Below are 57671 nucleotides of genomic sequence, written 5' to 3'. Positions count from 1 at the left end.
TGGTCAGGGTGACGATCACCTCCCGGTCGCGTTGAACCATGCTTTTGAACGCAGTGCCGTAGCACAGATCCACATGTTTGTGGCGCTCAAGCGATTGGACCAAGCGGCCCAGGGTTTGCCAGTTCAGCAGGTTCCAGCCAAAGGGCTGGTCGCTGATATCCGTGGATTGAAACTCGCGCGTCGTGCGCACTTCGGGCGGCCAACCGATGCTATCCACAATGCGCAGCCCGTCCAGCGCCGTGGCTTGCGGGCCAAGATCAGACCACAGGCCGATTTTGTCGAACAAGGCGACGGCCGGTTGCAGGAAAGCCGTCGAGCGGAGATCAGAGCCGTCGGCGGCAGGTTCGGTCACGGGGGTGTCGGGGGAGACCAGCGTGACGCTGTGCCCGGCATGGGCGCAGGCCGCAGCGGCGGTCAGGCCGGCAATACCGCCGCCGGCAACAAGGATATCGGTTCGGGTTCGGGCCATCATGTCCTCCATCACGCGTCAACATAGGGCGCATGGGCCAGCGGCGCTGTGTGACATTGCGTCAGACCTGCCAGGGGGTTAGCCTGCTCCAACCCGGCAGAGAGGACCAAGTGATGCCAGAGATCCGTGCGCCGCAGAAGGATGCCTATCAACTGATCCTGGACGCAATCGATGTGGGTGTCTACCGCCCGGGTGACCGGTTGGTGGAAAGCGAGTTGGCGGACCGGTTTGGTGTGTCGCGGACCCCGATCCGGGAGGCCCTGCAGCGGTTGGAGACCCAGTCCTTGCTGGCGCGGGACGGGCGGAGCCTGATCGTCGCCTCGCTGGATCATAACCAGTTGGCCGAGCTTTATGTCGTGCGCTGCGAGCTAGAGGGGTTGGCCGCACGGCTGGCTGCGCGACATGCGACAGATGAAGAGATCAAGGTGTTATGCGATATGGTCGATACGGACCGGGCGCTGATCAATGACCCATCTGCCTTGGCCCGGGCGAACCGCCGGTTTCACCGGCAGATCCACCTGGCCTCCCATAACCGGTATCTGGTGCAGCAGCTGGATCTGGTCTATCGCTCCATGGCGTTGATGGCCACGACCTCCCTTGCAGCCGTCGGTCGGGGGGAAACGGCCTTGGCAGAGCATCAAAAGATCGTCGATGCGATCACGCAGGGCGATGGTGACGCGGCTTATGAAGCGCTCAAAAGCCATATCTCCATCGCGTTCGTGCAGCGGCTCAAGCTTGATGCGGAGACGGCCGAACCTAACCTGTAGCGGCCTGTTCGATCGATGCGGCAGGACTGACGACAGGCTCCGACGGGGGCGCCGACACGTCACGCAATGGTGCTACGGCCTGTTCCGGAATGTCGACGGTGTCGGGTTGTTCGTTGGGCGCCTCGTCATGGAGGCCATGCATGGTCTTGTCCCAGTAGAACGGCGCGACCACAACCTCCCACAGGGCCTTGTAGGAGGCGATGGCACCCAACGGGAAATAGAAATGCATGAAGGGCACCCAACACAACATCTGTTGGCGGCCTGACCGGGCCAGGCCAAGGGTGCCAATGGCCAGGTTGACCAATTCGGCCACCACAAAGACGGTGATGCAGGTCCAGAAGACGGCCGTTGGCAGGATGTCCACAACCGGATGGGACAGGCCGAAAAGGGTGATCCAGAAGGACCATAGCAACGGCGCGAGCAGGAACTGGCTGAGCGTTCCCAGAAACACCACCTGCACCCCGAAAAACTGCCACGGGCCGAGGTCGCGCCAAAGCGCCACCGGGTCACGCATGTGGACGGCCCAGGTCATGGCATAGCCCTTGAGCCAGCGGGAGCGTTGCTTGATCCAGGGCAGGGTCTTGCAATTGGCCTCTTCCTGGGTCGTCGTCTCGATCATTTCGGTCCGGTAGCCCTGACGCGCCAGGCGAATGCCCAGATCCGCGTCTTCGGTCACGTTATGGGCATCCCAGCCGCCAAGTTCTTCCAGCACCTCGCGGCGGAAAAACAGGGTCGTGCCGCCAAGGGGAATGGCAAGGCCCAACTGCTCCATCCCGGGCAGCAGCACCCGAAACCAGGAGGCATATTCGATGGTAAAGCAACGTGACAGCCAGTTGATCCGGGGATTATAGAAATCAAGTTGGCCCTGGAGACAGGCCAGGTCTGGCCCGCTTTCCTGAAAGCGCTGGACGACGCGGTGAAGCTGGTCGGCGGCGGGCGCGTCTTCGGCATCCCAAACGCCGATGATGTCCCCGCGGCAGAAATCCAACGCATAGTTCAGAGCGCGGGGTTTGGTCTGGATCTCACCCTCGGGCACGGTGACCACCCTGGTCCAGCGGGGCAGGCGGGTTTTGGCGATTGCGTCGCGTGTGGTCGTATCGTCGGCCTCGACCACCAAACAGATATCCAGCAGCTCTTTGGGATAGGCAATGCGGGCAAGCCGTTTGAGCAGGGTTTTGGCCACAGCCTGTTCGCGAAAGAGCGGCACCATGATCGAAACGGTGGGCAGGCGGGCGATGGAGGTGATCTTGTCCCGCGCGCCAAGGAACGGGGAGGGGCGATCGGTGCCAAGCGACCGCAGGGTCATCGCGGTTGCCATAACCTTGATCGCGACGGTGATGGCCAAGGTAAAAATAGCCCAACCGCACAGGATCAGGAAAGCGGTCTGGGGCCAGATGATCGCGGCGGTGAACATAAGGGCAAGGCTGAGGGCCATCATCATACGTGAGCGCATGCCGATCAGGCTGCGGCAACTATAGTGCGCTGGGGTTTTGGTCTGCGCGTTCCGGGCCAGGACATGTCGACGGACCTTGGCCAGGGCTGCTGCAATCTGATCTTCGGGCGCAAGGGCCAGTGCGACGGGGCCAAACAACGCGTTCAGCGTCTCCAGCTTGTCCGCAAACTGATCGGGACGCGCCGTTGCGATGACGGTCAGATGGCCCGCCTGTTGGACTGGTATGACGGCGTCGCGCAGGCAATTGGCGGCCCCATATCGATCAATCAGCGCGGCATCCGGTGTGATACCGGTCAGGTCGATCAGGTCCGCCGCATATTGGTCGGACAGGGTCTCAAACAGCTCTTCATCCGAGATGGCACCCATCGTGGCAAGAATATCGCCGATGCGCGCCTCGGACCGGGCTTGAATGGCCAGCGCCTTTGCCAGATCGCCGGGTTCGATCTGACCCGTTTCGACGAGATGTTCGCCCAGAAGTTTGGGGCGGTTTGCCTGTGTGGTGCCGACGACCCGTAGGGTTCGTTCCGGCAGCGATACAACGGTCGTATCGCCTGTAACTTGTTCACTTTGGACCGCCATACCTTAACCATGCATTCGGCCCCATCGCACCGGGCGAACGTGATATGTCAAGGTTAACAGAGGGTTAAGTTAACCAGTGGGGTCAGGTATTCATGACTGATTTACCATAGCGGCGGCAAATCTTTCGAAAAGGTAGTAACTGTCCTGCGGCCCAGGGCTGGCCTCTGGGTGATATTGTACCGAAAAGACAGGACGGTCGGCCACGCGAATCCCGCAATTGGATCCGTCGAAAAGGGAGATATGTGTCTCGATCACGCCCTCAGGCAGGGATTGGCCATCGACCGTGAAGCCGTGGTTCATTGACGTGATTTCAACCTTGCCGGTTTCGATATCCTTAACAGGGTGGTTCGCGCCGTGATGGCCATGATTCATTTTCACGGTTTGTGCACCCAGGGCCAGGGCCAGCATCTGGTGACCCAGGCAGATACCAAAGATCGGCATATCTGACTGTTCCATGATGTCGTTGATCATGGGCACGGCATAGACTCCGGTCGCAGCCGGGTCCCCCGGCCCGTTCGACAGAAACAGCCCGTCCGGTGCGTGCGCCATCACATCAGCGGCCGTGGCCGTGGCGGGCAGCACAGTGACATCACAGCCGGCACTTGCCAGACACCGCAGGATATTGCGTTTGGCCCCGTAATCAATCGCAACGACCTTGTGTTGCGCCGCCTCCTGCGTGGTGTAGCCTTCCGGCCAGGCCCAGCGTTTTTCATCCCACCGGTAGGATTGGGCGCAGGTGACATCCTTGGCCAGGTCCACCCCTTCGAGCCCGGAAAAACCGCGGGCCGATGCGACGAGCGCCTCCAGATCGAAGGCGCCGTCCGGGTCATGGGCCAGCGCGATATGGGGTGCCCCCTGCTGCCGGATGGCGCGGGTCAGCCGCCGTGTATCCACGCCGCCGATCCCGATGCGGCCCCGCCGCGCAAGCCAGGCCTGTAACGGTTCCGCCGCGCGCCAATTCGAAGGCGTGGTCGGATCCCATTTGACGACCAGACCCGCCGCAACCGGATCTGCCGTCTCATCATCTTCTGGATTGACTCCGGTATTGCCGACATGGGGAAAGGTGAAGGTTACGACCTGCCCGGCATAGGACGGATCCGTCATGATCTCCTGATATCCGGTCATGGCGGTGTTGAAACATAGCTCTGCCACCGTCTGACCCGTGGCGCCAAATCCATGACCATAAAAGACTGTGCCATCGGCAAGGGCAAGGCAGGCAGTGGCGGTCATGGCGACGACTCCGGTTGGGCAAATTGGCGGGAAGCTATGGTGAAGGCAGCGTAACGTCAAGGTTGCATCGCCTTGAAAACAAGGGGTTAGCGTGGCGTTCCTGCGGTTGTGCCGCGGCCCGGTTCGCAGTAGGCTGGCCAACTTGTGAACCACCCATGGGAAGACCGAGATGCCAGACCTGCGAACCCGGATCAGCGCCGCCTTGAAACAGGCGATGCGCGACAAGGATGCGGTGCAATTGTCCACGCTTCGGCTGATCAATGCCGCCATCAAGGATCGCGATATCGCCTTGCGGGCCGAGGGCACTGAAGAGGGTGTGCCCGAGGCTGAAGTGCTGCAGATCATGGGCCGGATGGTGAAGCAACGTCAGGAATCGGCGCGAGCCTATGAAGAAGGTGGGCGTCTGGAATTGGCAGCCCAGGAACAGGCGGAAGCCGAGGTGATCGAGACGTTCCTGCCGCGCAAGCTGAACGAGGATGAAGTCGACCGGGCGATCGGTGGCGCAATCTCCGAGACGGGCGCTGACAGTATTCGCGACATGGGCCGGGTCATGGCCGCGCTCAAGGCAAAATATGCGGGCCAGATGGATTTTGGCACCGTGGGCCCCATGGTGAAAGACCGTTTGGGCTAAGGGCGTAGATATCTGGTGGTTCGGGGTTCCTGAGGCGACCTGACTATTTGGGCCACGCATTCGGCGGCTCATTCCAGCGAGGTGAGACGGTTATCCCGGCGCGATTGACCCGGCTGGAAACCGGGCGGCCAGACCTTGCTGCATCTTTTGATCGGTTGTTTTGAAGCGCTGGACATAGCGGGTCTTGAACGATGTCCGCCCACGGCGCGCACCAAAATTCTGGCCGTGATTGATGATATAGAGCACTGCCGGTTTGCGGAGCGTCTCCAGCGGACGGTTGGCCAGTCTGGCGAGGTAGGGAAACATGCGATGTTCATGGGCGGTCACCGCGCCGATGAAAGCGGCGTCACCCTGGTTTTCCGAAAAATCGAAACGGAAGGCGGCGCAGGAGCCGCATAGCTTCCAGAACGCCTTTTGCCCCGGCTGGGTGATGCTTTGTGGAGCCGTTTCAGCGATATCCCCCGTGCTGGCATCCAGGACATATCCCTTTTCGATCAGATAGCCTGTTGTGCTGCGGCGGTTGGTCATTTCTGCGACTGTATCGCAGGCCAAAAGATCATCGGCGTCAAACGGCATGGCATAGCCATGGATCAGCCCAAGCGTTGGAAGATGCGCGGCGAGGGCTGCGAGCTTGTTCCATTTATCGTTGCCCTCAACTGTTTCGGTAAACGGCAGGAAGGTGACCTGATCGTCAAAGGACAGGTCGGGGCGGTCCTGGCCACAGATCACCGCGCGCCAGTTGGGGTTTGTTTGCGCGCGCAGGCTGGCAATGGTTTGGCTGAGGCGGGACTGGACCGCGGACCAGTTTGCGATCTGGTGCCGGCCCACAAGGGGGATCAGGCAGACCAAGACGGGGGTCCGGGGGCGTGCCAATGGAACGGCACGGCGGTGGAGCGCTGCGGTTTCCGACGCGGCCAGTGTGCTCCATTTCGCCACCTGTCCCGGACCAAGACCGGCAGCGATAAGGCTTTTTACAACACGCTGGAATTTCGGGGTGGCTGGGGCTTGCGCCATTACGGGCGGAGCCAGCGTTGGTTCAGATCGTCGTAAAGCGCCAGCCGCTCCTGCGCGCTGAGGAAGGCGCCGATTTCCACGTCGCGCCCCCCGCCACAGAGGGTGATGTAGTTTTCGACCGGGCCGCCGGTCTTGTGCATTTCGATCCGGACCCAATAGGGATTTGCCTTCCATTCCTGTTGGGGGCCACGGGGGTTGTGCCGGATCAGTTCAACGCGTTCGGGCCAAAGTGTCAGTTCCTCCAGGATTTCCCCGTCGCGGTAACTGCGCTGCAGGCCCCACCAGAGGCCCGCCACCGCAAGCGCAAGAAAGGGGAGGAGGCCCCACAGGATCGGGGACCCGAGGACCGAGAAGAGCGGCAAGCTGATCAAAGCTGCCGTCGCCGCGATAAAACCCACAAAGCCCTGTTTTGGCAAAGAGCGATGGGGCCAAAGCGACAATTTAATCGGAGCGGTGTCAGTGGACCATTGATACGGCATTTTGACAGTTTACTCAGTGGACCGGTCACGTAAACGGGCAAGGATGTCACGCATCGCCCGGAAAAGCTGGTCGCGATAAAGGGACGCTGCCAAAAGCTCCCTCGTTTCATTGAGACCAAAGAGCGCGATGGAGCAGACTCGTTTGTTGGGGGTCATTATCATTGGGAACAAACGAAAACGGCCCGGACAATGCCGGGCCGTCGTGATGTCACAGCTGATTAGTGACCAGGTGCCTTGTCCCACTCTTCCTGCTTGGGCAGGATTTCGAACGTATGTTCGGGCGGGGGCGAAGGCAGTGTCCATTCCAATGTATCGGCATAGGGTGTCCACGGGTTTGCAACCTTGGATTCCTCACCTTTGCGCAGGGCATAGATGATCAGACCAAAGAACAGCAGGAAGCTGGCAAAGGATACGAAGGCACCGATGGAAGACCACCAATTCCAATAGGCAAAGGCCTCCGGATAGTCGATGTAGCGGCGCGGCATGCCCTGACGGCCCAGGAAGTGCTGTGGGAAGAAGGTGACGTTGGTTGCTACAAAGAACATCCAGAAATGCACCTTGCCCAATGTTTCATTATACATTCGGCCCGTCATTTTCGGGAAGTAGAAGTAGCAACCGGCAAAGATCGCAAAGGCCGCGGCAATCGCCATCACATAGTGGAAATGCGCCACCACGTAATACGTGTCGTGATAGGCGCGGTCGATCCCGGCCTGGGACAAGACAATACCGGTCACACCACCCACAGTGAACATAAAGACAAAGCCCGTGGCAAACAGCATCGGCGTTTTGAAATCGATGGAACCGCCCCACATGGTGGCGATCCAGCTAAAGATCTTGACCCCGGTTGGGACAGCAATGACCATTGTCGCCAACATGAAGTAACTCTGCTGGGTGAGGGACATGCCCACCGTATACATGTGGTGCGCCCACACGACGAAGCCCAGCACACCGATTGCCACCAACGCGTAGACCATCGGCAAATACCCGAAAATAGGCTTTCGGCTAAAGGTTGCGATCACATGGGATACGATGCCGAAGCCCGGCAAAATCACGATATAGACCTCGGGATGCCCGAAGAACCACAAGATATGCTGATACAGCACCGGATCGCCGCCACCTGCAGGATCAAAGAACGTGGTGCCAAAATTCCTGTCTGTCAGCAACATGGTGATGGCACCCGCCAACACGGGCAAGGACAACAGGATCAACCAGGACGTGACAAAGATCGACCAGGCAAAGAGCGGCACCTTGTGCAGCGTCATACCCGGCGCGCGCATGTTCAGGAACGTCGTTATCATATTGATTGCACCAAGGATCGACGAGGCCCCCGACAGGTGTACGGCGAAGATGGCGAGGTCCATCGACCAGCCTTGTTCGTTGGTCGATAGCGGTGGGTAAAGCACCCAGCCTACTCCCGATCCGAGTTGTCCGTTACCGCCCGGGCTCCAGACCGACATGACTGCCATTGTCGTACCTGCGACATACATCCAGTAGCTCAGATTATTCATCCGAGGGAATGCCATGTCGGGCGCACCGATCTGTAACGGCATGAAATAGTTGCCAAATCCACCAAACAGGGCGGGGATGACGACAAAGAACATCATCAGGATGCCGTGGCCCGTGATCAGCACATTCCAGAGATGACCGTTGGGCGTACATTGTGCCGTGTCGTAGGTCGGGAAGAGGCGCGCACCCTCAAGGCACATGTATTGCACGCCGGGATCCATCAGCTCCATCCGCATGTAGACGGTGAAGGCCACGGAGATGAAGCCTGCGATCGCAGCCGTGATCAGGTATAAGATCCCGATATCTTTATGGTTTGTGGACATGAACCAGCGGGTAAAGAACCCGCGCTCATCTTCGTGTTCGTGCCCGTGAATGGCTGCATCGGCCATGCGTCGTGCCTCCTGGCTAATCTGTGTGTCGGCATACCAAGGGTGGGATGCCCACTGTTCCCTGATGGTGAGGTGTAGTCTGGACAATATGACTCGGCAATGAACAAACCGCCGCAGGCGCTCCGTTTTGGGTTGGCAAAAAGTCTACATATCCCATGCAGATAGTATGCATAAGCCATACATACGCGGCGCACGGTTCGTTGCGCCGCTCAACACCCAACAATCACGTTGATCCAGGCGCCGCGCGTCGTGGCATATCCGGCAACGTGCACCGCGCCCTTCGGATTTAGAAGCCCGCGGTGAAGAGCTGTTCGGTGGAGCGGAGAAGACCGAGGAGGCCGACGACGGCCAGTGCGGCGATCATCGCGGTTGTAAGGCCGGGTCGTCGCTGTAGCGGACGAGAGATGAGGAGCGCCGCCAGAACCAGCACAGGAAGAAGGGCGGCGGGCAGTTGCAACCCGCCCAGAAACCACAGCAGATGTTGAAGGAACATGTCCCCTCCGCCCTCTGGATCGAAGAACACGACCGGTGCGTTACGGTCCGGTATGGCCGCGACCAAGGCCCATGCCAGACCTGGCAATATGGCGAGACTTGACGCGGCGGTGGCGACGAGACTGGCGGAGAACAAGGGCAGGGGGATATGCCGGTTCAAGATTGTGCCGACAACGATCCCCGCCGAAACCAGACAGGAGGAAAACGTCACAAGGCCAATGCCCCATTTTGCCCAGATGATGGGTTGCGCCGGGGGGAGCAGGAGAGCGGCGAGGATCAGAAGACCGCCTGCACCATAGATCAGGATGCCCGCCAGATGAATGCGCGGGTCGAGGCTGTGCCGGCGGGCGGTTTGGGCGGCCATGATGCTTGGCGCGCATCCCCCAACGGTCAGGGGAATGACGATCATCGTAACGTAAAAGGCGGTGAAGCTGCCGCCTCCCAGCAAACTCGATGTCGTTGCCATGGAGGTGGCACAGTGGACGGGCTCCCGTTCCGTGAACAGGGAGAGGAGAGCACCACAGGGAAATTGAATGCCGGGTGCCATCAACTCCCACCTGAGATAGACCAGACCCGCCACCACCAAAGTGGTGATCACCGTTGTGATGGCGAGATAGCAAAGCGCCGTTCTTGCCGAAGCGACTGCGGCTTTGTCGCGCTGCGCGGGCGCACGGGGCCGGGTGCCTGTCATGGCGACTGCCGTGTTTGGCGAGAGATCTTTGACATCGTTGACCCTTTCATCGGGTCGGGTTAGCTGCCCCTTCCGGGCTGAGCAACCGTAGGAGGGCACCATGGCAACGCGTATCAAACCCGAAGATCGGCCGCCCCTTTGAGGTCACGTCCAAGCGCAGACGGTCTTTCCTATCGGAAACGCAGGTGACGTCCGGACCGCGCGTGGTGCATGGGTGATGTGGAATTGTCGAAAAAGCTGGGTCGCAACGATCCGTGCCCCTGTGGATCTGGGCGGCGGTTTAAGCGATGCTGTCTGACCAGTGGGCGGTATGATGGCAGTCTGCCGGGTCATTTTGGGCCAGATGCGCTGGGCGCATTTCAGTGAGGTGGAAGGCCTCGCGTTTTTTTCCTGCGCAGGGGGCAGATCAGGCAGACAGGTGAGGTGCGCTGTGGGTCTGCAGCAAACCGGACATGGGCAGAACCTGTCAAAGCCGGTGGGACGGGGAATTCCGCCGGCTCCGTTCCAGCCAGCGCATTTGCGATGGGGAGGAAATCGAACCGATGACGGACGCCTCGGCGGAGGACTGGAGCCAACCAAACGGAATTGTCAGGTTGGTCGGGCATGTCTTCTGGGCATGTCTGGTGAAGAGCTGGTCTAGGCCAATGATCTTGAGACCGGGGCGCCCCACATGGTCGCAGCCTTTGGAATTGGCCTGCGAGCGCCAAAGGCCCGCGTTCACACGGGGTATAGTCGGCTCTTGTCGCACATGATGGAAAGTGCTTGGAACCCGGGACCCTTTGTTCGGCTCCCCCTCGGGGGATGATCAAGATGGCTGATGATCGCCGGGCAAGGGGGCGGAGCCTTCGTACTCGTCTGGCAAAGGGGCACAACCTCGGCCCGGGATTGCATGCGGGGGCGTTGTTCGGTCAGCACAAAGGCCCCACCTTCGAAATCACAGGGCGGGCTGAGCAGAATGACGACCTGTAGCGGGAAGGTCAGCTCCCCGTAGATGTCCTGGTGGAGGGCATTGAAATCCTCCGGGCCATAGCGCAGGATCAATGGTGTTGGACGGATTTGATCGGCGGCGCGGCATAGGTCGATCAGATCGGTATGGCGATCAGGCCATGTTTTTCCGGTTCCCAATAGCACTTCCCACTGGTTGGCGATGCAGGCGAGGGCCGGATAGAGGCTTTGGCGCAGTTCCTGAATGACCCCGGGCAGGGGGGGCGAAGTCTTTGTATTCCCCCCGGCCGAAACCATGACGCTGCATGTGGATATGGCTGCGGTAAAGCGCGTCGTTTTCATAATCCTTGATCAGCCCATGCGCGACCGATGGCCCCAAGACGGGGCCAAGATCGGCGTGGCCATGGCCGGTCAGATCTGTGGCGACATCCTCCCAGTTACATGTCGCGACAGGCGGGGGAATAGGGGTATGGTCGATCATCGAAACTCTCCTTTTCGGCCCTGTCTATGGGGCGAGGATCAGGTGGACAGCCCGGTTCCTGCGCATTTGCGCCGTTGATCGATGAGTTTCGGGTTGTTAACGGTTAGGGGTAATCTGTCGCATATTCAGCGGCTCTTAACGATTGTTTCGCAAGTTAAACCAAATGCGACTTAAGATGGAAACAATGCGGGGCCGCAGTTTGGCTGATCGTCAGGGATCTTGGGGGGAACGGTTGCGCCGCGCCGCAGGGCTATGGGTCTTGGTGACCTGTCTCACACTGCCGTCGATGTTTGCCGTATTGGCCGAGATTGTGCCGGGGGTCCAAAGTTACGTGATTTGCGCGGGCGACCGGCTGATCACCGTCAAGGTCGGACCGGATGGGGAGCCGGTGGACGCCCCCGAGACCACGTTCACCCATTGCGTCATGGGCGATGTCGTGGTGCTGACCAAAGCGGTTGCTCCTGACTGGACGCTCCTGGCGCGGTCTTATGCGCGGCCATTTTCCTTGAAGCTGCACCAGGCCCCCGATCAAGAGAGGCTTGCGGGACAACGGTTTTCACGCGGGCCACCGCGTCGGGCGTAGTCTGCCTTTTTCCGTTTTTCCAACACTATATTCGAGGATATTCCGATGACCGATGTCACTGCATCGGCATCCGCTGCGTCGAACACGACCGGTGGAGCCTTTTATCGCCTTGTCTGGAAATGGCATTTCCTGGCATCTCTGTTCGTCCTGCCCTTCATGGCCATGCTGGCCCTGACCGGGGGGATCTACCTTTACAAGCCGCAGATCGAGGAGGTGATCTATGCGGATCGCCTGAATGTCGCTGTGGGCGAGACCCGCCAGAGTTATGAGGCGCAAGTCGCCGCCGTCGAAGCGGCGGCCGGTGTCACGCGTTTGCGCGGTGTGACAATCGAAGATGACCCGACCCGGTCAACCGTCATCGAATTCGATAACACCGACAAGGTCCGGTCGCTGGCCTGGGTCAACCCCTACACCGCAGAGGTTCTGGCCGTGGTCCCGCGGGACGCGACCGCTATGCGGGTCCTGCGCAAGTTCCATGGGGAGCTTTTGTTGGGCGATGTGGGCACAAAGTTTGTGGAACTTGCCGCCCATTGGTCGATCGTGATGTTCATCACCGGGATCTATCTGTGGTGGCCACGCGGGCAGCGCACCCTTGTCAAGGCGGTGAGCCTGCCATCGGGCAAGGGGCGCAGTTGGTGGCGCGAGACGCATATGTTTACCGGTTTTTTGGCAACTCTCCTGATCGTGCCAATCATCATTACCGGCCTTCCCTGGACTGACGTGTGGGGCGGTGGGTTGTCCTATGTTCAGGAACGGACGGGGACCAAATCCAAGAGCCTGCGCTTTGGTGGGGATGTGCCGGATTCGACGATCGCTGATGGAACACCCATCGCTTATCAACAGGTCTTTGACGTCGCTAAGGCCGAAGGGCTGGTGGCACCTTACGAGATGCGTCCTGCCAAGGGCACGGAGGGGGCGTTCTGGATCCGGTCGGCCAGCCTGAACCGCTACGATCAGACCGAGTTGATCGTGGATCAGTATTCGGGCGCGGTGTTGAAACGCCACGATTTTGCCGCCAATCCTGGCGTGTCACAGGCCGTTTCCCTCGGGATCTCGTTCCATCAGGGGGAGCTTTATGGCTGGCTCAACATCGCGCAGAACACGCTGGCCGCTGTGCTGGGTGTGGTGCTGTCAGTGTCGGGTTTTGTGGTCTGGTGGATGCGGCGGCCTGCGGGATCGCTGGGTGTTCCTGCAGCACCCGAAGCGTCCCTCGGCACTGGCATGATCGTTCTGGTCATTGCGCTGTCGCTGCTCCTGCCGCTGGTGGGCGCGTCGTTGATCCTGGTCCTGGCGCTCGATTGGCTGATCTTCCGGCACCTGGGATGGTTCCGTACCTCCTCGACGGGCTAAAGATTGGGCCAGCCCCGGTTATTTGGGGCTGGTCGCGACACTAAGGAGCCGGTTTGGCTTGCACTTCGCGGGATTTCACCAATCATTGGCCCCAGAAAAACAGGGAGCCTTTGATATGAAACAGACTTCGACCTTACTTGCGGCAGCGCTGCTGACCTCAACGGCGCTGACCGCCCATTCAGAGACGATCCGGTGGGCCCGTGCTGGCGACGCACTGACCCTTGACCCCCATGCCCAGAACGAAGGGCCGACCTCTGCCCTGGCGCACCAGATCATGGAAGGGCTGGTGATCCGCGACATGGAGGGCACGCTGGTGCCCGCCTTGGCGACGGAATGGGGTGTGTCGGAGGAAGATCCCAATGTCTGGACCTTCAAACTGCGCGAAGGGGTGACGTTCCATGACGGTGCGACCTTTGACAGCGAGGACGTGAAGTTTAGCCTGGAACGTGCCATGACGCCGGACAGCGATTACAAGGAGTTGCTGGCCAGCGTGGCCGAGATCCGCGCGCCTGAATCCCATGTGATCGAGATTCTGACCGACGGCCCCAACCCGATCATGCCCGCCAACCTGACGAACATGTTCATCATGGACAAGGATTGGGCGGAGGCGAACAACGCCACCAAGGTGCAGGATTACGAAGGTGGCGAGGATACGTTTGCAGCCAAGAATGCCAACGGCACCGGACCCTACAAACTGGTCAGCCGGGAGCCCGATGTCAAAACCGTGCTGACCCTGAATGAGGACTATTGGGGCAAGGACGAGTTCCCCATGCAGGTGACCGAGATCATCTATACCCCGATCCAGAACGCCGCGACCCGGGTGGCGGCGCTGCTGTCGGGCGAGGTTGATTTTATCCAGGATGTACCGGTGCAGGACCTCAAGCGGGTGGCTGATACCGATGGTCTGGATGTGCGGACATCTCCGCAGAACCGGGTCATCTTCTTTGGCATGAATATGGGGGACGAGGATCTGGCCAATGACAGTGTCGACGGCGCCAATCCCCTGTCGGATGTGCGGGTGCGCCAGGCTATGTCGATGGCGATCAACCGTGATGCAATCCAGCAGGTGGTGATGCGCGGGCAGTCCCAACCGGCGGGCATGATTGCCCCCCCGTTTGTGAATGGCTGGACGGAAGAGCGCGATGCCGCCTCGGTGACCGATGTTGCAGCGGCCAAGGCGTTGATGACCGAAGCGGGCTATGGCGACGGGTTCAGTATCCAACTGGATTGCCCCAATGACCGCTACATCAATGACGAGTCGATCTGTCAGGCGGCGGTTGGCATGTTCGCCCAGATCGGCATCACCGTGAACCTGGATGCCAAGCCCAAGGCCCAACATTTCCCGTTGCTCAGCAACCTGGACACCGATTTCTACATGCTGGGTTGGGGGGTGCCGACCTTTGACAGCGAATATGTGTTCAACTTCTTGGCCCATACCAAGGGGGAGAAATACGGCTCCTGGAATGCGACGCGTTACAGCAACGCTGATCTGGATGCTAAGATCCAAGGCCTGGCCAGCGAAACCGATCTGGATGTGCGCAACCAGATGATCGGAGAGATCTGGGATGTCGTCCAGTCCGAGCACCTATATATTCCGATCCACCACCAGGTGCTGAACTGGGGCATGAAAGCAGAGATCGGCACGATCGTGTCACCGGAAGACACCGCCAAGTTCAAATATTTTACAATGAACTGATCAAGGGGGCCGGGCTGAGATCCGCGGGATCCTGGCCCGGCCGCAATTTGCGCGATGCGGTCTGCGTTAAAGTGGCCCCCGATTAATGAGCTGTTCAGCCTCTGACGGTATGTATGAGCGGCAGTTCGGGGGCCGGATCACGATGACCAGACGCTCATTCATCAATAGTATCAACCATCAGATCTTCAGTTCGGTTGGGCCGGCCAGGATTGCCATACTCACGCTCCTTTTGGCGAAAGCGCACCGGCAGAATGCGTGTCTATGGTCGCAAGGCGTCATTGAAAGCGCGGTGGAGCGGTTGCGGATGGCGCAGCGCATGTTGCGTGTGTCCTTTAGTCAATTGATCGCGGATGCGGGCATCGAACCGGGTGAGGCGATGAAGGCGGCCCATCGGGAGGCATTGGCGGCCATCGACAGGTTCGCCCCTCTTACCGTTGAGGAGGCATGTGATGCCGAAGTCGTGGGCCGGTGGCTGGACAAGCAGCCGGACCTCGCTCGCGACTACGTCGAAAAGATAGAGCCCGCCATCAATCTGTTCCTCGAACTCTCGATCGAGGCGTTGGACGCGGAAGGGACCCGTCGCTCCACCTCGGCCAGGCACGACGCAGACCAGGCGATCAAGGAGGTTGGGCGCATTGGCGCATCGATCCGCATGGTGGCGGTCAATGCGTCGGTGGAGGCGTCCCGGGCGGGGGAAGCCGGTGCGGGCTTTGCCGTCATCGCCAATGAAACGCAAAACCTTGCTGGCCGCATGACAGATGTGATCGACACGATCTCCCAGCGGCTGGCCGAGATCTGACTGGCTAAAGCGGTTGTTCGGCTTCGGTCGCAGGAGAGTGCTAATCTGAACCGTCCATCTTTGCGGATGCGCTTTTGATGCGTCACAGAGGGGAGCAAATCAAACGCGCTTAAGATCTGCCTCATTGCTGAACGGGTCTGAGATCGACAGGGCTTTTCAAGCAGTCAGCGCAGATTTGACGAGCCGACGGGCTGTGCGTGCCGCTTCGAATACGGCCTTGTTCAAGGACGCAGGCCGCGGCTCAAATATACGTCTGATCCCGGATACTGCAAAGCAGATGATGCCCGTCTCAAATCAATCTGGTGCTTGGCATGTTCATTTGCCTCCATCAGATCGAAACTATCTTCCGATGACGGGTGCGGATCTTACCGGCTGGTCAACGGGGCTTCGGTTTGAACGTGTCGTTGGTATCAGGTCAGCGCCGCTGCAGAGGGTGGTTTTCGGCGCGCTACTGATGAACACCGATTCAATGCAAGTCAGGCCGATGGGGACGCCCGACATAGTTTGAAAATTCCGGTTGTTTTGAATGCGGATTGCTGCGGAAACGGTCGATATTGGTGAAAATCCTGCCACTAGATGCTGCGTTTTCAGCCTTGTTTTGTGTCTAAATCTCTGCTTCTGACGGGTTAAAAGGATGGAGGGACGGGCGATGATGGGGCGAGAACCTTTTCAACGATTTCCGGTTTGGGGATCATGTCCCGGCGGACCATCTGCTACGACAGATCGACCGGCTTCTTGACTTTTCCGAGCTGTGAGCGGGCCTCCGCGACCTCTACAGCCCCACAGGTCGGCCGTTGGTCGATCCTGAGTTGATGATCGGCATGCCGATGGTTGGATATCTCTACGGCACCCGGTCCGAGACGCGGCTTTGCCAAGAGGTGCATCTCAATCTCGCCTACCGGTGGTTTTGCAAGCTCGGTCTGGATTGCCCTGTGCCGGATCGTTCGACCTTCTCTAAGAGCCGCTATGGCCGCTTTGCCGAGGGCGATGTGCTGCGTAGTGTCTTTGCGCTGATCGTCGCGCGCTGCATGGACGCCGGTCTGAACTGCATCATGTCGATGTCGAGGCAACACCTGCGCGGCTGAGCCACGAGATCATTGCCGCCAAAGCCATGCTCGACCGCAGCAAGGAAAATGGATTCACGCCCAAGAGCCGGACGCCGACGCGTCTTACGGCACAAGCCCTTTTTTGAGCTGACTCGAAGTCCGCAAGATCACGCAATACATCCCCGTCCTCGATCTGACAAAGCAAACGGATGGAAAGCTGACCCGGGAGGCCTTCACCCATGATCCTGAGTAAGATCTGTTCGTCTGCCCTCAAGGGCGCGATCTGACGCTGCGGGCCGACATCCCGGCGCGACGATTGAAACGGTATCGGGGGAATAAGCGGGTTTGTGGGACGTGTCCGGTCAAGGCGACCTGCACCGATGCTCCATCGCGCAGTCTTGCCGTTTCAACGGACGAACCACTCCGCGAAAAGCTGGGCGCCATTGCTGAGACGGAAGCATACCAGAATGCCCGACGACGACGAAAGGAGGTCGAGATGTTGTTCGCCCACCTGACACGACATCTCGGCATCAAGCGCCTCCGGCTCCGAGGCCTGTCCGGAGCAGAAGAAGAAGTCCTCCTCGTTGCGGCTGCTCAAAACCTCAAACGCCTCGCCAAACTAGCACCGGCCTGATCAATGAACAGAAAACCCAGGATGATCGCCGCGCCCACCGAGCGCGGCGGCAGAAACTAGCGAAAATACAAGATATGGTGGGGCGGGTTTTCACCGATATCGGTTGCTTATGGGGTGGCACCGCAAAACAGACGATCCGCGCGTGAGATTGATCTGGTGGTCGCGGGCTGTATCCCCTTAATTGCCAGGAGCGGATGACTGTTATTGGCCGACCAAATGATGTGCCACCCGACAGATAACCAGTTCGATCTGTAACACAGCGCATTTCGGCGGAGGAGAGAGTGCGGTGAAGTCTTTCGAGGGCGGCTGCCTTTGCGGTCATATCCGCTTCTCGGTGGCGGGTCCGCTCCCCGTCGCGCACACATGTTCATGTCTCATTTGCCAGCGCCATACCGGATCATTAACGGCGATATGGCTCGAAGTTCCGGCAGATGCCGTGACGTGGGCTGGGCCGGGTGGGTCGCCTTCGGTCTTTCGGTCGTCGGAGATGTCATGCCGGGCATTTTGTCCCATTTGCGGAAGCTCGATCGGGGCCATCGATGATGCGCCGGTGATCGCACTGCTGACAGGTACATTCGACAAGCCGCATCTAAAAGCGCTCAAACCAGCCAAACATTCCTACAAGGGAGCGCGACCCAAATGGTGGCGTCCTGAGATCGACCCCTAAGCCCCATCGCTGGGCAATAGAGGCGGGTGGGGGCGCCATCTGGCACCCCCGATGTTTCAGAAGATCGAGCGATCAGGTGCGACGACGGCGGCCCAGAACCGTCAGACCGCCCAGGCCAGCCAGCAAGAGCGGCAATGCGGCAGGCAGCGGGACCACGGCGATTTCGATGGTCGCCAGCGATGTGCCGGTCTGGGAGAAATCAACTGTCGTGCCATCTGCCGTGGGCTGACCGTCAAGGAAGGCCAGGCTGTCCAGCAAGGCCACGCCCTCAGACGTGTCCGTCGATGTGCCACCGGTCGGATTGAAGGCTGCGCCCTGGCCGTCATTTTCCTCTGTGCCGCCGTCCCAGACATTGGCAAAGCTCAGCTCGATGGGCCCCAAACCTGTGAAATTCCCATTGGCATCAAAGATCTCGATCCCTTCCGGATTGCCGATGAAGGCATCGTTGGACGGGATGACCATGGCCGCAAAGCTCAAGAACCGTTCGGTCCCGGTATTGACGTTGTCAAAGGTGAAGGTCGCGGTCTCTCCGGGGTCCAATACCGGCGCCCCACCAAATCCGTTGGCATTGGCCAGAATGCCGGTCCTGAAACCGCCAGCTTCTGCCTGGGCCACAAGGCCACCCACGCTGCCCTCTTCCGCCAGATCTTCAAGCGCCTGGCTGGCCGTGTCATCGGGGTTGAACGTGTCGAAGGACCCGTCATGGAGCGTTGTGAAAAGCGGGGTCAGATAAAGGCCCTGTTCCGTCTGGTTGTTGGTGATCGTGATTTGCACACTGGCCGCCATAGCGGCGCCTGCACACAAAGATATCAAGCCTGCGGCGACGCCGCAGGTCAGTCGAGTGAGTGTTGTCATGGCAAGGAACTCCCTGTTTCGCCAAATGGTGGGTCGCACCACCGCGCACGCTAGGGGGCCGACAAAAGGTATACCAATCACCTTGCTTCACAGCCCTGCGATCTTCCTTGACGAGATGTGAATTGTTCCGTCCGGCCCCTTTGCCCCTGCGTCATTCTGGCCTACCGTGCAGAGCGGCGCGGCGACGCGCGTTCAGACAGGAAGAGGACCCCCCATGTATCGATCACACACGGCCATGGCGCTTGCGCTGGGACTGATGACCGTCGGCGCACCGTTTGCGCAGGCCGAATTCTTTCGCTGGGCAGGGACAACAGATCCCCAGACAATGGATCCCCATGCCGTAAACTCGGCGCCCGTCCTGGGATTTCTGAACAATGTTTATGAAGGGCTGGTTCGGCGCGACCAGAACATGGTGATCGAACCCGCATTGGCCACCGCGTGGGAGGTGATCGGTGATGGCGAGGGCTGGCGGTTCACCTTGCGCGAAGGGGTGAAATTCCACGATGGCAGCGATTTCACGGCGGAAGATGTGCTGTTCAGCTATCAACGCGCCAGTAACGAAGCCTCTGATACGCGCAGCTGGTTTGCGCCGGTGAGCGAGGTCAAGGTGGTGGATGACTACACGGTCGATATCCTGACCGCCGCGCCCAACCCGATTTTCCCGGACAGCATCGCCAACTGGATGATGATGGATAGCGGCTGGGCCGAAGCCAATGACACGACCCTGCCGGACAAGGAAACCGGCAACTACGCCACACTGAATGCTAACGGGACCGGGGCGTTCAAGGTCACGGCGCGCGAGCCCGGATTGCGCACGGTGCTGGAGCCCCACGCGGATTGGTGGGGCGAGGTTGAGCACAACATCACCCAAGCCGAGTTCACCCCCATTGAAAATCCGGCCACCGCCGTTGCAGCGTTGCTGTCGGGTGATGTGGACATGATCGATCCGGTTCCCATTCAGGATGCTGCGCGCCTTGGCAGCAATGCGGCGGTCAACGTGATCCAGGGGATCGAGGCGCGGGTGATCATGCTGGGCTTTCCCCACCAGGCCGAGGCGCTGAAATATGCCGCCAATGCAGGGGACCCCAATCCGTTCAAAGATGTCCGGGTGCGTCAGGCCGTGGGCCATGCGGTGAATGTGCCAGCAATCCTTCAAACCATCATGCGGAACAATGCCGAACCCGCCAGCCAATTGGTGAGCGCGGCGATGCGCGGTTTTTCGGAACCCAATAATAAGCGCCCCGATTACGACCCTGAAAAGGCCAAGGCATTGCTGACCGAGGCGGGCTATCCAGACGGCTTTTCATTCGGGTTCAAATGCACCAACGACCGGTATTTGAATGATGAGGCGGTGTGCCAGGCGATCACTGGAATGCTGGCGCAGGTCGGCATCATGGCCGAGCTGGATGCCATGCCTGTTCGCAACTACTGGCCCGAACTGCGGGAGGATAATTTTGATATGTATCTGCTCGGCTGGTCACCTGGGACGTTTGATGCCGAACATCCGATCCGCTTTCTGGCCGCCACACCCAATGAAGCGAAAAAACTGGGCAGCTGGAACTTCGGCGGTTATTCCAATGCCCGCGTCGATGAGCTTTTGCCCCAGATCCAATCCGAGATTGACGAGGCCTCCCGTCAGGGCATGATCGACGAGGTCACCCAGATCCTCGCCGAAGAACGGGCCTATGTGCCACTTTACATCCAGCCGCTGGTTTGGGGCACACAGGCGAATATCGAGGTGACCCAACGCCCCGATAACTTCTTTATCCTGCGTTGGGTTACGGTAAACTAAGGCGGCAGATGGGCCGCGTTGGGCGGGATCCAACGCGGCATCAATATCCGAGGTTTTCAAAATGCGTGCAGGTTCCAACTGGACAGCGATCCTGCTGGCCTTTGCCCTGGGCGTGCTGGGTGCCATGCAAGTGGGGCGCGTGGCGCCTGCCGCCGATAGTTTGAGCCAGTCATTCGACCTGTCATTGACGGCAGTGGGGTGGCTGATCTCTGTGATCGCATTGGCGGCTGCCCTTGCGGGTATCGCTGCGGGATATCTGGTGGCGGCCCGCGGCGGGTGGGAGACGCTACTTATTGGCACAGTCGGCCTGGCCGCCGCCGTGTTGCTGGGGGCGATGGCACCAAACCCGCTGGCCCTGTTTCTGACCCGGCTGCTGGAAGGGGTCGGTTACCTGTTGGTGGTCGTGGCCGCACCGACTCTGATGGTGCAGGTTGCCTCGCCCCGGCAAATGGCGCGGGCCTTGGGCCTGTGGAGCATTTTTTACACAAGCGGCCTCAGCCTGGCGGCCCTGTTGGGCGGGTGGCTTTCGGATGTCGCGGGGTGGCGAGCGCTTTTTACGGTCAACGCCGCTTTGTTGGTTGCCGGGGCGCTTGCGCTTTTGATCCTGGTGCCGCGTTTGCCGCCATCCGGCACGGTGGCCCGCGCGACACCGACCAAGGCGGCCTGGCTGCTCGCGGCAGGTTTTTTTGGGGTCGCACTGGTCGCATTGGCCCTGCTGAGCATGCTGCCGCTCTTTCTGACGGATCAACGGGGATACACGGCGGCCCGTGCAGGCAGCGTGACCGCGCTGGTGGCCTTGGCCAGCCTTGCGGGCGGGGTTCTTTACGGTGCGCTCGCGCCCCACTTGTCCTTGCGGCCGCTGGCGATGGTCAGCAGCGTGGCGATGATCTGTGGCGCGGCGCCAGCTTTTGCAACAGGTCTTCCGGCGTTTGCCAATTTCGCGGGCATTCTGGTGGCGATTTGCGCAAACGGAGTTTTGGTCGCACTCGTCTTTGCCGCCGTGCCGCGCATGTGCGCCACGCAGGAACAAGTGGGGCCGGCTAACGGCGTCATCGCTCAATTGGGCAGTTGCGGGGCCTTTGTCGGGCCGCCACTCTTTGCCTGGATTGTTTCGGCAGCAGGATGGGCTGCTTTGTTCGGTGCCGTCGCGCTTTGCGCTGTGTGGTTTTTGAGCCTTTACTGGATCACAGACAGCCCATCGCGTCCGGTCCGCGACACGCCGTGATCCGAAACCATACACCACTTGACCCCACCCTGCCAGAGGTCCACGCTTAGCTGATGCTGGCCTATACCATTCGTCGGATCCTTCAGTCGCTGCTTGTCCTGCTTGTCGTGGGGCTGGTGGCCTTTTCGATGTTCCGCTTTGTGGGTGACCCCATCGATAACCTTTTGGGTCAGGAACGCACCGATGCCGATATCGAGCGTCTGCGTGAGGTTCTGGGCCTGAATGATCCCTTCATCGTGCAATACGGCAATTACCTGATCGGGGCCTTTCAAGGAAACCTTGGAATCAGTTACCGGCAGGGCCGCCCCGTGGCCGAGATCTTGCTGGAACGCGCACCGGCCACCCTGGAACTGGCCTTTGTTTCGGGGATCATTGCGGTGGTTCTGGGGATCGCGCTGGGCGTTTATACCGCAATCCGGCGCGACGGGATCCTGGCCAATGTCATTATGTCAGCGTCCCTGATCGGGGTCTCGTTGCCGACCTTCCTGATCGGCATCTTGCTGATCTATTTCTTTTCGGTCTACCTGGATCTCCTGCCTTCCTTCGGTCGGGGGCAGGTCGTCAGAATTGGCGGGTGGAGCACAGGTTTCTTGACCAGTTCAGGCCTCAAAGCGCTGATCCTGCCCTCCATCACGCTGGCGCTGTTTCAGATGACACTGATCATGCGCCTCGTCCGGGCAGAGATGCTCGAAGTGCTCAGGCAAGACTACATCCGGTTTGCCCGGGCCCGTGGCCTGAATGAACGGGCGGTGAATTTTCGCCACGCCTTGAAAAACACGTTGGTGCCCGTCGTGACGATTATCGGGATGCAATTTGGCAGCATCATCGCCTTTGCGATTATCACTGAAACGGTATTTCAGTGGCCCGGCCTTGGTCTGCTGTTCATCAACGCGATCCAGTTTGTCGATATCCCGGTGATGGCCGCATACCTGATGATGATTTCGGTCATGTTTGTCTTTATCAACCTGATCGTCGACATGCTGTATTTTGCCATTGATCCGCGGCTGCGGGTCGACCGAAGCGGAGCACATTGATGTCTGACGAAAGCCTGCCGCATATCGACCCTACTGCACCTGTCCGCGTCTCGCGCCTGCGCGCGATCTGGGACAACGATCTGACCTATAGTTTTCGCACCAATCCCGTGGCCGTGGTGTCGGCCGTCGTGGTGTTGATCCTGTTGCTATCCGCGATCTTTGCGCCGCTGATTGCGCCCCATAACCCGTTTGATCCGGCCACGCTGAACCTGATGAACGCCTATTCCGCGCCATCGACGCCGAATCAGTTCACGGGCGATACGTTCCTGCTGGGCACCGATGACCAAGGGCGTGACGTGTTCTCAACCATCCTTTACGGAATGCGCGTATCGTTGTTTGTGGGCATCACGGCCGTGTTGCTTGGCATGGTCTTGGGTGTCACGATGGGCTTGCTGGCGGGGTATCTGGGCGGTTGGACCGAGACGATCATCATGCGCGTGGCCGACGTGCAACTGACCTTTCCATCGATCCTGGTAGCGATGCTGATCACCGGGGTCGCCAAAGGGTTCACGCCCGTCGAATACCGTGACCAGATGGCGATTATCGTGCTGATCCTGGCCATCGGGCTGAGTGATTGGGTGCAATTCGCCCGGGTTGTGCGTGGCGCCACCATGGTTGAGAAAGGCAAGGAATATGTGCAGGCCGCGCGGCTGATCGGGCGCAGCAGCCCTGCCATCATGCTGCGCCATATCCTGCCAAACGTGATGGGGCCGGTCCTGGTGATCGCCACGATCAGCCTGGCCCTCGCGATCATTGCCGAGGCGACGCTCAGTTTCTTGGGCGTCGGCGCGCCACCCACTCAGCCGTCGCTGGGCACACTGATCCGGATCGGGCAAGGGTTTTTGTATTCCGGTGAATGGTGGATCCTTGTTTTCCCAGCCTGCACCTTGCTGGCCCTCGCGCTGAGCGTGAACCTGTTGGGGGATTGGCTGCGCGATGCACTGAACCCCAAACTGCGATAGGCCATGCAGCCGCTGGGCCGTCCCATATCCCCTTGGTGGATCCTCATTGGCGCCCTGAGCCTCGTTCTGATTGCACAGACCTGGTCTGTCACAATCGCGGACGATGAAAATCGGGGGCGGATCATCGCGGCGCTGATTGGGTTCGGCGGGACATTCATTTCGGCCATCACCGGTGTTTTGCTGTTCAACCGCCAGCAATCGGTCCGGGAGCAAGAGCAGGAACGTCAGGCCAACCGCCGCGATGAAGAGGATGCCAAGCGCGAGCACAAGCGCGTTGGCCGACTGGCAGCGGCGCTGCGCGCCGAGATCTCGGAAAGTCTCACGCGGCTGACCCAACAGTTCAAAACGGATCAGATCTTGGAGGCGCTGGACCGCGATGCCCGCAACTTTGCCGTCGCCGACGGAGATAGCGCCTTGCGCGGCATGCCCGCTGGCGTCGGCCCCGAACGCAGCACGATTTTCGAACAGCATCTCGGGGATATCCGTGATCTGCCCGAAACCGTGATCTGGGCCATTGTCAGCTATTATCAGAATGATCTGCATCTGGCGCAGTATCTCAACAAGATGACCGAAGGCGCGTTTGATCGGCTGGCAGCCGACCGGCAGCGTCTTGCGGTCGTGTTTTATCGGGATCTGGGTCAGGATACGCTCCGCTCGGCCTTGCGGGCCAAGGCGATGCTGGACGCGTTTCTGGTGGTTCACCACCTTGATGACGGTCCCCGGCGATCAGAGCGTGAATTGAAACTCGCGCGGGTCCTGATGCTGGATCGGCCCACAGATCAACAATTGGCTGAAATGTTGGAAATGCGTCAAAGCCGCCCTGAATTGGGTGGCGTCCTACGCGCGCTGCCATCGGATGACAGCGTCGATCATTTAGCGGCCTTTCAGGCGGCTATCGGAATTAGAAGCGGATGACGGTGGGTTGTGGGCCAGGCATGGCGTTCCCTTTCATCTATTCTGGCAATCAAGATATAGGCGCATCGTGAAAGATTTGCAAACAGAGCCAACGCTTTCGATCAGAAACCTGACCGTCGACATACCGACGCGCCATGGAATTTTGCGCCCCGTGGATCAGGTCAGCTATGACATTCAACCGGGAGAGATCCTGGGCGTGGTCGGTGAAAGTGGTGCCGGCAAGTCCATGGCGGGGAATGCGGTCATCGGGCTTTTGAACCGACCTGCCCATATTGCCGGTGGGGAGATCTGGTTGGGCGGCACTCGAATTGACGCCCTGAAGGGCGACGCCATGCGCCGCTTGCGCGGCAAGAAGATCGGAATGGTGTTTCAGGATCCGCTGACTTCACTGAACCCCTTGTTACAGATCGGCGATCAGTTGGTTGAGACGATGACGGCGCATCTGGATATCTCGATGTCCGAAGCTCGCAAACGCGCCATCCAGGCCTTGGAGGAGGTTGGCATCCCAGCTGCCGCGGCCCGGATCGACAGCTACCCCCACGAGTTTTCCGGCGGGATGCGCCAGCGCGTAGTCATCGCGCTTGCCCTATGCGCCGAACCCAGTCTGGTGATCGCGGATGAGCCGACAACGGCCCTCGACGTCTCGGTTCAGGCGCAGATCATCGCGTTGCTCAAAAGGCTCTGTCGGGAGCGGGGGACTGCGGTGATGCTGATCACCCATGATATGGGTGTGATCGCCGAAACAGCGGACCGTGTGGCCGTGATGTATGCCGGGCGGCTGGCCGAGATCGGGCCGGTGCGTGACGTGCTGACCGCGCCACACCATCCCTATACACGCGGCCTTATGGGGGCCACGCCCCTGGCCTCCCAGGGGAAGGCCCGGTTGCACCAGATCCCGGGCGCCATGCCGCGGTTGGATGCCTTGCCCGACGGATGTGCCTTTCACCCCCGGTGTGATTGTGTGCAAGGTAAATGTCGGCAGAATCCAGCGCCGGATCTGGCTGCCGATGCAGGACGGTCGGCCTGTTGGTATCCGGTGGGGGCGTTGGTCTGATGGCGCTTGTCGAGATCTCCAACCTGACCCGCGTTTTCGACGTTTCAAAACCATGGCTCAACCGGGTGCTCGAACGGTTGCCGAAATCGCTTTTGACGGCCGTTTCCGATGTCAGCCTGCAGATTGAGGATCGCAGCATTTACGCATTGGTCGGCGAAAGCGGATCCGGCAAATCGACCATTGGCAAAATCGTGGTGGGCCTGACGGCACCCAGCAGCGGATCGGTGACCATCGGCGGTGTTGATCTGGCGCGCGAGAGTGATCGCGGTGCCGTTGAACAGACCCGTTCTGACATTCAGATGATCTTTCAGGATCCCTATGCCTCGCTCAACCCGCGCTGGCGGGTGCGTGACATCATCGTGGAGCCGGTGGCCGCAAAAGGGGGCAAAACCGATGGCCTGGCCGAACGGCTGCTGGAACAGGTTGGCCTGGTCGCGCGGGATGCGGGCAAGTTTCCCCACGAATTCTCGGGCGGGCAAAGGCAGCGGATCTGCGTCGCCCGCGCCCTGGCGTCAGAGCCGCGGCTGATCGTCTGTGACGAGCCGACCTCGGCCTTGGATGTATCGGTCCAGGCGCAGGTGTTGAACCTGATGAGCGATCTCAAGGATACGTTCGGACTGACTTATCTGTTTATCAGCCATGACCTGACCGTGGTGCAGCACATGGCGGATCGCATCGGCGTGCTGTATCTGGGTCGGCTGGTGGAGGAGGCGGCACCGGCTGAGCTTTTTGCCGACCCCAAGCATCCCTACACCCAGATGTTGCTTGCGGCGGCGCCCAAGATGGACGGCTTCGGGCGGGAGGTCGATCCCCCCAAGGGAGAGATCCCCGACCCCATCAACCCGCCGTCGGGCTGTGCCTTTCACCCCCGCTGCCCCCTGGCCACCGATGTCTGCAAATCGGAGCGTCCGGCGATGCTGGACCTGCGCGAGGCCCGCGTGGCCTGCCACCACGCCATGTGAGACAGTTTTAGCACATACAAAGTGATGGTGCGGGCGGTGGGACTCGAACCCACACGGGCATACGCCCCTCAGATTTTAAGTCTGGTATGTCTACCATTCCATCACGCCCGCAGCGTGTTCGTGCTAGTCCGAACTGCGCCATAGCTCAACCCGTCTTAATGCTCTGCCCATTCCCACTGACCGGTGAAATTGCCCAACAGATGGGCAATCGCCTCATTGTCGATGGTGCCGGTCTTTTTCAGGCGCGCGACCAGGCCGCGTTTCTTGTCTTCAATAACTTCGGCCACTTCGGCCTCGATCCCGGCATCGTGCAGGGTGGCATTGTAGATCCGCTCGATAGCCAGCTTGCGCAAGGCGGGTTTAAAAACCTTGCCCACCGCGGTTTTGGGCAGTTCCGGAATGACCTCGATATGTTTTGGGATCGCTGCGCGTTCGTGGATGTGATCCTTGGCATGGGCCATCAGGGTATCAACCGTGGTGCTGGCGCCTTCGACCAGTTCAACATAGGCGCAAGGCAGTTCACCCGCATGGGCATCAGGTTGACCAATTGCACCGGCAAAGGCCACATCGGGATGACCGGCCAGCGCTTCCTCGATCTCGGCAGGGTCAATATTATGGCCGCCCCTGATGATCAGATCCTTGGCACGCCCCGTGATCCAGAGATAGCCATCGGTATCCACACGCCCCAGATCACCGGTGCGCAAATAGACATCGTGGTGGAACAGATCGTGGTTTTTATCGACCTCGGTATAGGTGGATCCGGCAAACACGCCGGGGCTGTCGATGCAGATCTCACCCACCGTATCGGTCGGGCATTCGACCACACCGTCGGCGCTGTGATTCAGGATCTTCACATCCGAATAGGGCATGGGGATCCCGATTGACCCGATCTTCTTGGCGCCATCCACCGGGTTGAACGAGACAATGCAGGTCGCCTCCGTCAGGCCATACCCTTCGACAATCTCCACGCCGGTCGTCTTCTCGAACCGCTTGAACAATTCCACCGGCAGCGGTGACGACCCCGAAAACGCCTGTCTCAATGACGAGATATCGGCATCCACGGGCCGCTGCATCAGCGCCGACAGTGCGGTGGGAACAGTGATCATAAAGGTCACCTGCCAGCGCTCGATCAGCTTCCAGAAATTGTCGAACACGCCGTCGCCGCGATACCCGGCCGGTGTCGGGAAAACCACATGGGATCCCGCCGTGATCATCGACATCAGGATCGGGTGACAGGCCATGACATGGAAGAGCGGCAAGGGGCAGATGATAACATCTTCGGGCTGATACAGCAGCGTATCGCCACACCAACCGTTATAGATCAGGCCGGAATATTTGTGCTGTGCGACCTTGGGCATTCCCGTGGTGCCACCGGTATGGAAATAGGCGGCCACGCGATCTTCGGCGGTATCTTCAAAATCCAACGTCGTGTTCTGGCGGGCCAATTCCTTGTTGAAATCCAATACCTTGGCTTGATGTGGCGTCGTCCCCTTTGGCCGCAAGAGCGGGACGATCAGGCGCTTGATCCCCGTGAGATAGCGCAGCAGATCAACTTCCAGCACATGGGTGACATTCGGCGCCATGGCGACGGCTGCGGCGGCTTTCTCTGCGACATCGGTCTTGGGAAATGCTTTCAGCGTGACCAGAACCTTGGCCCCGGTCTCCCGCAGGATGGCGGCGATCTGTTCGGGATCCAGAAGCGGATTGATCGGGTTGGCAATGCCAGCCACCGCACCGCCCAGCAAGGTCAGGACCGTCTCATTCGCATTGGGCAGCAAATACGCCACCACATCATTTTCGCCGATGCCAAGCCCCCGAAACATGTTCGCGGCCTGTGTGGTCTTTGTGTGGATGTCGGCCCAGGTCATCGTCTCGGCCTTGTCTTTGGGGCCAGAGAGCAATTGGAAGGTCACACCATTTCGGTGGCCATGGGCCTCCTTCGTCTTGGTCAGCAGTTGGTAAAGGGTTGTCGGAACGTCCCGATCTTCCCATGCCATTTCATTCTCGACCGCATCGCGATCGGCCAGATTGGCAAAACCCATTGCCGTCCTCCCGTAATGTTGCCCTCACAGCGGAGCTTATTCGCAAAGTGGGTACAAACCAAAGCGGGTGCAAGTCGCCCGTTACGTCATGACTACTCCGCAGCGACACCTTCCGTAAATTGCAATCGTGCCAGGCGCGCGTAAAGCCCTCCCTCGGCCACCAACGCATCATGCGTACCGGTGGCCAAGACCCGGCCCTGATCCATGACGACGATCCGGTCGGCTTGTTTGACCGTCGCCAGTCTGTGCGCCACGATCAGCGTGGTGCGGTCGGCACTCAGGCTGGCGACGGCATCCTGTACCGCGCGCTCGCTTTCCGCATCCAGGGCAGAGGTCGCCTCGTCCAGCAATAGGATCGGGGCGTCGCGTAAAATGGCACGGGCGATGGCAATACGTTGCTTTTGCCCCCCCGACAGCATCACGCCCCGCTCGCCGACATAGCTGTCATATCCTTCGGGTAGTGCCGCGATGAAATCATGGGCCGCAGCGGCATGGGCCGCGGTCTCAACTTCCTGATCCGTGGCAGCGGGGCGGCCAAACCGAATGTTTTCCCGGGCGGTGTCGGCAAAGATCACGGGATCCTGGGGGACAAGCGCGATCGTCTGGCGAAAATCAGCGCGCGACATATGCGGCAAGGCAACGCCGTCGATGGTGATCTGTCCCTGATCCGGGTCGTAGAACCGTAGCAGCATTTGCAGGACTGTGGATTTGCCCGCCCCGGACGGGCCGACAAGCGCCACGGTCTCGCCTGCCCGGACCGACAGGGATATTTCGTCCAGCGCCTTGTCGGCGGGCCTGCTGGGATAGCGAAACCCCACATTGTCAAACACGATCTCTCCGCGCGACGGCGTGGCCAATGGCACCGGGTCCGGGGGGTCCTGCACGCTATCCACGGCACCCAGCAGATCCACCAACCGCTCGGTCGCGCCGGCGGCCCGTTGCAATTCGCCCCAGATCTCGGACAGGGCCGCGACAGACCCTGCGACGATGCCCGCATAGATGACGAACTGCACCAGTTCTCCGGCAGACATCAGGCCGGTGCGCACGTCCCGCGCGCCGATCCACAACACGCCCAGAATGCCGGTAAACACCACAAAGATGATGATGGCCGTCAGGGTGGCGCGTACAAGGATACGACCTTTGGCGGACTGGTAGGATTTCTCCGTCACATCGCCAAACTTTGCGCGGCTCGCGACTTCGTGCGTGTAGGCCTGCACCGTCTGGACCGATAGCAGCGCCTCAGATGCATTCCCGCTGGAGGCAGCGATCCAGTCCTGGTTCTCCCGGCTCAGCTTTCTCAGCCGACGCCCCAATGACAGGATCGGGACGATCACCACCGGCACTATGGCCAGCACCATCAGGGTCAGCTTGACCGAGGTGAAAAGCATCAAAACCAAACCGCCCGCGAACAGCAATATGTTGCGCAGGAACCACGAGATCGAAGAGCCGACAACAGACAGGATCAGGGTCGTATCCGTCGTGATCCGGCTCAAGACTTCACCGGTCATCAGTTTTTCGTAATAGGCGGGGCTCATCCCGATCATTCGGTCGAACACTGCTTTGCGAATGTCGGCCACCACGCGCTCGCCAAGCCGGGTCACCAGATAATAACGCAGCGCCGTGCCGAGGGCGAATACAACGGCGATCCCGATGGCAGCCACGAAATACCGGTTGAGCTGAGACAGATCCCCAGACCCGAACCCATCTACCACACGCCGCGCCGCCAGCGGCAGCACCAGGGAAACCGTGGCCGTCAGGATCAGTGCAATCGCGGCGAGGCCGACATAGCGTTTGTATGGCACGAAAAACGGGATCAACGCACGCAATGCGCCGATCTGCTTGGATCCCTCGCGGTCCTTTTCATCCTGGATCAGGGATTGCGCCATTTCGTTCCTCCCGCACTGCACGCCGCAGATAGCCGACGCGATGACGGGGGGCAATGAGCCCGCGACAAACAGCGTCAATACCTCGATTTAGCCTTGCCGCGCGGGACGGCCATCAGAATTGCAAAGCTGTCAGGTCGGACCGCTGATCGCCACATAATATCGTTTCAAAGGCGATTGCTGCATTGGCGAAATAAGCCGGGCGATCATTGGAATGACGAGCATATGTCGCGATTGATGGCTCCCCTGTTTTCAATCTGCCATCGATTGTGAATTCAGAGTGAAACCACCGATACTATTAAAGCAAAAAATTGCTTATTTCGCAGTCGTCCTACAGTTTTATTTAACATATTCGTCAAAAAATCGGACGACCTTATGGTGTCGCGTTGTGGACTGGTGTCAGCTCGATACCTTGATGCAGCCTTCTTGTTGGCAGGTTTGTTGTTTAGCACAGCTGTTTTATCGGCCCACTCTTGCTCAACACTCACGAGAAGGTTAACAAATGGTTAACGCAGTTGGGGCGTTATGTGAAGGAAACGGAAAACAGTGACAGACATTAACTTAGAAGAGATGTCTCTTGATGAGCTTAAAGAGCTTCGGAAAGAGGTCGTAACCGCAATCGACGGTTATGAAATTCGCAAGCGAAATGAAGCGCTTGCTGCAGTTGAAGCGACGGCCCGCTCTATGGGTTACTCGATCACCCAACTCTTGGGAGAGGCTGCGGGTGGTAAGCAGATCAGCGTGCCGAAATATCGCCATCCAAGTGATGAAACGCTGACCTGGAGCGGTCGTGGACGGCAACCTGCATGGTTGAAACAGGCGCTTGAGGAGGGTCACGTGCTGGATGACCTTCTGATACAGGCCTGATTCTGTATAAATTTGGATATCGGCCACCGAACAAACTGTTGCCGATATCCATCAATTTTATTTCTGAAAACCGTATCGACCTTATGATTATTGCTACATGATCTTTTCAATTAGACGGCCCGGTCGAATATCCGTGATACGTCCCGGGATTGTCTAGCTAACACCTTCTCGGCACTTGCCCACCAGCGCTAGGGCTTAAACCCAACCGCTGTCCGGATCCCGCATGGCCTGCAGTCGCCGCGCGGAATGGCGCGCGAATTTTTGCACCACGGCACGGCGACGTGCGGATGCCAATTTGGTTTCGGGGCCCAGGCGCATCACCTCCGCATCATAGCCATCCGCCAGGATTAACCCCGTTTCATCCGGCAATATCTCAGTCGGAAAATCGGCATCCACGGCCCAAAAGAACCGGTCGCACCACGGCAGATAGCTTTCCCACTTATGATCGCTGGTGAAATCCGCGCGGGAGGATTTGCATTCCACAACCCAGATCTCTGACTTCGGCCCCAGTGCGATCACATCGACGCGCAATCCCCGGGCCGGGACAAATTCCTCAACACTGACGAAATCCAAACCCAACAGGTGACGGCTCACGCCGCGTGCCAGCAATTGCCCGGGCCGCAGCGCGTCGGACTGGACAGGAAAAGGCAAAAGGCGATCCTCATGCATGGTCAAATGTGAACATAGAGTGAACAAAAGATCAAGTCGCACGGCTTTTTCCAAAATCAACCGCCCCAGTTTTGCTGCTCTGCCCAGTTTTCGATAGGACGCAAGCCATGGATCGATTGACCCAACTGTCTCGCGATTGGCATCTCACTCCGGTTTCCCAAATCGCGTCCTCCCCTGCGGCATCCGTTCACAAGGTGCTGCAAAAGGATGGTCGATACGCCGCGCTCAAGATCTTTACACCGGCCGGACAGCGCTCGGAAGGGCGCGGGGCGGATCTGCTCAAAGCGTGGGATGGCAACGGGGCTGTCCTGTTGTTGCGCAGCACACCAGATGCCCAACTCCTCGATTGGCTGCCGGGGCCAACCCTTGGTGATCTGGCGCGGGGCGGTCAGGATGAAACCGCGACCACGATCCTTGCCCAATCGGCTCAAAAGCTCTGGTCGAAGGGGCCTGCGCAATCGCTTGATATGCCGCCGATTGACCACTGGTTCGCAGCTCTTTTCGCCTTGGATCTGACACCGCTCCCCAAGGATCACCGGCACGCCATGGAACAGGCCAGCATAGCCGCCCGTGATCTTCTCGCGCAATCAACACCGCGGATCGTTCTGCATGGTGACCTGCACCACGACAACATTCTGCAAACGCCCAACGGTTGGACGGTCATCGACCCGCACGGCGTCAGCGCACCGGCTGAGGCAGAGTTTTCAAATGCGTTCCGCAATCCAGTCAATGCCGCCAAATGGGTCACTGATCCCGCGCGCCCTTGGCGCATGGCACGGGGCCTTCAGGCTGTCACTGCCTTGGATCCGTTGACCCTGCTGACGTGGGCCGCCGCGCGAACCGCGCTTTCGATGGCATGGCAGATGCAAGACGGCGCCGTTGATCAGGTGGATATCGCCCTGCTGTCGCGGCTTTTGAAACCGATCTCCCCCTTGCCGAGCGGGCCCATAGCCCCTAGGTAGCGCGGTGGCGGATCTGTCCTTCTCGTAATTGGGGTCAAATTCCGGTGGCCTTAAGCAATTCCGAGGGAGCTGGCTCTGTGCGGATCCTGGTCCGTTTACCTGGCACCCACCTGTATATACAGGTCCTCGGGAATGAAACACCCCAACGGCTGCGTACGGTCCCCGCCACCTCGTGGCCTGGCTCTAACGGGCCAGGCTCACGACCCGTCCAAACGGGCAGGGCGGCACTGGATCTTGGGGCACGGCCCACAGGACGGGCATGGTCCTCGGTTTGGGCCCGCTTGGGCCGTCCAGATCTGTCAGGACGACTGCGATCGACGCCTCCAGCTGCGCCGCGGTTTCAATCACATCGATGAATGACGTACCGCCGCCGCGCGCGATGTCCGTGGGCATCAAATCCACGGTCCAGACCGCGCCGGGCAAGACCCGGATCCGGTCCAGCACGACGTCATCAAACGGCAGGATGTGGGTTTCGGCCCGGTAGCGCGCGGTGATGTTGCGGATCTCGGCGGCAAATCGGGCCAACAGGGCATCATCGACCGAGCTTGACATATCGATCCCCACAGCCACGCGTGGCGCATCCCGGGTGGCGCGGGTGCCGGGCTCATAGATAGGTTGCGGCCCACCCTCCAGACGGTGGGCCGCATCCATGGCCAGCCAGCGCCGTGACGGGCGTTGCGTCGTCCGGTCAGGCTCCGGCAACAACGCGCGCGCAATGGTCTGGCGCAGGATCTGCTCCCACGGGGTCCGCGGCACCGGCAAATCGGCAATCCGGTGTCCCAGCACGCCGATCCCGCGCCCGGCCTGGCGCCCGGCTTCCAACGCGCGGGCCAGATGGTTGCGCCACTCCGCGGGGTCGGTGTCTTCCGACGGGACACCACCCGGGGTCTCGGCCTCCAAATCTTCCACAAATGCGGCTTCGGCGGCATAATCCCGCGCCGATGTGGCTGTACCCGCGCCGTCGCCTTGGCCGGTCGCTCCCCCGACCAGGGCCAGATACAGCGCCTCGACATCATATTTCGCAACGGCTTCTTCGGCAGAAACGGTTTTCCCAAGCGCCTGAGTCAAAAGTGGGCTCAGTTCCACGCTGGGCCGTGGCAAGGCATATCCCGCCTGGTGCAAGGTGGTGTTGATCAGCGCATCGGCTCCGATATTGAACAGATCCTGCTGAAAAGCCTGCCCTAACCGTGCCCGCAATTGCGCGGCCCGACCGCTATGTTGCAGCGCAATATGCAACAGATGGTGCCCGGCCACCGACATCTGCTCTGCCAGCGTCAGATCATCGAAACCGGCGCCATAGTAAACGCTGCGGCCGTCGCTCCAGGCCGCGGCTCCGCCCTGTGCCGCGCTGTCCCGGTGCCGCACCCAGAGTGAAAGTGCAGCAAAGGCCGGATCGGTCTCAGCCAGTTTCAACAGGACGCGCGCGGCCCGGCGTGACCGGTGACGCGCCTCCACCCTAGGTCAGCCCCATGGCGTCGCGTTCCGCCTGGTAGGCTTGGTAATCGGGCGAGGCCAGGAAATCCGGCCCCAACCCGTCGGCCAGACCCTTGCGGATCAATGCCTCAAACCCGTAGGTGCACAACTCCCCAAGGGGCAGCCCTGCCAGATCGGGGCGCCGTTGCGCCAGTGTGCGTACCGTGGCCATCACCTGCACAACATCCAGCACCGTCTCACGCCGCAACGCCCCGATCAGCCCGTAGATCAACGCGGTCAAACCATGGAGCGTGCCGGGATACATCGCGATCCGGTCCGCAGGCGCGGCCTCCAGCATATCCGCCACCCGCACCGTCGCGGCAATGTCATCGGCGACGATGGCAAATTCCGCTGCGACCGCATCCCCGACCGTCCCCGACACCATGATGTTGCGTAACGTCCGGTCTTCAACCGCGCGCAGGATATGGCTGACCCGCTCCCAGGACCGGGGGGTGCAGGCGATCATATGTCCGTCCGACAGCGTCGCATCCGTCGTATCCAGCAAATCGGGCCGCACCTTGATAAAGCTTTGGACGGCGGGATCCAAACCGTGCGGGATCGCGAAATTCTCCAGCCAATCCGCCGCCTGGGCCTGAACCGCGATATGGATCACCCGGTCCGACAGCCCCGTCCCCATGTCATAGGCGATTGCGCCATCTTCAACCTGATTGCCCGCCGCCACCAGAAACACGCTGTCGGGCAAATGGTGGTTGCCCACCCGCCGCTCTTGCAACAGGCCGTAAACCGTGGGCTGGATCTGGGGCGCGGCCGCGGTCAACTCATCCAGAAACAGCACGGCGGGCTGGTCAGGGTCGCGCGGCAGATCCTCGGGCCGGTACCATTTCGTGGTCTGCGCCTCGTGATCGTAATAGGGCAGACCGCGCAGGTCCTGCGGCTCGATCGTGGTCAGGCGCACGTCGTAAAGCGTGGCACCGATCTCGCGGGCCAGCGCCTCGACGATCTGGGTCTTCCCGACGCCCGGCTTGCCGTGGAGCATATAGGCCGTCCGCAGGGTTCCGGCTTGTTGTGCCCGCCACCCTGCCTGCAAAACGCCCAAGGCCTGCCCGGCAGCCACGCGCCCCGTATTGACGGCCATGTTTCCTCCGCAACTTCCGTCGTGATTGTCGCCAACATGGCGCGTATCGGCGGAAAGTCGAGCATTTGCGACATCCTTGCAACAGCTTGCATCCTCTAGCTGTGCCGCTGATCCCACATCTCGCCGCAAAATCTGGGGTAGGGGGCGACAACTTGCCCAATCTGCCGCACCCTCAGGTCACAAAGACGCGTACGCCCCAGGGCGAAAAACACAAGCGTCAACAGGCACGTGCCGGTCCTTGGACCGGTCCACCGCCCCAAGCGGCACAAGACCGCGCCGGGCACCGAGCAGTGAGGTACGCCATGGCGGCGTCGACAGATCAGTTCCGCTGGCCCCCCAACGGGTGTAGCCAATGACCCAAGTATCAGAACACATGCAGCCCCCACCGCGCGGTGTGAGGGGGCTTGTCACCCAAACCCCAACGGGCCCCCATGTCCCCCAACCTCCCCAGGCTGCGGCGGAAGAGGTGTCCGCTGATGGGATCCCACTCTCTCTGATACCAGCGCAAGACGACGCTATTCTGGCCCGGGCCAAGGCGCGTGCCCGGCTGGCCGCCCACTATGCGCGGCTCCAGGGCCATGCGGTCCTGCCCCATCAAATCGTCGCGGTCTTGGCAAACTATGGCGCGACAGAGGTCCTGCCCCCGCCCAATGTCGTCGCCACCGCGCTGTCCGATCTTGGTGTCCGGGCCGATGTCACCTCCGTTGGGGCCTTCACCGCCGATCAATGGCCCGCCTTGGCAGAGATGACGGGCGGCCAGCTCATCCTCGTGCTGGGGCAGGGCGAGACCACGCTGTCGGTCTATGATCCGACGCGGCCAGGTGCGCCACAGGATATCGCGCTTGCCGAATTTGCGCCGTTCTTTACCGGCACCCTGATCCGCATCGCCCAACGCCGCACCGCCTCAACCCGGTGGGAAGGGGTCAAACAGCACTTGCGTGACCATTGGCTTTGGACGGCGGTGCCGCAACTGCACCATCCCGTGCGCATGGTCGCGCTGGCCGCGGCTGCGGTCAATGCACTGGCTTTCTGCCTGGCCCTTGGCGCGCTTGCCATCTATGGCAACGGCCTGCCTGCCGGGACGTGGCATGGCGGGGTGGTCCTGGGGCTGGCGGTTTGCTTTGTACTGGCCTGCGATGTCTTCTTCGGACTCTATGTCCGGCGCCTTGTGCGACGGTCCCGCGCGGCCCTGACCCAGGGCGCCCGCCGCGCCGCCTTGGAAGCGGCCGCACCTTTGCGCGCCGATCTTCGCCCGGCAACACCCCAGGCGCTGGACGGGCAGATCCGAAACGCGGCCCTGCTGACCCGCATGTTCCGCCCGGGCCGGGTGGCCTTGCTGGCGGATCTGCCGGGCGCGCTCCTCGCCCTCGCGCTGGTTTTTGCCATTGTCGGCAATGCGGGCTGGCTCGTGGTGTTGATGGGCCTCTTCACGGTCGGATCCACGGTCGCCTTTGCGACCTGGCGGCGCCATCAGTTCCCGACAGCCCACCCCAATCTCACCGGTGGCGCGGCCAAGGCGGCCTTGCAGGCGCTCACACAGCTTCCCTCCCCGAATGCCATGGCCCGGTTCCGCGACGCATGGGAAAGCCTGACCAGCCCCAAACCCAATCAAAACGAGGCTCGCGTGATCCATCTGCTGGGGCATTGGCCCAAGATCGCGCTGACCGTATCGCTGATCTCGGTCACGGCGCTTTACGGATATCTCGGCCTGGGCGGTCAGCTTACGCTGGGTGCCATCGTCGCTGCAGGCATCCTCAGCGGCCGCGCCTTGGCCCCGCTGACGGACCTGCCCGACCTAATCCGCGACTGGCCCGCCTTTCGCGACGCAATGGGCGGGTCAGCCCGGCCCGCCGCCCCGATCAAGGTGCAAGGGCTGGTCGAGCTTCACCATATTGCCCACCGCACCGGTCTGACGGTCAAGAACCTGACTGTCCAGCCGGGGGAGCGGTTGGCCCTGCTGGATGATGGCGGTCCCGCCACCGAAAGCCTGTTTGGTATCCTTGCCGGTCAGGTCGCAGCAGATGCTGGCCAGGTCTGGATCGATGGTGTGGCCCCGTCGCAGATCACACCGCTGGATCAGGCCCGCGACATCGGTTATCTGCCCCGGCAGACCCAGCTTTTTGATGGAACCTTGCGCGATAACCTCCGGGTCGGTGATCATTGCGATGCTGACCTGATGACGGCGCTTGATTTCGCCGGTCTCGGCACGGTCGTGCGGCAGCATCCACGGGGTCTCGACCTTGGCATCGGCGACGCGGCTCTCAACGGCTGCGCCGCGGCCATCGGCTGGGCCCGGCTGTGGCTGCAAAACCCGCCGCTCGTCTTTCTGGATCGCCCCCGCTCGCTGGCGGCCTCGTCTGCGGTGGCCACTGTCCGCGATGTCTGGTTGGCCCAGCGCACGGTTGTGATGCTGACCGACCGGATGCCTTTGCTGAACACAGCGACGCGTATTCTGGTTCTGCAGGGCGGTCAGGCGATGGTCGATGGCCCCGCCGATCAGGTGATCCGCTTTTTGAACACCCCGCCTGTCGCTCCGGCGACATCCGCACCCGCATCCCAGATGACCAAAGGAGCCGTGATATGAGCGACCGATTTGCCATCAACCGCATGTGGCATCCCGCCCATGGCCGCCTGGCTGCGTCACGCAGGTCCGCTGGGGCTTTGGACCTTCCTGAGAATGAGGTATCAGAACACCGCGATAACCCTGTGCCTGGTCCCGACGGGGTCACCGCGACAGCCCCCGTGACGGATATCGCATCGGTCTCTGCCTCTTCCCTGGCGGGGGCCGCGCCACCGGTGAGCGGTGGGCGGGATGGCTCCGTCCGGCGCTTTGCTCTGGGCGCACTAGTGGCCCTTCTGGGTCTCAGCGCGACCTCCCTGATCCCGGCCACGCCTGTGACGCAACAGCTGGGCGGCAAGATCATCTCCACCAGCCAACCCCAAGCGATCCAAAGTGGAACATCCGGCCTGCTTGACCGGTTCGAGGTGCAACCAGGCGATCACGTCACTGCCGGTCAGGTCATTGCGCGCCTGCACCGGTCCGGGATGTCGCCGGATCTCGATACCTTGATCACCTCCATCGCGGCGCTCGAAGTGCGGCATCTGCGCCTCAAGGCAGAGATCAGCGGCCTGCCTGATTTCATCGTGCCCGCGCCTTTACTGGCCCTCGCGCCCGACACGGTCCCGCAAGAGCGGCGCCTGCTGGCCGCCCGCCAGCTGGATCAGTCCAGCCGCCTCGATGGGGCCCGCCGCGCCATGGAAGAGGCGCGGCGCGAACGGGATCTGGCCGAGCGGCTGGTCGACAGTCAGCTGCTCTCGACACAGGATGTGGGTTCCGCCGATGGGGCATTTGTGACGGCCCGGCAACGGTATGATCGGATCATGGCGCAGATCGTCACCGAACGGGAAGGAGCATTGGACGCGGTGCTGACACAGCTCTCGACGCTCCGCCAGCAACTCGACGCGGCCCAGCGTCCGCCCGAACCCGGCGTGGTCAAAACGCCGATCCCCGGCGTGGTGCGGCGGGTTGCAGATCTGCATCCCGGTGCCCGGATCTCCCGTGGATCAACACTGGCCGAGATTGCGCCGCGGGCTGAAAACCTGTCTGTCGAACTGATCCTGGAGCGGGATCAACTGGCGCAGCTTCATCGCGGTCAAATTCTCACCGTCAGCGTGACGGGCGGCCGCGACGTGCCGGTTGGCAGCCTCACCGTGGAGGTCCCGCAAGGGCAGCCAGCCGAAACCGCTGCGGGTCAATACGTGCTGCACTTGCCGCTTGATGCGAAACAGATGCAGACCCTCCCAGACACGGCCCGCCTGCGCCCCGGCTTGCAGGCCTTTGTCGAGGTCAATCAACCCGACACAACCGTTCTGGACCGGGTCACAGGATGGGCCAAGCCGGATCGCTGACGCAACCGGCCCTGCTCTGGCGTAGAGGTCGCCGCAGCGTGTCCGGTCAGCCTGTTTTGGGAAGCAATTCTATCGGCAGCCCGTCTTTGGGTTTGGGGATCGGCAGATGAGCCCAGCCGGATGGCGTGTCCGCCGCCAGCCGCACCCGGTGGTGCCGCAACAACGCGACGGCAAAGGCCTTTATCTGCAGCGTCGCGAAATGCAGCCCGATGCATTTATGGGCGCCTGCACCGAATGGAGCCCAGGCCATTGGATGGGCCCGATCCTCGGCCCGGTCGGGCGTGAAGCGGTCCGGGTCAAACTGGTCAGGCTGGGCGAAAAACTCCGGTGACATCATCTCGATACCTGGACAAACCAGAACGCGTGTCCCCGCGGGGACACGAATGGGCGGTGTCCCCGCGGGGACAATCTCGCCAGGCCAACTGAAATCCCGCAAGGCGCGCCTTGGAATGAACGGGACCGGCGGGCGCAGGCGGATGGCCTCCCGAAAGACCCGGTCCGTCACCACCATCGTCCCCAGATTTTCGACCGTCAGCGGCTGACCGTCGAGATGTGTGACCTCGTCGATGACCCGCTGCTGCCAGTCGGGATGCTGGGCGAGAGCCGCCACCATGGAGGTCAGGCCGCTGGCCGTCGTGTCATGGGCCGCGACCAGCAGGAAATTGAAGTGATCGACAATCTCGTCGTCGGTCCACCCTTGGCCGTCCTCATCCCGTGCGCGACACATCTGCGAGAAGAAGTCGGATCCCCCGGAGGTGCGGCGCTGTGCGATCAGTTCAAGAAATTGCCGGGCAAGTTGGGCCCGGCTGCGTTGCCCGCGCCACATCTTGGTCAGTGGCAGCGGTGTGCGGATCAGGCCCATGGAGGCCGCAACCTCAGCGGTGAAGGCCCGGTTCAACCCGTCGCTGCGGGGATCATCGGGATCAAGACCCATCAAAACCTGGTTGCCCAATCGCAAGGTCAGTGCCTTGACCCGCGGATAGAACGCGAAAGGCGCGCCGCGGGGCCAGCCGGCCAGGGCAGCGCCAAAGGCCGCATCCATCCGGGCGGCGTAATCCTGCAAGGCGGCGACGCGGAAAGCCGATTGCATGATCCTCCGGTGACGGCGGTGATCCTCGAAATCGCGCAGGGCCAGGCCACCATCGAAGATCCCATGCAGGGTCTTCCATCCCTCCCGGCTGGAAAAGATCCGGTCGCGGTCATGCAACACCAGATCCATGGCCGCGAGACCGGGCAGGCAGACACGCCAATCGCCAAAGACCTTGAAGCGGTAGGGGCCATGGAACTGCGCCCGGTTGCGGTGGTGAAAGCCGTAGCTGTCCTTGAGGATCTGCAATGTATGACCCGTCACCGGGTTCATGGGCAGATGCGGGATATGGGACAGCGGATCATCAGCCATGGACGCCTCATTCTTGAGACGTGGCTTACCCCGGATGGACCCGACCCGCCTTGTGAAACCACAAGACGGGCGGCATCCCGCTATTCGGCGGCCGAGAGGGCGGTGCTTTCGGTTTCCTCCTGCTCGGCCAGGAATTTTTCGGCTTCCAAGGCAGCCATGCAGCCCATCCCGGCACTGGTCACGGCCTGGCGATAGATATGGTCGGTCAGATCACCGGCCGCAAAGACACCTGGGATAGATGTTGCGGTGCTGTCAGGTTTGGTCACAACATATCCGCCCATATGGGTCTCCAGCTGGTCCTTGACCAGTTCCGAAGCGGGGGCGTGCCCGATCGCCACAAAGAAGCCATCGCAGGGCACGGTGGTGGATTCACCGGTCGTGGCGTGGCGAGCCTGAACGCCAGTCACCCCAAGGGGATTTTCGTCACCCAGAACCGCATCGACAGAGTGATCCCACAGGATCGCGACCTTGGGGTTCTTGAACAGCCGGTCCTGCAGGATCTTTTCGGCGCGCAGACTGTCGCGGCGGTGGATCAAGGTCACCTTGCTGGCGAAGTTGGTGAGGAACAAGGCCTCTTCCACCGCGGTGTTGCCGCCGCCGATCACCACGACCTCTTTGTTGCGGTAGAAAAACCCATCGCAGGTCGCGCAGGCGCTGACACCGAAGCCCTTGAACTTTTCCTCGCTCGGCAGACCGAGCCATTTCGCCTGCGCCCCGGTTGCCAGGACGACGGCATCGGCGGTGTAGGTGGTGCCGCTATCGCCTAGGGCCGTGAAGGGGCGTTTGGACAGGTCGATGCTGTTGATGTGATCGCCGATGATCTCGGTCCCGACCTCTTTGGCATGGGCTTCCATCCGGACCATCAGGTCGGGGCCCTGGACCATGGCATCACCGGGCCAATTCTCAACTTCGGTGGTGATAGTGAGTTGTCCGCCAGGTTGGATGCCCTGGACAAGGATGGGGTTCAACATGGCACGGCTGGCATAGACGGCCGCTGTGTAACCAGCGGGCCCAGAACCAATGATCAGAACTTTGGTATGGCGGGTGGTGGACATGGGCGATAATCCTTGATCGGGTCGAGCCGATATAAGAGGTCGCCCGGGTCGTCGACAAGAGAAGAGCACGCAAATCGCCGCTACGTGATTTCCGATTATCTATGATTTCGAAATGTTGCGCAACTGAGAAACATTGTTGCGCTCCAGATAGGTATCTTGTATCTTTTGCGTATTGGGGAGACATGCATGCCACTATCTAAACTTGATCCAATCGACCGTATGATCCTGGCCGAATTGCAAGCAGATGGTCGCATGACCAATGTCGAACTTGCGCGGCGCGTGGGAATTTCGGCACCGCCTTGCCTGCGCCGGGTGCGGGTTCTGGAGGAGGCGGGATATATTCGCGGATACCATGCCGATGTCGATGCGCGGGCCCTGGGGTTCGAGGTGCAGGTCTTTGCCATGGTGAGCCTGCTGAGCCAGGCTGAATCGGATCTGAGTGCGTTTGAGCAGAAATGCCATGACTGGCCGCTGGTCCGCGAATGTCACATGTTGAATGGCGAGATCGATTTCATTTTGAAATGCGTGGCGCCGGACCTGTCGACGTTTCAGTCATTTCTGACCGGGGATCTGACGGCGGAGCCGAATGTGGCGGGGGTCAAGACATCCCTGGTGATCCGCGGCGCGAAAGACGAACAATCCGTCCCCTTCGAGGTTCTGGAGGAGCGGCTGGCCCAGACGGCCTGACCCGGCGTGGCCTGCGTGGCGCTGAGGAGATCGTGAGGCCCCCTCAGACCGTTATTTTATGGGCGCGACCGGCAGCGTTTGTGATGCTGCGTCTTGGTCGTCTTTCCCATGATGCTTTAGAACATCGACTGTACATTGATGCCGAACGCCATCACACCGATCCGATCGCCGCTGTCGGGATCATAGACGGGCAAGGCGACCTCTGCCTGGTAGACATGTCCGCCCTCTTCAAGGTGAACACCGCTGATATAGATGTTGTCGGCATTGGTGGTGGCGACGCTGTCCCAGCGCGGCTCCCCGACATGGACATAATGGGGGGTCGGTTCGCTTTCGGCGACGACGATGCCGTTCCGGTCGATCAACACAATCTCGGTGATCATATCCGCCGATTGGTTCTTTTTGCTTTTCAGCAGGTCAGAGGCCGGATTGGCAGTGACCTTGTCCAGCAGGGGCCCTGCCTGATCCGCAGTCTCAGACACCCATTGCGCTTGTAACAACTGGAGCGTGTCCATGTTGACGCCTTGGTTTTCCGAATTGTGGCTGCGCAGCGCATCCACGATCTGAGGCGTGGTCGTCCATTCCATCAGCACGGCTTCGGCATAGGCGGTGAGGGGGATATCGATCAGATCCGATGCACCCGGCGCCGTCAGAAGATATTCCACCACGATCGTATGCATCCGCTTGTCCAGCACCTCTGACAGAGTGCTGACCTGTTTCATTTCCTCTTCGGATAGGTGGTTTTTGTCTGTGATGGAGGCAAAGACCGGCTGCGCGATCTTCCATTCCTCCCATGCGCGGTCCAGTTGGTAGCGAATTTCGTCATTGGGGGGCGGGCGAATGCCTGCATCCGGGAAGCCATCGCGCAGGGCCACAAGGGATTTCTCGAACAGGCCGATGGTCAGGACAAAGTCCGCCTTGATCGCGTTATCCGCATGGCCGCCGGCAATTTCGCAGGCTTCGCGTTTGAGCTTTTGCGAAAAGATCTCCTGACGTTCTGCGATGTTGATGGCCAGCGCATCGGCAAGGACCAGATCGAATGGGTTGGCATATTCATTCAGAATGATTGAGGCGAGCTTTTCGGTATCCTTCAGCAATTGCTGATTGGTCTGAGCGATCAGTTTGGCATGTTCGGGTGCTGGATTATCATCCAGCATGGCCATCGCGGCCTTGTCCATCGGGCCCCACAGGGTGCGGATGTCGTTCAGCGCGATCTTGGCTTTGCGGTAGGTCTCGGGTGTGGGGATGCCGACCCGCTGATTGCCGAATTCCAAGGCGTCGAGCATCCGGATAAAATCATCATGGGCGTCGCGCAGCACTTCTTTTTCTTCGGCGACGTTGTATCCCAAATCGATGCTGCATGCGGCGGCTGCCAGTTTCTGACCAAGGATCGCCAGCTGTTCCGCGGCGTTGATCCGGGCGCGCCCGCCTTCTTCCAGGCCCTGGGCCATGGCTTGGCTCATCTTGCCACTGGACAATGTGGGGCCGACGAAGGTGAACCCCACAACCAAAGCAGAGCACAGCAGAGTCGCTTTGATCGACCGTGTTGCGAAAGGGCCCAGAATGCCCGCGTCTCTTTTCATCATAACATTTCCTCGAATGGACCGTGCCGATGGGCACGATCTGTTGGGGAATACTCGAACAATTTTTTACGGCGCTAGAAGTGCGTTACTCTGGGGCAGGTTGGCGTTTTGCCAATGGTTTTTTTGTGTCATGGCCCCGAAATGGCGACTTGAATGAGAAATTGAGAGCAATCAAACCAAAAAACCGATTGCGAAAAACGCGGTAATTTTTACTAAATCGATTGCAGAGCTTTAATAATGTATGCGTTGCGGACGGAATGCTGGCCATACGTGGTGGGATAGCTGATTCGCTAGTTCAGCACATATCGGAAGATCGCAGAGGCGCCCCAACCGGCAGCAATGGCGATGACCAGCGACAGGATGCCGTAAACGAGCGGCTGATCATGGGCGAGCCGATAGATGGCGCGTTCAAGCCCGACCTTCTGGACATCGATCCGCGTGGCGTATTCGGCGATCACCGCCCCCTCGCGGACCAGAAAGACCCGTGCGTCATAAGTGCCTTCAACCAGGTTGGCGGGCAGGGCAATTTCGGCATCAAAGAGGGTTTGATCCAGCATCCGTACGGAATCTTCCAAAACGGCGTAAAGGCCTTGGTCCTTGCGGATGCGGATCAAGGCTTCGGTGAAATTTCTGGCATCCTCCACGTTATCGGGGGCACCGACGGATCGGATGGCACGGGGGATGGAGATCTTGTGGCGCAGATCCTCAACCTCCGTCAGGATATCGTTCAAGGGGGCGGTGGTGACCAGCTTGTAAAAACTGGGGGCCTGGTCGACCTCAACGCTTTGGGTGTTCACCCAGATGCCCGCCACGCGATCTTTTTTGCGGACGGTCACCGGCATGCTGGGGCCGGATACCGTGATGATCACATCCAGGTTTTCGCCAATGGCCAGGGGTGTGCTGCGTTTGACCGCGCCAAAGACGCGGATTTCGGACCCGTCGAAATTGGCGGTGATATCGACGCGTTCCTGGCTGAGGCCGATGATGACATCACGGGACTGGGCGGCCAGTGGCAGGGCTGTCAGAACCAACAGGAGGGCGAAGGCGAGGCGGATCATGTCAGTGCCCCGCCGCGGCGCCGAGGGAGTAAAGCTCGGACGGTTGCACCAATAGATCGAAGGCCAGTTTGCCACAGACCGCCAGAACCATCAGGGCCAGGAGGATGCGGAGTTGTTCGGCCTTGAGCCGCACCCCGATCCGAGTACCGATCTGCGCACCAACGACGCCGCCGACCAGCAAGAGGACGGCCAGCATCATATCGACGGTAAAGTTCGTGGTGGCATGCAGAAGCGTGGTGAACGCAGTCACGAAGATGATCTGAAAGAGGGAGGTTCCCACGACCACCTTGGTTGGCATGCCAAGGATATAGATCATGGCGGGCACCATGATGAAGCCGCCGCCAACACCCATGATCGCGGCGAGGATGCCCACGAGCAGCCCCACGACGATGGGCGGAATGACCGAGATATAAAGGCCCGACGTCCGGAACCGCATCTTGAATGGCAAGGCCGTGATCCAGCCACGGCCTTTGCGGGCGCGCACCTTGGTCGGGGCGGGATTGCGGGCACGCCGGATCGCAGACAGGCTTTCGATGAACATCAGCCCACCGATGACCCCAAGGAAAATGACATAACAGAGTTTGACGAGCAGATCGACCTGGCCCATCCCCTTGAGGATGTTGAAGATCACAACGCCAAGCGCCGCCCCCGCCAGGCCGCCGATCAGCAGCACGCCCCCCATTCTAAGATCCACCGTCTTTCGCCTGAGATGTGCCAGCAAGCCGGAAAAGGACGAGGCGACGATCTGGTTAGCCTCTGTCGCGACGGCAACGGCTGGAGGGATGCCGATGAAAAACAACAGGGGCGTCATCAGGAACCCACCGCCGACCCCGAACATGCCAGACAGCACACCAACGATGCCACCGAGCCCGAGCAACAGGAAGGCGTTCACAGAGACCTCGGCGATGGGAAGGTAGATCTGCATGCGCTTCCTTAGACCCCCGGATACCATTGGGGCAATGGGCTTCCCGATTTGGCCTTATGGAAACCGTTTGGGTGGCTTTTCGGTCAGTTTCGTCTCAATTTCGCGGCTTTGGAGGTTTGCCCGATCATCGCTCTTTGACATAGGGTTCGCCCCCGGCGCGCGGCGGCACGGCGCGCCCCACGAACCCGGCCAGAATGACGACCGTCAGGATGTAAGGCAGGGTGTCCATCAGTTGCACCGGCACCGCGATGCCCGCGATATCAAGGTTTTGATAGCGCAGGGCCAGGGCCTGGAGCAGTCCAAAGAGCAGGCAGGCATAAAGCGCAAACCACGGGCGCCATTTGGCGAAGATCAGGGCGGCCAACGCGATGAAGCCCCGCCCCGCGGTCATATCCTTGACGAACCCGGCCTGCAGCCCCGTGGCCAGATAGGCGCCCGCCACCCCGCACAGCACCCCGCAGATCACCACAGCGGCAAAGCGCAGGCCGACCACGGAGATCCCTGCCGTATCGACGGCGGCGGGGTTTTCCCCCACGGCGCGCAGGCGCAGGCCGAAACGGGTACGAAAGAGGACATACCATGTGGCGGGGACGCAGATGATCGCGACATAGACGAGGATCGAGTGACCGGAGATCAGTTCCGAATAGATCGGGCCCAGGACGGGGATCCTGGAAAGGGTGTCTGCCAAGGGGAGCTTGATGGGTGAAAAGCGTCCGTCACCCAGCAATGACGGCGTGCGGCCGCCCTGTTGGAACCAGTGTTGTGCCACGAGGACGGTGAGGCCCGCCGCCAGAAAGTTGATGGCGACGCCCGAGATGAGTTGATTGCCGCGAAAGGTGATGGAGGCCAGACCATGCAGCAGCGATAACATGACGGAGGCGCCGATCCCGGCGGCCAGCCCGATCCAGGCTGAGCCGGAGATCGCAGCGAATGCGCCTGAGGCAAAGGCGGCGGCCAGCATCTTCCCCTCGAGCGCGATATCGAAGATGCCTGCCCGTTCCGAGAAGAGGCCGGCCAGGCAGGCCAGCAGCAACGGCGTGGCCAGTCGCAGGGTCGAATCGAGGATCTGTATCAGGGTCGGAAAGTCCATCTTATCCCCGCCGCATCGCCAGGAACATGCGTTCGATGGGCATGCGCACCATGTTATCCAGCGCTCCGGTAAAGAGGATCACCAACGCCTGCACAACGACGATCAGTTGCGCGGGGATCGACGTCCACAAGGACAGCTCGGCGCCCCCTTGGTAGAGAAAGCCAAAGAGAAGGGCGGCCAGCAGGACCCCAATGGGATGGCTGCGGCCCATCAGGGCCACGGCAATGCCGATGAACCCCGCCCCACCCGTGGAGTTGAGCACGAGGCGCTCTGCCTCCCCCATCACCGTGTTGATGGCCATAAGACCGGCAAGGCCACCGGAGATCAGCATCGCGATAACAGTGATCTTCAGCGGGCTGATCCCGGCATATTTGGCGGCAGTTTCGGAATGGCCAAAGGCGCGGATTTCATAGCCAAGCCGGGTGCGCCACATCAGCACCCACACCAGCACGCAGGCCAGCAAAGCAATCAGGAAGGTGACATTGACGGAATCGTCGCGCGCGGCCTGTATCCCCAGATCCGTCAGGATCGAATTGAGCGTGGGCAGGTCATAGGACGGGCTGAACTTGGCGCTGGCCGGATCGCCGCTGCCCGCCGGTTTCAGTGTGTAGCTGAGCATGTAGTTCAGCAGACCGGCCGCGATGAAGTTGAACATGATCGTCGTGATCACGATGTGGCTGCCGCGTTTGGCCTGGAGCCAGGCCGGGATCAGCGCCCAGAGCGCGCCAAAGGCGGCCCCGCCCAGCATCGCGGCAAAGAGGGCGACGGTCCAATGTGGCCAGGGCAGGAATAGCAGAACCAGTGCGACGCCAAGCCCGCCGAGGGAGGCCTGACCCTCGCCCCCGATATTGAACAGCCGCGCATGGAATGCGACGGAGACGGCGAGGCCCGTGAAGATGAAGTTGGTCGTATAATAGAGCGTGTAGCCCCAGCCCCGGATCGAGCCGACGGAGCCTTCGATCATCAGTTGCACGGCCTCTACCGGGTCTTCGCCAATCGCCAGGATCACCAGGGCCGAGATGGCCAGGGCCAGAAACAGGGAAATCAGCGGCACCAGGATGACATCCGCCCATTTCGGCATGACGGTCATGGCTTATGTCCTGTCCGCGGGTGGGGCCGGATCATGCCGCGTCCCCGGTCATGCCCGCCATGAGCATCCCCAATTCGCGTTCATCGGTGGTGCCTGCCATACGTTCACCCATGATACGGCCGTCGAACATCACGGCGATCCGGTCGGCGAGCCCCAGGATCTCTTCCAGCTCGACCGAGACGAGCAGGATCGCCTTGCCCGCATCTCGCAGGGCCACGATTTGCTGGTGGATGAATTCGATCGCGCCGATATCCACACCGCGGGTGGGCTGGCCGATCAAAAGCAGATCCGGGTTGCGCTCAATCTCGCGCGCGAGCACGATCTTTTGCTGGTTGCCGCCGGAAAAGTTCTTTGCCGCCTGCCAGCAATTGGCCGGGCGCACGTCGAAGCGTTCGATCTTACCCTCGGCATCCTGGCGCAAGGCGCGGTTGTTCATCAACAGCGCGGATCGTTGATATTCATCCTGGTGGTGGTAGCCGAATGCCACGTTTTCCCAGGCGTGAAAATCCATGATCAGGCCTTCGCGCTGGCGGTCTTCGGGGACATGGGCGATGCCGCGCGCCCGGCGGGATTGGCCATCTGATCTGGCACCGGTCAGGTCAATGGACTGACCGTTCATCACGATCTTGCCGTGCCCGTTCCGATAGCCGCCCAGCACTTCGAGCAATTCCGACTGCCCACTGCCAGCGACCCCGGCAATACCCAGGATCTCTCCGGCATGGATATCCAGATCGATGCCCCGCAGGCGTTCCACCCCCTTTTCATCGACCACGCGCAGGTCACGCACTTCGAGGATTTTGGCGCCAGGTGTGGCGGGTGTCTTTTCGACCCGCAGCAGGACCTTGCGGCCAACCATTAGCTCGGCCAGTTCGGTGGGGGAGGTGTCCGCTGTTTTTACCGTGGCCGTCATTTCGCCACGTCGCATCACGCTGACCGTGTCTGTGACATCCATGATCTCCCGCAGCTTGTGGGTGATGAGGATGATCGTCTTCCCCTCGGCTTTGAGGTTGCGCAAGATGCGGAACAGGTGATCAGCCTCGGCGGGGGTCAAGACACCAGTCGGTTCATCGAGGATCAGGATATCGGCCTGACGGTAGAGCGCTTTCAGGATCTCGACCCGCTGTTGCATGCCGACTCCGATGTTTTCGATCACCGCATCGGGATCGACATTCAGTTCATATTCCTCGGCAAGGCTTTTCAGCTCTTTGCGCGCCTTTGACAGGGAGGGGGCCAGCCAAGGACCATCCTCTGCCCCCAACACGATGTTTTCCAGAACGGTGAAATTTTCGACCAGTTTGAAATGCTGGAACACCATGCCGATCCCGGCGGCAATGGCGGCCTGACTGTCGGGGATCGCGGTCAGCTTGCCATCGATCAGGATGTCGCCCCGGTCGGCTTTATAAAAGCCATAGAGGATCGACATCAGCGTGGATTTGCCTGCGCCGTTCTCGCCGATGATCCCGTGAATGGTGCCTTTGGTGACCTGGATTGAGATATCCTTGTTGGCCTGTACCGGGCCAAACGCCTTGGATATTCCGCGCAATTCGATTGCCAGTTCCGTCATGCCACCCCTTACCCCCGATATGTCAAAGGTCGGACAGCCGCACGCCGTCCGACCCCCTGGTTTGATTAGTTCACGGGGCAGCTGTTGTCGGACATGTAATCGTGCACGGCAATCTCGCCCGAGACGATCTTGGCGGATGCCTCGTCGACGGCCGTTTTCATCTCGGCGGTCACAAGCTCTGCGTTGTTTTCATCAACCGCATAGCCGACCCCGTCATTCGACAGGCCCATGACATTGACGCCGGTTTCGAGACCCGGGCCATCAGTGAAGGCCGTGTAGACGGCATTGTCCACGCGCTTCATCATCGATGTCAGAACCTTGCCCGGGTGCAGGTGGTTCTGGTTACTGTCCACACCGATGGACAGGATGTTTTCATCCGCGGCAGCTTGCAAAACACCGACGCCCGTGCCGCCTGCTGCCGCATAGACCACGTCAACGCCCTGGCTGATCTGGGCCTTGGTCAGCTCGATCCCCTTGCCGGGGTCATTCCAGGCTGCAGGTGTGGTGCCGGTCATGTTCTGAATGACGGTTGCATCTGGGTTCACCGATTTCACACCCTGGGCATAGCCGCAGGCAAATTTGCGGATCAGGGGGATGTCCATCCCACCGATGAAGCCAACGGTGCCTGTCTTGCTGGCCTTGGCGGCCATCATGCCCACCAGAAAGCTGCCTTCATGTTCGTTGAACACCACCGAGCGGACGTTGGGCTGGTCGACGACCATGTCGATGATCACGAAGGAGGTGTCGGGGTAATCGGGGGCCACTTCGTTGAGCACATTGCCGAACGCAAAGCCGGTCATCACGACGGGGTTCGACCCGCTTTCGGCCAGCCGGCGCAGGGCCTGTTCGCGCTGTGCCTCTGACTGCATCTCGATCTCGCGGTAGTCGCCGCCGGTTTCTTCGGCCCAACGCTGTGCGCCGCCAAAGGCCGCCTCGTTGAAGGACTTGTCGAACTTGCCGCCCAGGTCAAAAACAACGGCCGGATCGGCCAGGCTGGCCCCGGCGCTGACGGCCAAAGCGGCAGCTGCGCCCAGAAAGGTCCGCATCAAGATCATGGATATCTCCCGTCGGTTGTTTTTCCGTGACGTGCATTTGCGCACATCGCAGAGCATATTTTTAACTGTTTCTGATAAGGCCGCAGGGCTTAGCGGGGGTCAACCGGTTTTTAGCGAGAGAGGATGCTGGTCAAGGCTTTGCTTAGAAGGTGGGCAGCGACGGTTTGATCTGCGCGGCGGTAATAGTTGGGGCGGATCCCGACCCCGGCATATCCTGCGGCCGCGTAAAGCTGGCGCGCCCCGTGGTTGTCTTCGGCCACCTCCAGGAAGGCGGATCGGGCGTGGCGGGTGCGGGCCTCGTCTTCGAAAGCCCCAAGGCAGGCGCGGCCACGTCCCTGGCGCCGGAGTTTTGGATCTGTCACGAGGGTGAGCAGTTCTGCTTCTCCGCCCACTGCGCGCCCCAGGGCAAAGGCGCCATCTGTCCAGACCCCAAAACAGGTGGGACTGGCCAGCAGGCTTTCAAACTCATCCGCGCGCCAGGGCCGCCCCTGGTCGAACCCTGCCGCATGGAGGCGCGCCATCTCATCCGGTGTCACGCCAGGATCATCGGCGGTTTGTCCCTGGACGGAGCCGCATCGGGTGCCTTGATGTAAAGCGGCGCTGGCCGGTCCATGGCTTTGCCTTGGGCCAGTTTGGCGGCAGCGATTTGCGCGATGTTGGATGCGGCATGTTGCCAGTCGATCCGAGCCTCGGTGCCATCCGCCTCCCTGCGGTTGTTTTTGAAAAGCGCTGTGGTCAAGGCGGTGGCGCGATGCCCGCAGACCCGGATATCCGGGTCAGGACAGGCCGTGGACAGATCGTCGAACCCGTCTGCTGTGACCATGCGCGCGGGGCCGTTCGGGGCGCCATTCGCAAATGGCTGCAGATAGAGGCTGTCCCGCGGCCCCGGCAGGCTCATCAGCCAGGTTCCGTGGGCCATAGCGGCGTCGGATCCGTTCAAAATCTCAAAACTGCTCACACCAATGGCGGGGATCTTGAGCGCCAATGCCATCGCGCGGGCTGCGCTGACAGCGATGCGGATGCCCGTGAAATTGCCGGGCCCGATGCCTACAGCGATGGCGTCAAGCTGTGCCATCACGGTGCCGGATCCGGCCATGATATCGGCCAAGATCGGCATCAGATGTTCGGCCTGGCCGCGTGCCATGTCTTGAAAGCGAGTCTGTTTGATGTCCCTGCTCAACAGCAAAGCGGCCGCGCAATGCGCGGCCGATGTGTCAAAAGCCAGGATCGCAGGGTCAGACGGCAACCGGGCGCACCTCTACCACCTCGGGGATGTAGTGGCGCAGCAGGTTTTCGATCCCCATTTTCAGCGTCAGGGTCGACGAGGGGCAACCGGCGCAGGCACCCTGCATATGCAGATAGACCACGCCGCGATCAAAGCCGTGAAAGGTGATATCCCCGCCATCTTGCGCCACAGCCGGACGGACGCGGGTGTCGAGGAGGGTTTTGATCTGGCCTACAATCTCTGCATCCTCACCGTCATGGGCCGCATGGCCGCCATGGCTGTCGGCTTCGCCTTCCATGACGGGGGCGCCGGATTGAAAATGCTCCATCACGGCACCCAGGATCGCAGGTTTGATATGGTTCCACTCGATGCCATCAGCCTTGGTCACGGTGACAAAGTCATGCCCGAAGAAGACGCCCGTCACGCCATCGACGGCAAAGACCCGGGTCGCCAGGGGCGATTTACCGGCCGTGTCGGGGGCGGGAAAATCCGCCGTTCCAGCCTCCAGCACGGTCTGGCCGGGCAGAAACTTGAGCGTGGCAGGATTTGGAGTGGATTCGGTCTGGATAAACATAAATCGCCCCTTTTTGGTTGGTCTTTATATGCGCCTTTCCCATGGAGGTGTCAATGAGTTTAGAATTGTTCTAAAACTGTATAATTATGACGCGGCGCATCTGATCCCCACGATGGCTTCGGTGACCGTGGCGGGGACCTGTCCGCCCAGCAACGGCGCGGCTTCTTCATCGGATGAGTAGATGACGTTGCGCTTGTCCAGAAATTCGCGCAGCCATCCCACTGACACTGCAAACGAGATACGCTCGGCTTTCTTTTCAGCGTCCGGCTGCAGCAGGACAATGCCCGAAAGCGCACCCGCTTCGGTGAGGATCGGCCAGCCAAGGCTGCCTTCGGGTACGGTGGAGGTGATGGCAAAGTAACCCTCTGGCGGGGCGGCAAGGGCCAGGACATCCTCATCACCGATGCTGAGAGACCCGGCAGAGACCGCGCTGATCTCACCGATGGTCTGCAACATGAACTCCGTCAGTTCCGCATCGCGCCCGATGGCGCGCACGATGGTGCCAAGCGTCGTTCGCTCGCGTGTGGCCAGCGGCAGCCAAACCGATTGCTGGGCCGAACCGCGCAGAACGGCGAGGTCGTATTTTTCACTGATCGCGATGGGAAAGAGGGTGCTTCCATCGGGCAGGACCGGACGTTCACACAGATCCAGCATGCTGGCCGTGGTCAGCAAGTCGGAGGAGTTGATGTAGACGCCGTTGACATAGGCCGGGCGCACTTGGCCCCCCGGTGGCACGGGGGCGGGGAGCAGGCGTTGGGCAACGTCTGAGGCTGGGCTGCGCGGAGGACGGTCTGGTCCCATGATCGTGGCCAGCCGACCCTCTTGGGGCGGGGCGACGGAAACGTCGCGCCGGGTTGAGACGCTGCTGGCCATGAGCATCAGCCGACCTGCATCCTTTGGCGCCGCCCGGAACCAGACGCTTTCATACCGGTCGCCCGCGCGATCCGTGCGGACATAGACGCGGTCGCGGTCCGGCAGCGTGACGCTCGACACGATGAGGTCCCTGCGATCCAAGGTGAAGGCGGGGTCGGCGCCCGCATGGCGGTCCCGCCAGGATTGGTGGATATTCTGCGCGCTTTGCAGCGTGCCGACGGCACGGGTGATCCGCATCGCCTTATCGGCGCTGACCATCAACAGGACTTCGCCGTCGGTCGAGGTCGTGTTCTGGAACAGGGCCTTTGGCGCCAAAAAGCGGGATTGCGTGTCCTGCGGCTCGATCCAGGCCCAACCATCGGCGGCATAGGCCGTGCGATAGGCGGTCATCAACCGGCGCAGGGTTTGTTCGCGCGCATCAAGGCCCATGCCCTGACGGACCAGATAGGTTTGAAAGGCCCGGGCGCTGCGGGGACCCCAGGCGCCATCAAGGGCACCATCATAGTCACCCTCAAGCGCAAGGGCGGCCTGAACGATTCGCTTTTCTGATCCGGTCAGCGGATCGATCAGGTCATCGGCCTGGCCGGAAACAAGCGTCACAAAAAGAACGGCGATGGACACGATAAAAGGGCGCGCGAACGCGATGAAACGAGACTGCATTTTAATGCTCCGTCAGGTAATGGCCTGAAGCCGGTCTTTCGGCATTTCGCCAGGGACAATGGTGATGGGAACAGCAAGGTCGCCAGATGCCTTGGTCAAGGCGGTGACCAGGGGGCCGGGCCCGCTATTTTCGGCGCTGGCCCCAAGGACGATCACGCCGATTTCGGGATCTTCGCGGACAAGGGCCATGATTTCGGGCACGGCTTCGCCTTCGCGGATGACCAATTCGGGATCGACTTTCTGCTTGTCGCGCATCCATTTGGCAAACACCTCGAAATGGGCTTCGATCCGTTCCCGGGCCTCCGCGCGCATGACATCGCCGACGCCGATCCAGTGCTGGAACTCATCGGGGGGGATGATCGACAGAATCTCGACCCCGCCGCCCGTATTGGCCGCTCGCATAGCGGCAAAGCGCATGGCGTTCAGGCATTCACGACTATCGTCCAAGATTACCAGAAACTTGCGCATTTTGACATTCACTCCCTTAGCGAGTGGAGTGTGACCCGCTGGCGGGGGGCATGCAACGGCCATCTGCATTTTGCGCTCCTTGATCGATGCTCCGATTACAAGGTCTACGGGCGAGGGAGAGTCTTTATTCTCAATGAAACTGAGGAATGCTATTTTTCCGACAGCGCCCAGTCCCAATACAACTCGCGCGCCCGGCGGGTGATGGGGCCGATCTGGTAGGATGTGTCATCAAACGCGGTGACCGGGGTGACCTTCATCATATTGCCGGTCATGAAGACTTCATCGGCCCCATGGAAATCGTCGAAGGTGAGTGTCGTCTCGACCACCTCATGCCCATCGGCGCGCAGGTTCGTCATGTGGCGGGTGCGGGTGATGCCGGCCAGGAATGTGCCATTGGGGACGGGGGTCATCACGACACCGTCCTTGACCATAAAGATGTTGGCGGAGGCGGTTTCGGCGACATTGCCCACGGCATCGGCGACCAACGCGTTGAGAAACCCCTTTGACTGCGCCTCGGCCATCATGCGGGCATTGTTGGGATAAAGGCACCCGGCCTTGGCGTTCACGACGTTGTCTTCCAGGACGGGGCGGCGAAACCGCGTACGTGTCAGGGTGGTGACGCGTGTTTCGGGTGCCAAGGGGATCGCTTCGAGGCAGATGGCAAAACCGGTTGCCCCCGCCTTGGGCAGGATGCCCATCTCGCCGCCTTCCAGCGCCCAGTACATGGGGCGGATATAGACGGCGGTTTGCGGATCATACTGCGACAGTCCTTCCCACACGATGGCGACCATCTCATCGGTGGTGACAGTGGGAGTGATCATCAGCGCCTCGGCCGAGCGGTTCACGCGGTCGCAATGGGCGCGCAGATCCGGGGCCACCCCGTCAAAAAAGCGCGCACCGTCAAATACGGTTGAGCCCAGCCAGGACCCATGATCGGCCGCCTGCATGATTGGCACATCGCCCTCATGCCAGGTCTCCTTGAAATAGGTCCGTATATTGGTGCCGGTGGCCATGGGGATCCTCCTGATATCAGCGTGCATGCTAGGAACAGCCACGTGCCGCGTCCACCCGCAACGACAAAGAGAATGCCCGACCATGCAAACAGCAGGGTCGGGCGTGGCGGGGCAGAGGAGGGTACGATTCAAATACCGCCGGGTGCTGGTAGCTGGGCCTTGGCCGCCCGACCGATCCCAAATACGAACCGTGAAACGACCAGCGGCGCCCGTTGGGGTAGGCGCGACATCCTGATGCATGTCGAAAGCCTCAATTTCGTGACGGTCGGGCTAACGTTATGTGACGGTTTTATTGCGCTTTGGCAGACCGGTCGATTTGGGCGACTATGTGCCCGCGCCAACCATGCCGACGATCTCATACGTTTTCTTCAGGACCGGTGCGGCCAGTTCGCGCGCGCGGTCCGCCCCCCGGGCCAACAGCCGGTCCAGTTCGGCGCTGTCATCCATGAGGCGCGACATTTCGCACGAGATCGGGGAGAGCTTAGCCACCGCCAAATCGGCCAGCTTGGGTTTGAACGCGCCGAATTGCTGACCGGCAAATTCGGCGATCACGTCATCTGCGCCGCGATCATCCAAGGCGGCGTAGATGTTGACCAGATTTGCCGCTTCGGGACGGTCTGCCAGGCCATCAAGGGTATCGGGCAGCGGCTCGGGGTCTGTTTTGGCCTTGCGAATTTTCTGCGCAATTGCATCCGCATCATCGGTCAGGTTGATCCGCGACATATCGGAGGGATCTGATTTGGACATCTTCTTGCTGCCGTCGCGCAGGCTCATGACACGGGTGGCCACCCCATGGATCACGGGTTCGGTGATCGGAAAGAAATCGACGCCGTAATCATGGTTGAACTTGGTCGCCACATCGCGCGTCAGTTCCAGATGCTGCTTTTGATCGTCGCCTACCGGGACATGGGTCGAATGATACAGCAGGATATCCGCCGCCATCAGTGCAGGGTAAGCCAGCAGCCCGAGCGAGGCATTTTCGGCGTTCTTGCCCGCCTTGTCCTTGAACTGTGTCATGCGTTTCATCCAGCCCATACGGGCCACGCAGTTGAAGATCCAGCCAAGCTGCGTGTGCTCTGGCACCTGGCTTTGGTTCATCAGGATCGAGCGTTCGGGGTCGATGCCAGACGCAATATAGCCCGCGGCCAGTTCCCGCGTGTTGCGGCGCAGGTCGGATGGGTTCTGCCAGACCGTGATCGCATGGAGATCGACCATGCAATAGATCGTCTGGTACGTGCCGCCATCCTGCATTTCGACAAAGCGTTTGATGGCCCCCAGATAATTGCCCAGAGTCAAACCGCCGGACGGCTGAATGCCGGAAAAAACGCGCGGCGTAAACGTGGTGTTATCGGTCATTGGGGCACCATCTGGCATTCGGAACGCTGGTGTCCTATCGGTAGGTCCTCGGGTCGTCAACCGACGGCTCCGCACCGAAACGCAAAGGACCAGCGCCATGTCATTTGATCCCAATGCGTCGCCGTTCAACGCGCTGCCTCCTGTTGTGGTGGCGTTGGCCGCCGCCATTGCCGTACCGGAGTTGATCTTTCAACTGGCCGGGTCCGGGCTTTTGGCTGGCGTTGGGGCAGGCAGCGATTTGCGGCTGCTTGCTATCCGTAATTTCGGCTTTTTCGGCGATGTCTTTGGCTGGATGATCCAGAACCAAACCGTGACGGTGGATAGCCTGACCCGGTTTGTCACCTATCCGTTCGTTCATGGCAGCTTTGTTCAGATGATATTTGTCGCGGTCTTCACCT

At 60.6% G+C, this 57671-nt stretch carries 52 protein-coding genes, 1 tRNA gene and 1 pseudogene (2 of these 54 cut by a window edge); 23 read left to right on the top strand and 31 right to left on the bottom strand.

The window, feature by feature from the left end; genetic code table 11:
- Positions 1 to 469 carry the 5' end (the start) of an FAD-dependent monooxygenase gene (locus IU397_RS11350; protein ID WP_204413585.1) on the bottom strand. It extends 728 nt beyond the left edge of the window, so only the first 469 of its 1197 coding nucleotides appear in the window; its start codon is at positions 467 to 469; the stop codon falls past the left edge of the window.
- 113 nt (positions 470 to 582) lie between these two features.
- On the opposite strand from IU397_RS11350, the gene IU397_RS11345 reads away from it, so the two are divergent.
- Positions 583 to 1236, top strand: a complete 654-nt coding sequence (locus IU397_RS11345) for a GntR family transcriptional regulator (RefSeq protein ID WP_204413584.1) — start codon at positions 583 to 585, stop codon at positions 1234 to 1236.
- On the opposite strand, the gene IU397_RS11340 is transcribed toward IU397_RS11345, so the two are convergent.
- Together IU397_RS11340 and carA are read right to left on the bottom strand one after the other, a co-directional pair.
- A complete protein-coding gene (locus tag IU397_RS11340; protein WP_204413583.1) occupies positions 1226 to 3268 on the bottom strand; it encodes a glycosyltransferase in 2043 nt (680 codons plus the stop codon). The genes IU397_RS11345 and IU397_RS11340 overlap by 11 nt on opposite strands.
- A 90-nt stretch (positions 3269 to 3358) precedes the next feature.
- Entirely contained in the window at positions 3359 to 4498 is a 1140-nt protein-coding gene (gene carA, locus IU397_RS11335; RefSeq protein WP_204413582.1) for a glutamine-hydrolyzing carbamoyl-phosphate synthase small subunit, read from the bottom strand.
- 169 nt (positions 4499 to 4667) lie between these two features.
- On the opposite strand from carA, the gene IU397_RS11330 reads away from it, so the two are divergent.
- Positions 4668 to 5129, top strand: a complete 462-nt coding sequence (locus IU397_RS11330) for a GatB/YqeY domain-containing protein (RefSeq protein ID WP_204413578.1) — start codon at positions 4668 to 4670, stop codon at positions 5127 to 5129.
- A 90-nt stretch (positions 5130 to 5219) separates the two neighbouring features.
- Here IU397_RS11330 and IU397_RS11325 read toward each other — a convergent pair whose 3' ends face one another.
- The 4 genes from IU397_RS11325 to IU397_RS11310 form a co-directional block, all read right to left on the bottom strand.
- Entirely contained in the window at positions 5220 to 6143 is a 924-nt protein-coding gene (locus IU397_RS11325) for a hypothetical protein (RefSeq protein ID WP_204413577.1), read from the bottom strand.
- Complete coding sequence (locus IU397_RS11320; protein WP_204413576.1) at positions 6143 to 6622, bottom strand: DUF2244 domain-containing protein; 480 nt, start codon at positions 6620 to 6622, stop codon at positions 6143 to 6145. Before IU397_RS11320 ends, IU397_RS11325 begins: the two co-directional genes overlap by 1 nt.
- 218 nt (positions 6623 to 6840) lie before the next feature.
- Positions 6841 to 8517 carry a cytochrome c oxidase subunit I gene (ctaD, locus tag IU397_RS11315; protein WP_204413574.1) on the bottom strand — a complete coding sequence of 559 codons (1677 nt, stop codon included), beginning with the start codon at positions 8515 to 8517 and terminating at the stop codon, positions 6841 to 6843.
- A gap of 286 nt (positions 8518 to 8803) precedes the next feature.
- Positions 8804 to 9700 (bottom strand): hypothetical protein, encoded by an 897-nt coding sequence (locus IU397_RS11310; protein ID WP_204413573.1) that lies wholly within the window; start codon positions 9698 to 9700, stop codon positions 8804 to 8806.
- 210 nt (positions 9701 to 9910) lie between these two features.
- On the opposite strand from IU397_RS11310, the gene IU397_RS23875 reads away from it, so the two are divergent.
- Positions 9911 to 10066 carry an SEC-C metal-binding domain-containing protein gene (locus IU397_RS23875; protein ID WP_204413572.1) on the top strand — a complete coding sequence of 52 codons (156 nt, stop codon included), beginning with the start codon at positions 9911 to 9913 and terminating at the stop codon, positions 10064 to 10066.
- Positions 10067 to 10417: 351 nt separating this feature from the next.
- Here IU397_RS23875 and IU397_RS11300 read toward each other — a convergent pair whose 3' ends face one another.
- Positions 10418 to 10987, bottom strand: coding sequence for a 2OG-Fe(II) oxygenase (locus IU397_RS11300; protein WP_204413571.1), 570 nt, complete (start codon positions 10985 to 10987; stop codon positions 10418 to 10420).
- Positions 10988 to 11301: 314 nt separating this feature from the next.
- Here IU397_RS11300 and IU397_RS11295 point away from each other — a divergent pair, with 314 nt between their 5' ends.
- The 7 genes and pseudogenes from IU397_RS11295 to IU397_RS23860 all read left to right on the top strand — a co-directional run bounded on the left by IU397_RS11295 (position 11302) and on the right by IU397_RS23860 (position 17901).
- Positions 11302 to 11709: a hypothetical protein gene (locus IU397_RS11295; RefSeq protein ID WP_204413570.1), complete on the top strand. Its 408-nt coding sequence runs from the start codon at positions 11302 to 11304 to the stop codon at positions 11707 to 11709.
- A gap of 45 nt (positions 11710 to 11754) precedes the next feature.
- Positions 11755 to 13059 (top strand): PepSY domain-containing protein, encoded by a 1305-nt coding sequence (locus IU397_RS11290; protein ID WP_204413569.1) that lies wholly within the window; start codon positions 11755 to 11757, stop codon positions 13057 to 13059.
- A gap of 115 nt (positions 13060 to 13174) precedes the next feature.
- Positions 13175 to 14755 (top strand): ABC transporter substrate-binding protein, encoded by a 1581-nt coding sequence (locus tag IU397_RS11285; RefSeq protein WP_204413567.1) that lies wholly within the window; start codon positions 13175 to 13177, stop codon positions 14753 to 14755.
- Between the two features lie 142 nt (positions 14756 to 14897).
- Positions 14898 to 15554, top strand: a complete 657-nt coding sequence (locus IU397_RS11280; protein ID WP_239479738.1) for a methyl-accepting chemotaxis protein — start codon at positions 14898 to 14900, stop codon at positions 15552 to 15554.
- Positions 15555 to 16213: 659 nt separating this feature from the next.
- Positions 16214 to 16597, top strand: a pseudogene (locus tag IU397_RS23870) (transposase); the annotation flags it as partial.
- A gap of 319 nt (positions 16598 to 16916) precedes the next feature.
- Positions 16917 to 17234 (top strand): transposase, encoded by a 318-nt coding sequence (locus IU397_RS23865; protein ID WP_370541662.1) that lies wholly within the window; start codon positions 16917 to 16919, stop codon positions 17232 to 17234.
- 286 nt (positions 17235 to 17520) lie between these two features.
- A complete protein-coding gene (locus IU397_RS23860) occupies positions 17521 to 17901 on the top strand; it encodes a GFA family protein (RefSeq protein WP_204413563.1) in 381 nt (126 codons plus the stop codon).
- 72 nt (positions 17902 to 17973) lie between these two features.
- On the opposite strand, the gene IU397_RS11265 is transcribed toward IU397_RS23860, so the two are convergent.
- Complete coding sequence (locus tag IU397_RS11265; RefSeq protein WP_204413781.1) at positions 17974 to 18756, bottom strand: spondin domain-containing protein; 783 nt, start codon at positions 18754 to 18756, stop codon at positions 17974 to 17976.
- A gap of 214 nt (positions 18757 to 18970) precedes the next feature.
- Between IU397_RS11265 and IU397_RS11260 the strand changes: the two genes are divergently transcribed.
- The 7 genes from IU397_RS11260 (at position 18971) to IU397_RS11230 (ending at position 26700) form a co-directional block, all read left to right on the top strand.
- Complete coding sequence (locus IU397_RS11260) at positions 18971 to 20548, top strand: ABC transporter substrate-binding protein (RefSeq protein ID WP_239479737.1); 1578 nt, start codon at positions 18971 to 18973, stop codon at positions 20546 to 20548.
- 61 nt (positions 20549 to 20609) lie between these two features.
- Positions 20610 to 21773, top strand: a complete 1164-nt coding sequence (locus IU397_RS11255; RefSeq protein WP_204413561.1) for a CynX/NimT family MFS transporter — start codon at positions 20610 to 20612, stop codon at positions 21771 to 21773.
- 53 nt (positions 21774 to 21826) lie between these two features.
- Positions 21827 to 22807 (top strand): ABC transporter permease, encoded by a 981-nt coding sequence (locus tag IU397_RS11250; protein ID WP_204413559.1) that lies wholly within the window; start codon positions 21827 to 21829, stop codon positions 22805 to 22807.
- Positions 22807 to 23769 (top strand): ABC transporter permease, encoded by a 963-nt coding sequence (locus IU397_RS11245; RefSeq protein ID WP_204413557.1) that lies wholly within the window; start codon positions 22807 to 22809, stop codon positions 23767 to 23769. The genes IU397_RS11250 and IU397_RS11245 overlap by 1 nt, the downstream gene beginning before the upstream one ends.
- Positions 23770 to 23772: 3 nt before the next feature.
- Entirely contained in the window at positions 23773 to 24684 is a 912-nt protein-coding gene (locus tag IU397_RS11240; protein ID WP_204413555.1) for a hypothetical protein, read from the top strand.
- A 67-nt stretch (positions 24685 to 24751) separates the two neighbouring features.
- Positions 24752 to 25738 (top strand): ABC transporter ATP-binding protein, encoded by a 987-nt coding sequence (locus tag IU397_RS11235; protein WP_370541661.1) that lies wholly within the window; start codon positions 24752 to 24754, stop codon positions 25736 to 25738.
- Positions 25738 to 26700 (top strand): ABC transporter ATP-binding protein, encoded by a 963-nt coding sequence (locus tag IU397_RS11230; RefSeq protein WP_204413554.1) that lies wholly within the window; start codon positions 25738 to 25740, stop codon positions 26698 to 26700. The genes IU397_RS11235 and IU397_RS11230 overlap by 1 nt, the downstream gene beginning before the upstream one ends.
- A gap of 25 nt (positions 26701 to 26725) precedes the next feature.
- Here IU397_RS11230 and IU397_RS11225 read toward each other — a convergent pair.
- The 3 genes from IU397_RS11225 to IU397_RS11215 all read right to left on the bottom strand — a co-directional run bounded on the left by IU397_RS11225 (position 26726) and on the right by IU397_RS11215 (position 30628).
- Positions 26726 to 26811: transfer RNA gene (locus tag IU397_RS11225), tRNA-Leu, on the bottom strand.
- 44 nt (positions 26812 to 26855) lie between these two features.
- The gene (locus tag IU397_RS11220; protein WP_204413550.1) at positions 26856 to 28742 is read right to left on the bottom strand and encodes an acyl-CoA synthetase; all 1887 of its coding nucleotides are present in this window, start codon (positions 28740 to 28742) and stop codon (positions 26856 to 26858) included.
- 92 nt (positions 28743 to 28834) lie between these two features.
- Positions 28835 to 30628, bottom strand: coding sequence for an ABC transporter transmembrane domain-containing protein (locus tag IU397_RS11215; protein ID WP_204413548.1), 1794 nt, complete (start codon positions 30626 to 30628; stop codon positions 28835 to 28837).
- 543 nt (positions 30629 to 31171) lie between these two features.
- Between IU397_RS11215 and IU397_RS11210 the strand changes: the two genes are divergently transcribed.
- Entirely contained in the window at positions 31172 to 31492 is a 321-nt protein-coding gene (locus tag IU397_RS11210) for an H-NS histone family protein (protein WP_204413545.1), read from the top strand.
- A 195-nt stretch (positions 31493 to 31687) separates the two neighbouring features.
- Here the strand turns inward: IU397_RS11210 and IU397_RS11205 are convergent, their stop codons facing one another.
- Positions 31688 to 32143, bottom strand: coding sequence for an MmcB family DNA repair protein (locus IU397_RS11205; protein WP_370541660.1), 456 nt, complete (start codon positions 32141 to 32143; stop codon positions 31688 to 31690).
- 125 nt (positions 32144 to 32268) lie between these two features.
- Between IU397_RS11205 and IU397_RS11200 the strand changes: the two genes are divergently transcribed.
- Positions 32269 to 33123: an aminoglycoside phosphotransferase family protein gene (locus IU397_RS11200; RefSeq protein WP_204413544.1), complete on the top strand. Its 855-nt coding sequence runs from the start codon at positions 32269 to 32271 to the stop codon at positions 33121 to 33123.
- Positions 33124 to 33306: 183 nt separating this feature from the next.
- Here IU397_RS11200 and IU397_RS23855 read toward each other — a convergent pair whose 3' ends face one another.
- Positions 33307 to 34578, bottom strand: a complete 1272-nt coding sequence (locus IU397_RS23855) for a VWA-like domain-containing protein (RefSeq protein WP_204413542.1) — start codon at positions 34576 to 34578, stop codon at positions 33307 to 33309.
- 1 nt (position 34579) lies between these two features.
- Positions 34580 to 35692: an AAA family ATPase gene (locus tag IU397_RS11190; protein WP_204413541.1), complete on the bottom strand. Its 1113-nt coding sequence runs from the start codon at positions 35690 to 35692 to the stop codon at positions 34580 to 34582.
- Between the two features lie 352 nt (positions 35693 to 36044).
- On the opposite strand from IU397_RS11190, the gene IU397_RS11185 reads away from it, so the two are divergent.
- Positions 36045 to 38276: an ATP-binding cassette domain-containing protein gene (locus tag IU397_RS11185; protein ID WP_204413540.1), complete on the top strand. Its 2232-nt coding sequence runs from the start codon at positions 36045 to 36047 to the stop codon at positions 38274 to 38276.
- Entirely contained in the window at positions 38273 to 39601 is a 1329-nt protein-coding gene (locus IU397_RS11180; RefSeq protein WP_204413539.1) for an HlyD family secretion protein, read from the top strand. Before IU397_RS11185 ends, IU397_RS11180 begins: the two co-directional genes overlap by 4 nt.
- Before the next feature lie 46 nt (positions 39602 to 39647).
- Here the strand turns inward: IU397_RS11180 and IU397_RS11175 are convergent, their stop codons facing one another.
- Both IU397_RS11175 and trxB read right to left on the bottom strand, forming a co-directional pair.
- Positions 39648 to 41000, bottom strand: coding sequence for a cytochrome P450 (locus IU397_RS11175; RefSeq protein WP_204413538.1), 1353 nt, complete (start codon positions 40998 to 41000; stop codon positions 39648 to 39650).
- Between the two features lie 80 nt (positions 41001 to 41080).
- Complete coding sequence (gene trxB / locus IU397_RS11170; protein WP_204413537.1) at positions 41081 to 42055, bottom strand: thioredoxin-disulfide reductase; 975 nt, start codon at positions 42053 to 42055, stop codon at positions 41081 to 41083.
- A 186-nt stretch (positions 42056 to 42241) separates the two neighbouring features.
- Between trxB and IU397_RS11165 the strand changes: the two genes are divergently transcribed.
- Positions 42242 to 42742 carry an Lrp/AsnC family transcriptional regulator gene (locus IU397_RS11165; protein WP_204413536.1) on the top strand — a complete coding sequence of 167 codons (501 nt, stop codon included), beginning with the start codon at positions 42242 to 42244 and terminating at the stop codon, positions 42740 to 42742.
- Between the two features lie 116 nt (positions 42743 to 42858).
- Here IU397_RS11165 and IU397_RS11160 read toward each other — a convergent pair whose 3' ends face one another.
- From IU397_RS11160 to trpS, 14 genes are all read right to left on the bottom strand, one after another.
- Positions 42859 to 44325, bottom strand: coding sequence for a PDC sensor domain-containing protein (locus tag IU397_RS11160; protein WP_204413535.1), 1467 nt, complete (start codon positions 44323 to 44325; stop codon positions 42859 to 42861).
- A gap of 287 nt (positions 44326 to 44612) precedes the next feature.
- The gene (locus IU397_RS11155) at positions 44613 to 45380 is read right to left on the bottom strand and encodes a TIGR02186 family protein (protein ID WP_204413533.1); all 768 of its coding nucleotides are present in this window, start codon (positions 45378 to 45380) and stop codon (positions 44613 to 44615) included.
- Between the two features lies 1 nt (position 45381).
- Entirely contained in the window at positions 45382 to 46305 is a 924-nt protein-coding gene (locus IU397_RS11150) for a sulfite exporter TauE/SafE family protein (RefSeq protein ID WP_204413532.1), read from the bottom strand.
- 124 nt (positions 46306 to 46429) lie between these two features.
- Positions 46430 to 47395 carry an ABC transporter permease gene (locus IU397_RS11145; RefSeq protein ID WP_204413531.1) on the bottom strand — a complete coding sequence of 322 codons (966 nt, stop codon included), beginning with the start codon at positions 47393 to 47395 and terminating at the stop codon, positions 46430 to 46432.
- A 1-nt stretch (position 47396) separates the two neighbouring features.
- Complete coding sequence (locus tag IU397_RS11140; protein ID WP_204413530.1) at positions 47397 to 48485, bottom strand: ABC transporter permease; 1089 nt, start codon at positions 48483 to 48485, stop codon at positions 47397 to 47399.
- A gap of 31 nt (positions 48486 to 48516) precedes the next feature.
- The gene (locus IU397_RS11135) at positions 48517 to 50049 is read right to left on the bottom strand and encodes an ABC transporter ATP-binding protein (RefSeq protein ID WP_204413529.1); all 1533 of its coding nucleotides are present in this window, start codon (positions 50047 to 50049) and stop codon (positions 48517 to 48519) included.
- A 65-nt stretch (positions 50050 to 50114) separates the two neighbouring features.
- Positions 50115 to 51104 (bottom strand): BMP family protein, encoded by a 990-nt coding sequence (locus IU397_RS11130; protein ID WP_204413528.1) that lies wholly within the window; start codon positions 51102 to 51104, stop codon positions 50115 to 50117.
- A 110-nt stretch (positions 51105 to 51214) separates the two neighbouring features.
- On the bottom strand, positions 51215 to 51640 hold the full coding sequence (locus IU397_RS11125) for a GNAT family N-acetyltransferase (protein WP_370541659.1): 426 nt from the start codon (positions 51638 to 51640) through the stop codon (positions 51215 to 51217).
- Positions 51637 to 52350 carry a tRNA (adenosine(37)-N6)-threonylcarbamoyltransferase complex dimerization subunit type 1 TsaB gene (gene tsaB / locus IU397_RS11120; protein WP_204413526.1) on the bottom strand — a complete coding sequence of 238 codons (714 nt, stop codon included), beginning with the start codon at positions 52348 to 52350 and terminating at the stop codon, positions 51637 to 51639. Before tsaB ends, IU397_RS11125 begins: the two co-directional genes overlap by 4 nt.
- Positions 52340 to 52903 (bottom strand): NifU family protein, encoded by a 564-nt coding sequence (locus IU397_RS11115; protein WP_204413524.1) that lies wholly within the window; start codon positions 52901 to 52903, stop codon positions 52340 to 52342. The genes tsaB and IU397_RS11115 overlap by 11 nt, the downstream gene beginning before the upstream one ends.
- Before the next feature lie 84 nt (positions 52904 to 52987).
- Entirely contained in the window at positions 52988 to 54436 is a 1449-nt protein-coding gene (locus IU397_RS11110; RefSeq protein WP_204413522.1) for a hypothetical protein, read from the bottom strand.
- Positions 54437 to 54448: 12 nt separating this feature from the next.
- A complete protein-coding gene (locus tag IU397_RS11105; protein WP_204413520.1) occupies positions 54449 to 54904 on the bottom strand; it encodes a universal stress protein in 456 nt (151 codons plus the stop codon).
- 149 nt (positions 54905 to 55053) lie between these two features.
- Positions 55054 to 55917 carry a branched-chain amino acid aminotransferase gene (locus IU397_RS11100; protein ID WP_204413518.1) on the bottom strand — a complete coding sequence of 288 codons (864 nt, stop codon included), beginning with the start codon at positions 55915 to 55917 and terminating at the stop codon, positions 55054 to 55056.
- A 324-nt stretch (positions 55918 to 56241) separates the two neighbouring features.
- A complete protein-coding gene (gene trpS, locus IU397_RS11095) occupies positions 56242 to 57273 on the bottom strand; it encodes a tryptophan--tRNA ligase (RefSeq protein ID WP_204413516.1) in 1032 nt (343 codons plus the stop codon).
- A 97-nt stretch (positions 57274 to 57370) separates the two neighbouring features.
- Here trpS and IU397_RS11090 point away from each other — a divergent pair, with 97 nt between their 5' ends.
- On the top strand, positions 57371 to 57671 hold the 5' end (the start) of the coding sequence (locus IU397_RS11090; protein ID WP_204413514.1) for a rhomboid family intramembrane serine protease. 389 nt of this gene lie beyond the right edge of the window; the window shows 301 of its 690 coding nt (coding positions 1–301); the start codon lies at positions 57371 to 57373; its stop codon lies beyond the right edge, outside the window.

The sequence above is a fragment of the Actibacterium sp. 188UL27-1 genome, from assembly GCF_016901225.1.
GTDB lineage: Bacteria > Pseudomonadota > Alphaproteobacteria > Rhodobacterales > Rhodobacteraceae > 188UL27-1.
This window is presented reverse-complemented; position numbering and strand designations above follow the sequence as displayed.

Excerpts from the sequence above, each read along its gene's own strand:
- IU397_RS11345 (WP_204413584.1), top strand. The coding sequence starts at position 583 with ATGCCAGAGATCCGTGCGCCGCAGAAGGATGCCTATCAACTGATCCTG.
- IU397_RS11340 (WP_204413583.1), bottom strand. The coding sequence starts at position 3,268 with ATGGCGGTCCAAAGTGAACAAGTTACAGGCGATACGACCGTTGTATCG.
- carA (WP_204413582.1), bottom strand. The coding sequence starts at position 4,498 with ATGACCGCCACTGCCTGCCTTGCCCTTGCCGATGGCACAGTCTTTTAT.
- IU397_RS11330 (WP_204413578.1), top strand. The coding sequence starts at position 4,668 with ATGCCAGACCTGCGAACCCGGATCAGCGCCGCCTTGAAACAGGCGATG.
- IU397_RS11325 (WP_204413577.1), bottom strand. The coding sequence starts at position 6,143 with ATGGCGCAAGCCCCAGCCACCCCGAAATTCCAGCGTGTTGTAAAAAGC.
- IU397_RS11320 (WP_204413576.1), bottom strand. The coding sequence starts at position 6,622 with ATGCCGTATCAATGGTCCACTGACACCGCTCCGATTAAATTGTCGCTT.
- ctaD (WP_204413574.1), bottom strand. The coding sequence starts at position 8,517 with ATGGCCGATGCAGCCATTCACGGGCACGAACACGAAGATGAGCGCGGG.
- IU397_RS11310 (WP_204413573.1), bottom strand. The coding sequence starts at position 9,700 with ATGACAGGCACCCGGCCCCGTGCGCCCGCGCAGCGCGACAAAGCCGCA.
- IU397_RS23875 (WP_204413572.1), top strand. The coding sequence starts at position 9,911 with ATGGGTGATGTGGAATTGTCGAAAAAGCTGGGTCGCAACGATCCGTGC.
- IU397_RS11300 (WP_204413571.1), bottom strand. The coding sequence starts at position 10,987 with ATGAAAACGACGCGCTTTACCGCAGCCATATCCACATGCAGCGTCATG.
- IU397_RS11295 (WP_204413570.1), top strand. The coding sequence starts at position 11,302 with ATGGAAACAATGCGGGGCCGCAGTTTGGCTGATCGTCAGGGATCTTGG.
- IU397_RS11290 (WP_204413569.1), top strand. The coding sequence starts at position 11,755 with ATGACCGATGTCACTGCATCGGCATCCGCTGCGTCGAACACGACCGGT.
- IU397_RS11285 (WP_204413567.1), top strand. The coding sequence starts at position 13,175 with ATGAAACAGACTTCGACCTTACTTGCGGCAGCGCTGCTGACCTCAACG.
- IU397_RS11280 (WP_239479738.1), top strand. The coding sequence starts at position 14,898 with ATGACCAGACGCTCATTCATCAATAGTATCAACCATCAGATCTTCAGT.
- IU397_RS11265 (WP_204413781.1), bottom strand. The coding sequence starts at position 18,756 with ATGACAACACTCACTCGACTGACCTGCGGCGTCGCCGCAGGCTTGATA.
- IU397_RS11260 (WP_239479737.1), top strand. The coding sequence starts at position 18,971 with ATGTATCGATCACACACGGCCATGGCGCTTGCGCTGGGACTGATGACC.
- IU397_RS11255 (WP_204413561.1), top strand. The coding sequence starts at position 20,610 with ATGCGTGCAGGTTCCAACTGGACAGCGATCCTGCTGGCCTTTGCCCTG.
- IU397_RS11250 (WP_204413559.1), top strand. The coding sequence starts at position 21,827 with ATGCTGGCCTATACCATTCGTCGGATCCTTCAGTCGCTGCTTGTCCTG.
- IU397_RS11245 (WP_204413557.1), top strand. The coding sequence starts at position 22,807 with ATGTCTGACGAAAGCCTGCCGCATATCGACCCTACTGCACCTGTCCGC.
- IU397_RS11240 (WP_204413555.1), top strand. The coding sequence starts at position 23,773 with ATGCAGCCGCTGGGCCGTCCCATATCCCCTTGGTGGATCCTCATTGGC.
- IU397_RS11230 (WP_204413554.1), top strand. The coding sequence starts at position 25,738 with ATGGCGCTTGTCGAGATCTCCAACCTGACCCGCGTTTTCGACGTTTCA.
- IU397_RS11220 (WP_204413550.1), bottom strand. The coding sequence starts at position 28,742 with ATGGGTTTTGCCAATCTGGCCGATCGCGATGCGGTCGAGAATGAAATG.
- IU397_RS11215 (WP_204413548.1), bottom strand. The coding sequence starts at position 30,628 with ATGGCGCAATCCCTGATCCAGGATGAAAAGGACCGCGAGGGATCCAAG.
- IU397_RS11200 (WP_204413544.1), top strand. The coding sequence starts at position 32,269 with ATGGATCGATTGACCCAACTGTCTCGCGATTGGCATCTCACTCCGGTT.
- IU397_RS11190 (WP_204413541.1), bottom strand. The coding sequence starts at position 35,692 with ATGGCCGTCAATACGGGGCGCGTGGCTGCCGGGCAGGCCTTGGGCGTT.
- IU397_RS11185 (WP_204413540.1), top strand. The coding sequence starts at position 36,045 with ATGACCCAAGTATCAGAACACATGCAGCCCCCACCGCGCGGTGTGAGG.
- IU397_RS11180 (WP_204413539.1), top strand. The coding sequence starts at position 38,273 with ATGAGCGACCGATTTGCCATCAACCGCATGTGGCATCCCGCCCATGGC.
- IU397_RS11175 (WP_204413538.1), bottom strand. The coding sequence starts at position 41,000 with ATGGCTGATGATCCGCTGTCCCATATCCCGCATCTGCCCATGAACCCG.
- trxB (WP_204413537.1), bottom strand. The coding sequence starts at position 42,055 with ATGTCCACCACCCGCCATACCAAAGTTCTGATCATTGGTTCTGGGCCC.
- IU397_RS11165 (WP_204413536.1), top strand. The coding sequence starts at position 42,242 with ATGCCACTATCTAAACTTGATCCAATCGACCGTATGATCCTGGCCGAA.
- IU397_RS11160 (WP_204413535.1), bottom strand. The coding sequence starts at position 44,325 with ATGATGAAAAGAGACGCGGGCATTCTGGGCCCTTTCGCAACACGGTCG.
- IU397_RS11155 (WP_204413533.1), bottom strand. The coding sequence starts at position 45,380 with ATGATCCGCCTCGCCTTCGCCCTCCTGTTGGTTCTGACAGCCCTGCCA.
- IU397_RS11150 (WP_204413532.1), bottom strand. The coding sequence starts at position 46,305 with ATGCAGATCTACCTTCCCATCGCCGAGGTCTCTGTGAACGCCTTCCTG.
- IU397_RS11145 (WP_204413531.1), bottom strand. The coding sequence starts at position 47,395 with ATGGACTTTCCGACCCTGATACAGATCCTCGATTCGACCCTGCGACTG.
- IU397_RS11140 (WP_204413530.1), bottom strand. The coding sequence starts at position 48,485 with ATGACCGTCATGCCGAAATGGGCGGATGTCATCCTGGTGCCGCTGATT.
- IU397_RS11135 (WP_204413529.1), bottom strand. The coding sequence starts at position 50,049 with ATGACGGAACTGGCAATCGAATTGCGCGGAATATCCAAGGCGTTTGGC.
- IU397_RS11130 (WP_204413528.1), bottom strand. The coding sequence starts at position 51,104 with ATGATCTTGATGCGGACCTTTCTGGGCGCAGCTGCCGCTTTGGCCGTC.
- IU397_RS11115 (WP_204413524.1), bottom strand. The coding sequence starts at position 52,903 with ATGTTTATCCAGACCGAATCCACTCCAAATCCTGCCACGCTCAAGTTT.
- IU397_RS11110 (WP_204413522.1), bottom strand. The coding sequence starts at position 54,436 with ATGCAGTCTCGTTTCATCGCGTTCGCGCGCCCTTTTATCGTGTCCATC.
- IU397_RS11105 (WP_204413520.1), bottom strand. The coding sequence starts at position 54,904 with ATGCGCAAGTTTCTGGTAATCTTGGACGATAGTCGTGAATGCCTGAAC.
- IU397_RS11100 (WP_204413518.1), bottom strand. The coding sequence starts at position 55,917 with ATGGCCACCGGCACCAATATACGGACCTATTTCAAGGAGACCTGGCAT.
- trpS (WP_204413516.1), bottom strand. The coding sequence starts at position 57,273 with ATGACCGATAACACCACGTTTACGCCGCGCGTTTTTTCCGGCATTCAG.